The sequence below is a fragment of the Leifsonia sp. RCC_180 genome, assembly GCF_058138205.1.
In genome coordinates this window covers 3,389,734-3,444,255 of the sequence record NZ_CP200340.1, presented here as the reverse complement: position 1 = coordinate 3,444,255, position 54,522 = coordinate 3,389,734, and the positions used below count along the sequence as shown (strand labels likewise).

56 protein-coding genes, 1 tRNA gene and 1 pseudogene (1 of these 58 only partly in view) are annotated in these 54,522 nt (G+C 68.9%); 22 read left to right on the top strand and 36 right to left on the bottom strand.

Annotation, left to right across the window (positions count from 1 at the left end):
• The 5 genes from AB7E03_RS16965 to AB7E03_RS16945 form a co-directional block, all read left to right on the top strand.
• A protein-coding gene (locus tag AB7E03_RS16965) for an ABC transporter substrate-binding protein (RefSeq protein ID WP_489942498.1) crosses the window boundary here: on the top strand, nucleotides 1-1,166 show its 3' portion. 118 nt of this gene lie to the left of the window's left edge; the window shows 1,166 of its 1,284 coding nt (coding positions 119-1,284); its start codon lies off the left edge, out of view; it ends in the stop codon at nucleotides 1,164-1,166.
• 83 nt (nucleotides 1,167-1,249) lie between these two features.
• Nucleotides 1,250-2,290, top strand: a complete 1,041-nt coding sequence (locus AB7E03_RS16960) for a carbohydrate ABC transporter permease (protein ID WP_489942497.1) — start codon at nucleotides 1,250-1,252, stop codon at nucleotides 2,288-2,290.
• Nucleotides 2,290-3,204 (top strand): carbohydrate ABC transporter permease, encoded by a 915-nt coding sequence (locus tag AB7E03_RS16955; protein ID WP_489942496.1) that lies wholly within the window; start codon nucleotides 2,290-2,292, stop codon nucleotides 3,202-3,204. The genes AB7E03_RS16960 and AB7E03_RS16955 overlap by 1 nt, the downstream gene beginning before the upstream one ends.
• A 4-nt stretch (nucleotides 3,205-3,208) precedes the next feature.
• On the top strand, nucleotides 3,209-3,445 hold the full coding sequence (locus AB7E03_RS16950; protein ID WP_489942495.1) for a hypothetical protein: 237 nt from the start codon (nucleotides 3,209-3,211) through the stop codon (nucleotides 3,443-3,445).
• Nucleotides 3,446-3,459: 14 nt separating this feature from the next.
• The gene (locus AB7E03_RS16945) at nucleotides 3,460-4,470 is read left to right on the top strand and encodes a LacI family DNA-binding transcriptional regulator (protein ID WP_489942494.1); all 1,011 of its coding nucleotides are present in this window, start codon (nucleotides 3,460-3,462) and stop codon (nucleotides 4,468-4,470) included.
• A 195-nt stretch (nucleotides 4,471-4,665) separates the two neighbouring features.
• Here the strand turns inward: AB7E03_RS16945 and AB7E03_RS16940 are convergent, their stop codons facing one another.
• From AB7E03_RS16940 to AB7E03_RS16925, 4 genes are all read right to left on the bottom strand, one after another.
• A complete protein-coding gene (locus AB7E03_RS16940) occupies nucleotides 4,666-5,904 on the bottom strand; it encodes an MFS transporter (protein WP_489942493.1) in 1,239 nt (412 codons plus the stop codon).
• Between the two features lie 62 nt (nucleotides 5,905-5,966).
• On the bottom strand, nucleotides 5,967-6,431 hold the full coding sequence (locus tag AB7E03_RS16935; RefSeq protein ID WP_489942492.1) for a MarR family winged helix-turn-helix transcriptional regulator: 465 nt from the start codon (nucleotides 6,429-6,431) through the stop codon (nucleotides 5,967-5,969).
• A 31-nt stretch (nucleotides 6,432-6,462) separates the two neighbouring features.
• The gene (locus AB7E03_RS16930; RefSeq protein ID WP_489942491.1) at nucleotides 6,463-7,110 is read right to left on the bottom strand and encodes a class I SAM-dependent methyltransferase; all 648 of its coding nucleotides are present in this window, start codon (nucleotides 7,108-7,110) and stop codon (nucleotides 6,463-6,465) included.
• Nucleotides 7,111-7,119: 9 nt separating this feature from the next.
• Entirely contained in the window at nucleotides 7,120-7,875 is a 756-nt protein-coding gene (locus AB7E03_RS16925; RefSeq protein ID WP_489942490.1) for an SDR family oxidoreductase, read from the bottom strand.
• An 80-nt stretch (nucleotides 7,876-7,955) separates the two neighbouring features.
• Here AB7E03_RS16925 and AB7E03_RS16920 point away from each other — a divergent pair, with 80 nt between their 5' ends.
• A complete protein-coding gene (locus AB7E03_RS16920) occupies nucleotides 7,956-8,828 on the top strand; it encodes a sigma-70 family RNA polymerase sigma factor (protein WP_489942489.1) in 873 nt (290 codons plus the stop codon).
• Nucleotides 8,829-8,889: 61 nt separating this feature from the next.
• On the opposite strand, the gene AB7E03_RS16915 is transcribed toward AB7E03_RS16920, so the two are convergent.
• From AB7E03_RS16915 to AB7E03_RS16885, 7 genes are all read right to left on the bottom strand, one after another.
• Nucleotides 8,890-9,033: a hypothetical protein gene (locus AB7E03_RS16915; protein ID WP_441783636.1), complete on the bottom strand. Its 144-nt coding sequence runs from the start codon at nucleotides 9,031-9,033 to the stop codon at nucleotides 8,890-8,892.
• A gap of 235 nt (nucleotides 9,034-9,268) precedes the next feature.
• On the bottom strand, nucleotides 9,269-9,655 hold the full coding sequence (gene rplL / locus AB7E03_RS16910) for a 50S ribosomal protein L7/L12 (RefSeq protein WP_441783635.1): 387 nt from the start codon (nucleotides 9,653-9,655) through the stop codon (nucleotides 9,269-9,271).
• Between the two features lie 54 nt (nucleotides 9,656-9,709).
• Entirely contained in the window at nucleotides 9,710-10,225 is a 516-nt protein-coding gene (gene rplJ, locus AB7E03_RS16905) for a 50S ribosomal protein L10 (RefSeq protein ID WP_441783634.1), read from the bottom strand.
• Nucleotides 10,226-10,450: 225 nt separating this feature from the next.
• The gene (locus AB7E03_RS16900; protein WP_489942930.1) at nucleotides 10,451-11,953 is read right to left on the bottom strand and encodes a sensor histidine kinase; all 1,503 of its coding nucleotides are present in this window, start codon (nucleotides 11,951-11,953) and stop codon (nucleotides 10,451-10,453) included.
• A gap of 92 nt (nucleotides 11,954-12,045) precedes the next feature.
• Nucleotides 12,046-12,819: a response regulator transcription factor gene (locus tag AB7E03_RS16895; protein WP_489942488.1), complete on the bottom strand. Its 774-nt coding sequence runs from the start codon at nucleotides 12,817-12,819 to the stop codon at nucleotides 12,046-12,048.
• A gap of 55 nt (nucleotides 12,820-12,874) precedes the next feature.
• Entirely contained in the window at nucleotides 12,875-13,771 is an 897-nt protein-coding gene (locus AB7E03_RS16890; RefSeq protein ID WP_489942487.1) for an RNA polymerase sigma-70 factor, read from the bottom strand.
• The gene (locus tag AB7E03_RS16885) at nucleotides 13,768-14,970 is read right to left on the bottom strand and encodes an NAD(P)/FAD-dependent oxidoreductase (RefSeq protein WP_489942486.1); all 1,203 of its coding nucleotides are present in this window, start codon (nucleotides 14,968-14,970) and stop codon (nucleotides 13,768-13,770) included. The genes AB7E03_RS16890 and AB7E03_RS16885 overlap by 4 nt, the downstream gene beginning before the upstream one ends.
• A 178-nt stretch (nucleotides 14,971-15,148) precedes the next feature.
• On the opposite strand from AB7E03_RS16885, the gene AB7E03_RS16880 reads away from it, so the two are divergent.
• Both AB7E03_RS16880 and AB7E03_RS16875 read left to right on the top strand, forming a co-directional pair.
• Nucleotides 15,149-16,690 (top strand): ABC transporter permease, encoded by a 1,542-nt coding sequence (locus AB7E03_RS16880; RefSeq protein WP_489942485.1) that lies wholly within the window; start codon nucleotides 15,149-15,151, stop codon nucleotides 16,688-16,690.
• A gap of 28 nt (nucleotides 16,691-16,718) precedes the next feature.
• Nucleotides 16,719-17,390, top strand: a complete 672-nt coding sequence (locus tag AB7E03_RS16875; protein WP_489942484.1) for an ABC transporter ATP-binding protein — start codon at nucleotides 16,719-16,721, stop codon at nucleotides 17,388-17,390.
• Between the two features lie 22 nt (nucleotides 17,391-17,412).
• On the opposite strand, the gene AB7E03_RS16870 is transcribed toward AB7E03_RS16875, so the two are convergent.
• Nucleotides 17,413-18,009, bottom strand: coding sequence for a pentapeptide repeat-containing protein (locus tag AB7E03_RS16870; protein WP_489942483.1), 597 nt, complete (start codon nucleotides 18,007-18,009; stop codon nucleotides 17,413-17,415).
• A 71-nt stretch (nucleotides 18,010-18,080) separates the two neighbouring features.
• Here AB7E03_RS16870 and AB7E03_RS16865 point away from each other — a divergent pair, with 71 nt between their 5' ends.
• The 4 genes from AB7E03_RS16865 (at nucleotide 18,081) to AB7E03_RS16850 (ending at nucleotide 21,061) form a co-directional block, all read left to right on the top strand.
• A complete protein-coding gene (locus AB7E03_RS16865; RefSeq protein WP_489942482.1) occupies nucleotides 18,081-18,632 on the top strand; it encodes an isochorismatase family protein in 552 nt (183 codons plus the stop codon).
• Between the two features lie 49 nt (nucleotides 18,633-18,681).
• A complete protein-coding gene (locus AB7E03_RS16860; RefSeq protein ID WP_489942481.1) occupies nucleotides 18,682-19,656 on the top strand; it encodes an RNA polymerase subunit sigma-70 in 975 nt (324 codons plus the stop codon).
• A gap of 79 nt (nucleotides 19,657-19,735) precedes the next feature.
• Nucleotides 19,736-20,329 (top strand): dihydrofolate reductase family protein, encoded by a 594-nt coding sequence (locus tag AB7E03_RS16855; RefSeq protein WP_489942480.1) that lies wholly within the window; start codon nucleotides 19,736-19,738, stop codon nucleotides 20,327-20,329.
• Nucleotides 20,330-20,389: 60 nt separating this feature from the next.
• Entirely contained in the window at nucleotides 20,390-21,061 is a 672-nt protein-coding gene (locus AB7E03_RS16850) for a DedA family protein (RefSeq protein WP_489942479.1), read from the top strand.
• Here the strand turns inward: AB7E03_RS16850 and AB7E03_RS16845 are convergent.
• Nucleotides 21,034-21,993 carry a helix-turn-helix transcriptional regulator gene (locus AB7E03_RS16845; RefSeq protein ID WP_489942478.1) on the bottom strand — a complete coding sequence of 320 codons (960 nt, stop codon included), beginning with the start codon at nucleotides 21,991-21,993 and terminating at the stop codon, nucleotides 21,034-21,036. The two genes, AB7E03_RS16850 and AB7E03_RS16845, sit on opposite strands and share 28 nt — an antisense overlap.
• A gap of 95 nt (nucleotides 21,994-22,088) precedes the next feature.
• Here AB7E03_RS16845 and AB7E03_RS16840 point away from each other — a divergent pair, with 95 nt between their 5' ends.
• Entirely contained in the window at nucleotides 22,089-22,562 is a 474-nt protein-coding gene (locus tag AB7E03_RS16840) for a VOC family protein (protein ID WP_489942477.1), read from the top strand.
• An 18-nt stretch (nucleotides 22,563-22,580) separates the two neighbouring features.
• On the opposite strand, the gene AB7E03_RS16835 is transcribed toward AB7E03_RS16840, so the two are convergent.
• The 4 genes from AB7E03_RS16835 to AB7E03_RS16820 are packed head-to-tail and all read right to left on the bottom strand — an operon-like array spanning nucleotide 22,581 to nucleotide 26,580.
• On the bottom strand, nucleotides 22,581-23,609 hold the full coding sequence (locus AB7E03_RS16835) for a sugar phosphate isomerase/epimerase family protein (RefSeq protein WP_489942476.1): 1,029 nt from the start codon (nucleotides 23,607-23,609) through the stop codon (nucleotides 22,581-22,583).
• Nucleotides 23,606-24,751: a Gfo/Idh/MocA family protein gene (locus tag AB7E03_RS16830; RefSeq protein WP_489942475.1), complete on the bottom strand. Its 1,146-nt coding sequence runs from the start codon at nucleotides 24,749-24,751 to the stop codon at nucleotides 23,606-23,608. Before AB7E03_RS16830 ends, AB7E03_RS16835 begins: the two co-directional genes overlap by 4 nt.
• Before the next feature lie 12 nt (nucleotides 24,752-24,763).
• Nucleotides 24,764-25,861, bottom strand: coding sequence for a Gfo/Idh/MocA family protein (locus tag AB7E03_RS16825; protein WP_489942474.1), 1,098 nt, complete (start codon nucleotides 25,859-25,861; stop codon nucleotides 24,764-24,766).
• Complete coding sequence (locus AB7E03_RS16820; protein WP_489942929.1) at nucleotides 25,858-26,580, bottom strand: sugar phosphate isomerase/epimerase family protein; 723 nt, start codon at nucleotides 26,578-26,580, stop codon at nucleotides 25,858-25,860. Before AB7E03_RS16820 ends, AB7E03_RS16825 begins: the two co-directional genes overlap by 4 nt.
• Nucleotides 26,581-26,746: 166 nt before the next feature.
• Between AB7E03_RS16820 and AB7E03_RS16815 the strand changes: the two genes are divergently transcribed.
• The 5 genes from AB7E03_RS16815 to AB7E03_RS16795 all read left to right on the top strand — a co-directional run bounded on the left by AB7E03_RS16815 (nucleotide 26,747) and on the right by AB7E03_RS16795 (nucleotide 31,814).
• Complete coding sequence (locus AB7E03_RS16815) at nucleotides 26,747-27,937, top strand: ROK family protein (RefSeq protein ID WP_489942473.1); 1,191 nt, start codon at nucleotides 26,747-26,749, stop codon at nucleotides 27,935-27,937.
• Nucleotides 27,938-28,004: 67 nt separating this feature from the next.
• A complete protein-coding gene (locus AB7E03_RS16810; protein ID WP_489942472.1) occupies nucleotides 28,005-29,144 on the top strand; it encodes a Gfo/Idh/MocA family protein in 1,140 nt (379 codons plus the stop codon).
• A 3-nt stretch (nucleotides 29,145-29,147) separates the two neighbouring features.
• Nucleotides 29,148-29,876: a ThuA domain-containing protein gene (locus tag AB7E03_RS16805; RefSeq protein WP_489942471.1), complete on the top strand. Its 729-nt coding sequence runs from the start codon at nucleotides 29,148-29,150 to the stop codon at nucleotides 29,874-29,876.
• A gap of 43 nt (nucleotides 29,877-29,919) precedes the next feature.
• Nucleotides 29,920-30,963 (top strand): Gfo/Idh/MocA family protein, encoded by a 1,044-nt coding sequence (locus AB7E03_RS16800; RefSeq protein WP_489942470.1) that lies wholly within the window; start codon nucleotides 29,920-29,922, stop codon nucleotides 30,961-30,963.
• Nucleotides 30,960-31,814, top strand: coding sequence for a YqaJ viral recombinase family protein (locus AB7E03_RS16795; protein WP_489942469.1), 855 nt, complete (start codon nucleotides 30,960-30,962; stop codon nucleotides 31,812-31,814). Before AB7E03_RS16800 ends, AB7E03_RS16795 begins: the two co-directional genes overlap by 4 nt.
• Before the next feature lie 50 nt (nucleotides 31,815-31,864).
• On the opposite strand, the pseudogene AB7E03_RS16790 reads toward AB7E03_RS16795, so the two are convergent.
• Nucleotides 31,865-32,305 (bottom strand): annotated as a pseudogene (locus AB7E03_RS16790) (DUF998 domain-containing protein); the annotation flags it as partial.
• Nucleotides 32,306-32,687: 382 nt separating this feature from the next.
• On the opposite strand from AB7E03_RS16790, the gene AB7E03_RS16785 reads away from it, so the two are divergent.
• The gene (locus AB7E03_RS16785; RefSeq protein ID WP_489942468.1) at nucleotides 32,688-33,656 is read left to right on the top strand and encodes an NADP-dependent oxidoreductase; all 969 of its coding nucleotides are present in this window, start codon (nucleotides 32,688-32,690) and stop codon (nucleotides 33,654-33,656) included.
• Nucleotide 33,657: 1 nt separating this feature from the next.
• Here the strand turns inward: AB7E03_RS16785 and AB7E03_RS16780 are convergent, their stop codons facing one another.
• From AB7E03_RS16780 to AB7E03_RS16740, 9 genes are all read right to left on the bottom strand, one after another.
• On the bottom strand, nucleotides 33,658-34,203 hold the full coding sequence (locus AB7E03_RS16780; protein WP_489942467.1) for a GNAT family N-acetyltransferase: 546 nt from the start codon (nucleotides 34,201-34,203) through the stop codon (nucleotides 33,658-33,660).
• Between the two features lie 118 nt (nucleotides 34,204-34,321).
• Complete coding sequence (locus AB7E03_RS16775) at nucleotides 34,322-36,316, bottom strand: S53 family peptidase (RefSeq protein ID WP_489942466.1); 1,995 nt, start codon at nucleotides 36,314-36,316, stop codon at nucleotides 34,322-34,324.
• Nucleotides 36,317-36,555: 239 nt separating this feature from the next.
• Nucleotides 36,556-37,245: a 50S ribosomal protein L1 gene (gene rplA, locus AB7E03_RS16770; protein ID WP_441783609.1), complete on the bottom strand. Its 690-nt coding sequence runs from the start codon at nucleotides 37,243-37,245 to the stop codon at nucleotides 36,556-36,558.
• 72 nt (nucleotides 37,246-37,317) lie between these two features.
• Nucleotides 37,318-37,749 carry a 50S ribosomal protein L11 gene (gene rplK / locus AB7E03_RS16765; RefSeq protein WP_285114089.1) on the bottom strand — a complete coding sequence of 144 codons (432 nt, stop codon included), beginning with the start codon at nucleotides 37,747-37,749 and terminating at the stop codon, nucleotides 37,318-37,320.
• Nucleotides 37,750-37,870: 121 nt separating this feature from the next.
• Entirely contained in the window at nucleotides 37,871-38,791 is a 921-nt protein-coding gene (gene nusG / locus AB7E03_RS16760) for a transcription termination/antitermination protein NusG (RefSeq protein ID WP_489942465.1), read from the bottom strand.
• A gap of 53 nt (nucleotides 38,792-38,844) precedes the next feature.
• A complete protein-coding gene (gene secE / locus AB7E03_RS16755; protein WP_441783607.1) occupies nucleotides 38,845-39,117 on the bottom strand; it encodes a preprotein translocase subunit SecE in 273 nt (90 codons plus the stop codon).
• A gap of 43 nt (nucleotides 39,118-39,160) precedes the next feature.
• Nucleotides 39,161-39,233: transfer RNA gene (locus AB7E03_RS16750), tRNA-Trp, on the bottom strand.
• Between the two features lie 199 nt (nucleotides 39,234-39,432).
• Entirely contained in the window at nucleotides 39,433-40,107 is a 675-nt protein-coding gene (locus tag AB7E03_RS16745; protein WP_489942464.1) for a LuxR C-terminal-related transcriptional regulator, read from the bottom strand.
• Nucleotides 40,104-41,327 (bottom strand): ATP-binding protein, encoded by a 1,224-nt coding sequence (locus AB7E03_RS16740; RefSeq protein WP_489942463.1) that lies wholly within the window; start codon nucleotides 41,325-41,327, stop codon nucleotides 40,104-40,106. Before AB7E03_RS16740 ends, AB7E03_RS16745 begins: the two co-directional genes overlap by 4 nt.
• Nucleotides 41,328-41,442: 115 nt before the next feature.
• Here AB7E03_RS16740 and AB7E03_RS16735 point away from each other — a divergent pair, with 115 nt between their 5' ends.
• The 3 genes from AB7E03_RS16735 (at nucleotide 41,443) to AB7E03_RS16725 (ending at nucleotide 45,243) form a co-directional block, all read left to right on the top strand.
• A complete protein-coding gene (locus tag AB7E03_RS16735) occupies nucleotides 41,443-42,717 on the top strand; it encodes a PspC domain-containing protein (RefSeq protein ID WP_489942462.1) in 1,275 nt (424 codons plus the stop codon).
• A 28-nt stretch (nucleotides 42,718-42,745) separates the two neighbouring features.
• The gene (locus tag AB7E03_RS16730) at nucleotides 42,746-43,054 is read left to right on the top strand and encodes a hypothetical protein (protein WP_489942461.1); all 309 of its coding nucleotides are present in this window, start codon (nucleotides 42,746-42,748) and stop codon (nucleotides 43,052-43,054) included.
• Between the two features lie 98 nt (nucleotides 43,055-43,152).
• Nucleotides 43,153-45,243: a RecQ family ATP-dependent DNA helicase gene (locus AB7E03_RS16725; RefSeq protein ID WP_489942460.1), complete on the top strand. Its 2,091-nt coding sequence runs from the start codon at nucleotides 43,153-43,155 to the stop codon at nucleotides 45,241-45,243.
• A 75-nt stretch (nucleotides 45,244-45,318) separates the two neighbouring features.
• On the opposite strand, the gene AB7E03_RS16720 is transcribed toward AB7E03_RS16725, so the two are convergent.
• From AB7E03_RS16720 to AB7E03_RS16680, 9 genes are all read right to left on the bottom strand, one after another.
• Nucleotides 45,319-46,161, bottom strand: a complete 843-nt coding sequence (locus AB7E03_RS16720) for a hypothetical protein (protein ID WP_489942459.1) — start codon at nucleotides 46,159-46,161, stop codon at nucleotides 45,319-45,321.
• A 122-nt stretch (nucleotides 46,162-46,283) separates the two neighbouring features.
• The gene (locus AB7E03_RS16715) at nucleotides 46,284-47,423 is read right to left on the bottom strand and encodes a UDP-N-acetylmuramate dehydrogenase (RefSeq protein WP_489942458.1); all 1,140 of its coding nucleotides are present in this window, start codon (nucleotides 47,421-47,423) and stop codon (nucleotides 46,284-46,286) included.
• Entirely contained in the window at nucleotides 47,420-47,845 is a 426-nt protein-coding gene (locus tag AB7E03_RS16710; RefSeq protein WP_489942457.1) for a MaoC family dehydratase, read from the bottom strand. The genes AB7E03_RS16715 and AB7E03_RS16710 overlap by 4 nt, the downstream gene beginning before the upstream one ends.
• Nucleotides 47,845-48,291, bottom strand: a complete 447-nt coding sequence (locus AB7E03_RS16705; protein WP_489942456.1) for an FAS1-like dehydratase domain-containing protein — start codon at nucleotides 48,289-48,291, stop codon at nucleotides 47,845-47,847. Before AB7E03_RS16705 ends, AB7E03_RS16710 begins: the two co-directional genes overlap by 1 nt.
• 443 nt (nucleotides 48,292-48,734) lie before the next feature.
• Nucleotides 48,735-50,072, bottom strand: coding sequence for a NosD domain-containing protein (locus AB7E03_RS16700; protein WP_489942455.1), 1,338 nt, complete (start codon nucleotides 50,070-50,072; stop codon nucleotides 48,735-48,737).
• A 40-nt stretch (nucleotides 50,073-50,112) separates the two neighbouring features.
• Nucleotides 50,113-51,294, bottom strand: coding sequence for a NosD domain-containing protein (locus AB7E03_RS16695; protein ID WP_489942454.1), 1,182 nt, complete (start codon nucleotides 51,292-51,294; stop codon nucleotides 50,113-50,115).
• A 262-nt stretch (nucleotides 51,295-51,556) separates the two neighbouring features.
• Nucleotides 51,557-52,471 carry a carbohydrate kinase family protein gene (locus tag AB7E03_RS16690; protein ID WP_489942453.1) on the bottom strand — a complete coding sequence of 305 codons (915 nt, stop codon included), beginning with the start codon at nucleotides 52,469-52,471 and terminating at the stop codon, nucleotides 51,557-51,559.
• Complete coding sequence (locus AB7E03_RS16685; protein ID WP_489942452.1) at nucleotides 52,468-53,448, bottom strand: glycosyl hydrolase family 32; 981 nt, start codon at nucleotides 53,446-53,448, stop codon at nucleotides 52,468-52,470. Before AB7E03_RS16685 ends, AB7E03_RS16690 begins: the two co-directional genes overlap by 4 nt.
• Nucleotides 53,449-53,464: 16 nt before the next feature.
• Complete coding sequence (locus AB7E03_RS16680; RefSeq protein WP_489942451.1) at nucleotides 53,465-54,511, bottom strand: LacI family DNA-binding transcriptional regulator; 1,047 nt, start codon at nucleotides 54,509-54,511, stop codon at nucleotides 53,465-53,467.
• Between the last annotated feature and the right edge of the window lie 11 nt (nucleotides 54,512-54,522).

The window sequence follows — 54,522 nt, the reverse complement described above, 5'->3', positions numbered from 1 at the left end:
ACAGCAAGGGCCCCATCACCTACGTGCAGGGCAAGGACAACTCGAACGTGGTCCGTCCCCTGATCGAGAAGTGGAACAAGGCCCACCCGGACGAGAAGGTCACCTTCAAGGAGCAGACCGACCAGGCCGACCAGCAGCACGACGACCTCGTGCAGCACTTCCAGGCGAAGGACGCCAACTACGACGTCGTCGACGTCGATGTGGTGTGGACCGGCGAGTTCGCCGCGAAGGGCTGGCTCCAGCCGCTGACCGGCAAGTTCAAGATGGACAACTCGTCGCTTCTGGCGCCGACCGTCAAGTCGGGAACCTACAACGGCACGCAGTACGCGGCGCCGCAGACCTCCGACGGCGGCATCCTGTACTACCGCAAGGACCTGGTCCCGACGCCGCCGAAGACGTGGGATGAGATGCTCAAGGACTGCGACATCGCCAAGGCGAAGGGCATCGGCTGCTACGCCGGCCAGTTCGCGCAGTACGAGGGCCTCACGGTGAACGTCGCCGAGGCGATCAACACCAACGGCGGCACCATCGTCGGCGAGGACGGCAAGAAGGTCACCGTCGACAGCCCCGAGGCGAAGGCGGGTCTGACCCGGCTCGTGGACGGCTTCAAGAACGGGCAGATCCCGGCAGAGGCCATCACCTACCAGGAGGAGCAGGGCCGTCAGTCGTTCGAGGCCGGCAAGCTGATGTTCCTGCGCAACTGGCCCTACGTGTACAACCTGGCCAAGACGGACGGTTCCTCGACGGTGAAGGACACCTTCGGGATCGCGCCGCTTCCGGGCGTCACCGCGGACAAGCCGGGCGTCTCCAGCCTGGGCGGTCACAACGCGGCGATCAGCGTGTACTCCAAGCACAAGGCCACCGCGTTCGAGTTCCTGAAGTTCCTGCAGAGCGAAGAGACGCAGAAGTTCTTCGTGACGCAGGGTTCGCTCGCCCCGGTCGTTTCTTCCCTGTACGACGATGCGGCGCTGAACAGCCAGCTGCCGTACCTGTCGACGCTGAAGACGTCGATCGAGAACGCGGTTCCGCGTCCTGTCTCGCCGTTCTACCCGGCCATCACCAAGGCGGTTCAGGACAACTCCTACGCCGCCCTCAAGGGTGACAAGTCGGTCGACCAGGCGCTGAAGGACATGGCGTCGGCGATCAACACCGCCAGCGCCGGCTGACCCCGGCCTGAACCGGTTGCCGGGCGGCGGGAACTCTCCCGCCGCCCGGCCCCTTCCCTTCCGACAAGCATCCGGAGGCACACATGTCAACGTCGAACGTCGTCGCCCCCTCATCCACCCAGACCGGCAGTAACGGCAAGAAGCCGATCCGCGCGGGAGCCAAGCGGCAGCGCGCCCAGCAGAGTCGCTGGGCTTTCTATCTGATCATCCCCACCCTGGTCCTCCTGGCGATCGTCATCGGCTACCCCGTGGTCAGCGCCATCGTCATGTCCTTCCAGAAGGACGCCGGCCTCGACCCCGCTACCGGACTCTTCGTCCAGGGCGGCTTCGCCGGATTCCAGAACTACGCCCACTGGCTGTTCCAGCAGTGCCAGGGGCCGAACGGCACGACCATCTCGTGCCCGCCCGGCAACCTCGGCTCCACCTTCTGGAGCGCCGTCTTCGTCACGTTCTTCTTCACCGTGACGACCGTCATCCTGGAGACCGGGCTCGGCCTCTGGTTCGCGCTGATCATGAACCGCGCCTTCCGCGGCCGCGGCTTCGTCCGCGCGGCCATCCTGATCCCGTGGGCCATCCCGACCGCCGTCACCGCGAAGCTGTGGTTCTTCATCTTCTCGTTCGCCGGTGTCGCCAACGCCGTCTTGGGAGCCCACATCCTGTGGACCTCGGATGAGTGGGCATCCCGGTTCGCGGTCATCATCGCGGACACGTGGAAGACGACCCCGTTCATGGCGCTGCTGATCCTCGCGGGCCTGCAGATCATCCCGGAGGACGTGTACGAGGCCGCGAAGGTCGACGGCGCCAGCACCTGGCAGCGGTTCTGGCGGGTGACCATGCCGCTGCTGAAGCCGGCGCTGATGGTCGCCATCCTGTTCCGCGTCCTGGATGCGCTCCGCATCTACGACCTGCCGCAGATCCTCACCGGCGGCGGAGGCGGTACAGGCCATGCCACCACGACCCTGTCGATCCTGGTCGTCGATCAGATCAGGCAGGGCTTCAATAGCGCTGCCGCCCTCTCGACGATCACGTTCATCATCATCTTCCTGATCGCCTTCATCTTCGTCCGATTGCTCGGGACGAACGTCGTGCGAACACAGGAGACTCAGCAGAAGGGGACGAAGTGATGACCGCCGTCGCCGGACAGGCAGCAGCGACCGCCGAGGCGGGAGCGCTCCCCCGTACCCAGACCAAGAACCGCACGAAGCAGCGCCGCCGCAACGCCGGGCTGCGCACCGGCATCCAGGCACTCGTGATCGTGCTGTGGTGCCTGCTCCCCTTCTATTGGATGGTCGTGACCTCGTTCCGCGAGGTGGGCTTCACCAACGACAACACGCCGTGGTTCACCCACGTGACCCTCGACAACTACGCGACGGCGCTGTCGACCCAGCTGGGCAACAACCTGCCAGGAGCGCTGCTGAACTCGCTGTTCATCGGCGTCTGCGTCACCGCGATCTCCCTGGTGGTCGGCATCTTCGCGTCCTACGCCCTTGCTCGGCTCGACTTCAAGTTCAAGGGAATCGTGCTCGGCATCATCCTCGCCGCGTCGATGTTCCCGGGCGTCGCGCTGATCACGCCGCTGTTCCAGCTGTTTACGAACATCGGCTGGATGGGCACCTACCAGGCGCTGATCATCCCGGAGATCTCGTTCGCGCTTCCGCTGACGGTCTACACGCTGAACTCGTTCTTCCGGGAGATGCCGTGGGACCTCGAGGAGGCGGCTCGGATCGACGGCTGCACGCAGGCGCAGGCGTTCCGGAAGATCATCCTCCCGCTCGCGGCTCCTGCCGTGTTCACGACGGCGATCCTGGCGTTCATCTCGTCGTGGAACGAGTTCCTGATCTCCAGCCAGCTGTCGAGCGACCGGACGCAACCGGTCACCGTGGCCATCGCCTCCTTCACCGGCAGCCAGCCGCACCAGGAGCCGTACACCGCGATCATGGCCGCTGGGACGATCGTGACGGTGCCGCTGATCATCCTGGTGCTGATCTTCCAGCGCCGGATCGTCGCTGGTCTCACCGCCGGTGGCGTGAAGGGCTGATCGCATGCGCTGGAGCGACTCCCGTGAAGTGGTCGACGTGGGCCTCGGCTTCGTCGGCTTCTTCGGGCTCGCTTTCCTCGGGATCACGCTCTTCTGCGAGCTGACCGGGCAGCCCGCCCTCGGGTGGGCGCTCACCCTGCTGGTCCTCGTGCTCGCCTTCATCGGCCTCCTGCAACTGCGCCGTCGCATCATCGCGCGGCGGCAGGAGGCCGAGGAGGCGCTCGAGCACCAGGATTCGTGAACCGGGGTCCCGATATGGCGGGAATCGAGGAGGTCGCGCGCGCGACCGGGGTCTCGACGGCCACCGTCTCACGTGCGCTGCGCGGCCTCCCGAACGTCTCGGACAAGACGCGGGCCGCCGTGCGGCGGGCTGCCGACGAGCTGGGCTACGTCGCCTCGTCGAGCGCTTCGGGGCTCGCCAGTGGACGCACCCTGGCGATGGGCGTCGTGGTCCCGTCGGTGAGCCGCTGGTTCTACACCCAGGTGCTGGAGGGGGTGGATGCGGAGCTGCGCGGCGTGGGCTACGACATGATCCTGTTCAACCTGGGCGGGCACCGCGGCGACCGCGAGCGCGTCTTCCACCGCAGCATCCTGCGCAAGCGCACAGATGCCCTCCTGGCGCTCTGTCTCGACTTCACGACCGATGAGCGCGAACAGCTCGCGACCCTGGGGCATCCCACGATCGTGGTCGGCGGCCCGGTGAAGGGCCTCCGCAGCGTGGGCATCGACGAGACGTCGACCGCGTTCACGGCGACCTCGCATCTCATCTCGCTGGGGCACACCGACATCGCCCACCTCGGCGGCGAGGACGAGGAGGGCCTGAACAGTCAGGTCCCCATCGGCCGGTTGCACGGGTTCAAGGATGCGATGCGCGACGCGGGGCTGCCCGTTCGGCCCGAGTGGGTCATCCCCGGCGGGTTCTCGCTTCCCGAGAGCCGCGCCGCGATGAATCGGCTGCTCGAACGGCCCGGCCCGCTACCGACCGCTGTGTTCGCGGGTTCCGACGAGATGGCGTTCGGCGCCATCCTCGCCGCGGGCGACCACGGGCTCCGGGTTCCGGAGGACCTGTCCGTCATCGGCATCGACGATCACGACTACGCGGCCGGCTTCGGCCTCACGACGATGGCGCAGGATCCGTTCGAGCAGGGGGCGACCGCCGCGCGCATCCTGCTGGACGAACTCGGCGGTGCGGAACCCGCGACGCGTTCGGTACGCTCCCCCGTCAGCCTGGTGGTCCGATCGTCGACGGCGCCACCGCGCAGATGATGCAGAAAACGCTCTCACGTTCTGAGAGAATAGGTGTCGCGATCATCCGGTTGAGCGCGCCTTTCGGGTAGGCACGACCAGCTGATGGGGTCGTCCGTCGGGCTATCGGGGCCCACATGACGGGAGGAGCCGCCCTGGCTAGGACAGGGCGGCTCTTCGAATCCGTGGCGGTGTTTCCGCGGCAGTGTTCGCGGGTCAGTCGGCGTCGGCCAGGCTGAGCACCTCGGCCTCCTGCTGCGCCGTCTCGGTGGGCGCATCCACTCGCTTCAGGTGCTTGTGGCCGATCACGATGAGCGCCGCCGCGATCAGCACCGAGATGGCTCCGCCGTAGAACGGCATGGCCGGCCCGACGACAGCCGCGAGCACGGTCGCGGCAGGCGGGGCGACGGCGCCGCCGAGGAACCGCACGCCCGAGTACGCGCTGGATGCGACGGAACGCGGCAGGTCGGTCGCCTCCATGACGCACTCGGTGAGCACGGTGTTCAGGATGCCGAGGAGCAGTCCACCGACGATCACGCAGACGATGAGGGCGGCAAGCGACGAGACCAGGAGCCCGGCGGCCAGCAGGTCGAGGGCGAGGAGCGGCATCACCAGCCACAGCACGCGCGTGCGCGGCAGCCGGGAGGTCAGCAGCGGAGCGACCCAGACCGAGGTCAGAGCCAGCCCGACACCCCAGCCGAAGAAGATGAGGCCGAGCGTGATGGCATCCTCGACGCCCAGGTTCGCGAGCGCGAACGGGGTGTAGGCCAGCAGCACGAAGAAGCCGATGTTGTAGAACAGTGCAGCGGCGGCGAGGAAGCCCAGCGCCGGCTTGGCGAGCGCGCGGAACGGCGCGGACAGCCGCGTCGGGGTGGGCTTCTCCGGGTTCTTCCGCAGCAGCACCACGATCGCGATGAATCCGATCGCCATGAGGGTCGCGGTGCCGAAGAACGGTCCGCGCCAGCTCCAGCTGCCCAGCAGTCCGCCGAGCAGCGGACCGATCGCGATGCCGAGGCCGAGCGCCGCCTCGTACAGGATGATCGCAGCCGATGTTCCGCCGGACGCCGCACCGACGATGGTCGCCAGTGCGGTCGAGATGAACAGCGCGTTGCCGAGGCCCCAGCCGGCGCGGAAGCCGATGATCGACTCGACGTTCTGCGAGAGGCCGGCTGCCAGGGCGAAGACGACGATCAGCGCGAGGCCGATCAGCAGCGTCTTCTTGGCGCCGATGCGGCTCGAGATGTAGCTGGTGAAGAACATCGCGATGCCGGTGATCAGCAGGTAGCTCGTGAAGAGCATCTCGGTCTCGGTCGGCGTCGCCTGCAGGCTGTGCGCGATCGCCGGGAGGATGGGGTCGACCAGGCCGATGCCCATGAAGGCGATGACGGAGGCGAAGGCGACGGCCCAGACGGCGGTCGGCTGTTTGAGGATGCTGGTGGGGCGTTCGTGGGACATGGAGGGGTGACGGCTCCTTGAGCGATCGGTGTGCGGGAAGTGGATGTGGGGGGGGGCGCGGGTCAGCGGGTGCCGGCGAGCGCGGCGGAGGCCGCCGCAGAGAGGTCGACGCGCGAACCGATGATCTCGACGGTGGCGCGCATGGCGGCGAGCTCGTCGTCCGACAGGTCCGAGAACATCGGGACCAGGGCGGTGGACAGTTCGTCGCGCCAGGTCTGCAGTGCGTCGGCGCCTTTGGCGGTGATGGCGATCTGCCACGCGCGGGCGTCGTCGGTGTCGGCGATGCGCTTGACCCACTCCGCGTCGACGAGGTTGCGGACCAGCTTGGTCATCGTCGGCTGCGACACCCGGCTCTGCGCCGCGAGCTCGCCGAGGCGCATCGGCCCGACGGTCTGCAGCACGCTGAGGGTGCGCCAGGTCGCGGGCGATTCGGTGCTGCCCGTCACGCGCGCGGCGAGGCGGGTGAGGCGATGGGCGGCCACGACCAGGTCGCCCAGGATCTGACGAAGTTCGGGAGTCTCTGGCATGCTCCTATTATATATAGCTTGCCTATGTTTATCAAACGCGCTGCGCGAGCACGTACCCCTGCGGCGACTTCTCCGGACCCACAGGTTGCCTGATGAACTCAGCGCGCAGCTCGAAGCCCACCTCGCGCAACCGGTCGCGCACCCGCTCCGGCCGCTGCCGACGGGTGTGCAGATCGAGCTCGTGCCCATACGCGTGCGTCAGGTGGACGACATCCTCGCCCACCTGGAACGCCAGCAGCAGGCGTCCGCCCGGCCGGACGACCCGCGCGAACTCCGCGTACAGCTCCCCCTGCCGCTCCTCCGGCGTGTGGATGACGGAGTACCAGGCGAGCGCACCGCCAAGTTCCGCATCCCGGAAGGGCAGGTCGGCCATCGACCCGACCTCGAAACGCACCCCGGGATGATCCCGGCGGGCGACGTCCACCATCCGCGGCGACAGGTCGACACCGACCACGTCCATCCCGAGCCCCGCCAGGTGGCCGGCGATCCGTCCCGGCCCGCAGCCCAGGTCGCCGACGAGGCCGCCGCCGTCCCGCCGCACCTGCTCGGAGAACACACCCAGCATCGCGCGGTCGTACTCGCTGCCGGCGAGGTCGTCGCGCAGCAGCTCCGCGTAGTCCTCGGCGACGGTGTCGTAGGCGAGGCGGGTGGCGGTCACGTCGTCCGGTTCTGTGGTCACGGTCGGATTCTAGGGTCGGCCCACGAACTCCGCCCACGTGCGTTCGCCGCGAACCGCCGACGCATCAGCGAGGTTGTCCCCGTCCCGGTACGCTCGGCCGACCGCGCCGGCCAGCGGGATCCGAGCCGTCGGGCGGCGACGCCCGGCGAAGCCTGCGACCAGGTCGGCGACGTCGAGCACCTCCGGCCCAGCGAGGTCGGGCACGCGCCCCGCGGGTCCCGACAGCGCGAGTTCCGCGAGCCGGGCGGCCACCTCCGCCCGGTGCACCGGCTCGAACCGCAGCCCCCGCGGCACCGGCGTGATCGGCAGACGAGAGAGCCCACGGACCAGCGGGAGCACGAACTCGTGCAGCTGGGAGACCGCGAGGATGCTCCACGGCACACCCGACTCCTCGATGATGCGCTCGGCCTCGGCCTTGGCGCGGAAGTAGCCGATCGGCATGCGCGCGGCCCCGACGACCGAGATCAGGATGAGATGGCCGGTTCCCGCGCGTCGTGCCGCCTCGGCGACGTTCCGGGCTGACCGGTCGTCGCCTCGCGCGCCGCCCGCCAGGTGCAGCACCGTCCCTGCGCCGGCGAAGGCGGCATCCAACCCGTGGCCCTCGACGGTGTCGCCCTCGAGCTGCTGCACGCGCGGGTCGCGCGCCTCCGCTGCCTGCGGGTGACGGGAGAGCACCCGCACGTCGCGCCCCGCCGCCCGAAGCAGCGGGACAACCTCGCGCCCGATCCGTCCCGTTCCCCCAGTCACCACGATGGTGTCGTTCATGGTCCATCTCCTTTCGACGTGTCACACGAACCGGGTCTGGCTCGTCGATAGGGTGACGACCGGAAGGGACGGGATGTGACATGACCGACACGGCAGCACTCGCGGAGCGCTTCGAGGATGCGCGGCCACGCCTCATCGCGATCGCCACGCGCCTGCTCTCCTCGCGAGCGGACGCGGAAGACGCGGTGCAGGAGACGTGGCTGCGCCTCAGCCGGGCCGACACCGGCGCGATCGAGAACGTCGACGCGTGGCTCACCACCGTCGTCTCCCGGGTGTGCCTCGACCAGCTGAAATCGCCCCGGCGTACGCGGGAACGGTCGTGGGAGGTGACGCCCTGGGACGAGCCGGCGTCGACACTCGGCGACCCCGCCGCGGAGGCGGAGCGCGGTGACACCATCGCGGCCGCCCTGCTGCTCGTGCTGGACTCGCTCAGCCCGGCCGAAAGGATCGCTTTCGTGCTCCACGATGTCTTCGGACGGCCCTTCGAGGAGGTGGCGGATGCGCTGGGTCGCTCGCCCCAGGCGGCCCGCCAGCTCGCCTCGCGGGCGCGCCGCCGCCTGCACGGCTCACCGGAGCCTGCGCGACCGGACCCCCATCGCGCCCGACCTCTGGTCGACGCGTGGCTGGCCGCCGCTCAGCACGGCGACATCGACCGGCTCCTCACGCTCCTGGATGAGAATGCCGTCCTTCACGCCGACTACGGCACTTCGCGTCAGGATGTGCTCGGCGCCGCGCAGATCGCCGCCCAGGCCGTGCTGTCCGCGCGGCTGGCTGCACACTCCACGCCGGTCCTGATCGGAGGGCGCCCGGGTGTTGCCGCCGTGCTGTCCGGCCGAGTCGTGTCGGTCATGGCGTTCGACATCGCCGACGACCGGATCATCGGGCTCGACGTGCTCGCCGATCCCGACCGCCTCCGCGAACTGGGCGTCGCCCGGGTGCTCGGTCTCGGCTGAGCGCGAAACGAGGACGACGAAACGCCCCCGGCCGGGTCGGCCGAGGGCGTTTCGGGGAGTGTTACCGCAGGTACCTGTCGTAGAGCAGGGTCCTGCGGCACAGATCCGGCGGGTGGCAGCCGCTGTCGCGGTCCTCCCCGTGGAGCATCGCGTGGCCGAAGCCGCGCAGTGCGGAGGCGTAGGCACGCCATTTGCTGGTACTCATCGTGGATTCTTCTTCCGGTTGTGCGTCCTTGCACACCGATGCACGCTTTCGGGCGCGATCGGACGCGTGGATGGGTGAGCATCCGCGTCCGTGCGCCGTTAAACGCACGGAGGGCGTCGCCCCGTTACGGGGGCGACGCCCTCCGCAACGCGGACACTCTCAATAAGGGAGGAGTCCGCGTCGCGATCAGACGGCTGTCAGCCTGTCAGTAAGAAGAGCCCCGATGGGGCGCTGATTACTTGAGGGTGACGGTGGCGCCAGCCTCTTCGAGCTGAGCCTTCGCCTTCTCTGCGGTCTCCTTGTTGGCGCCCTCGAGCACGTTGCTCGGTGCACCGTCAACGAGGGCCTTCGCCTCACCGAGGCCGAGGCTGGTGAGGGCGCGCACCTCCTTGATGACCTGGATCTTCTTGTCACCAGCAGCCTCGAGGACGACGTCGAAGGAGTCCTTCTCCTCGACCTCTTCCGCGGGGGCGGCAGCGCCGGCACCGGCCGCAGCAACGGCGACGGGGGCGGCGGCGGTGACCTCGAAGGTCTCCTCGAACTTCTTCACGAACTCGCTGAGCTCAATGAGCGTGAGCTCCTTGAACGCGTCGAGCAGCTCCTCAGTCGTAAGCTTCGCCATTTTTCTCTCCTTAGTGTGTGTGGTTACTCACCGCTGATCTGGGTCCGTAAGGACTCAGGCAGCGGACTCCTGCTTCTCACGCAGCGCGTCGACCGTGCGAACGGCCTTCGAGAGCGGTGCGTTGAACAGATATGCGGCTCCGAACAGCGAGGCCTTGAAGGCGCCGGCCAGCTTGGCCAGCAGAACCTCACGGGACTCGAGGTCGGCGAGCTTGCCTACCTCTTCTGCGGTCAGCGGGTTACCGTCGAAGTAACCGCCCTTGACCACAAGCAGAGGGTTTGCCTTGGCGAAGTCACGCAGCGACTTCGCGACGGCGACAGGGTCACCGTGCACGAAGGCGATCGCGGACGGCCCTGCGAGCTCCTCGTCAAAGGACGAGATTCCCGCATTGTTGGCCGCGATCTTGGTCAGCGTGTTCTTCACCACGGCGTAGGTCGCGTGCTCACTGATCGACGTGCGCAGCTGCTTGAGCTGAGCGACAGTGAGACCGCGGTACTCGGTCAGCAGAACGGCGGCAGAGTTCTCGAACAGGTTCTCGAGCTCGGCAACCGTGGCTTCCTTGTTCGCCATGGCCTACTCCTCAATCTTCTTCGTCGCACACCGCGGGAGCGGTGTGCCGCTTTCAGGCCGCTTGGGCAAAGAAAAAAGCTCCGGCGCAGAGGCACGGAGCTGGAGGCCGAGAAACTGTGAGTCACAGTGACTGCGGAACTTGCTTCATACACCTGCGCGGGCCCCACCTGAGTGGATCTTCGGTCATGCACGCATGACAACCAGCGGTCTTTGGCTCCGTACAGGTTACGGGATGCGCGGCGCCTCGCGCAAATCGGGCTCGGAACCGGCCGCAGATGCCGGCTCTGCTTCGGTGTCTGCCGCGGCCGGCAGCAGCGGAAGCGACACCGTGAACACCGTACTGCCCGGCTCGCTGCTGACCGCAACGTCTCCGCCGTGCGCCTGCACCACCGCATCCACGATCGCGAGGCCGAGGCCCGTGGATCCGGTGGCCCGGTTGCGTGAGCCGTCGCCGCGGGCGAACCGCTCGAACAGCGTGCTCTGCAGGTGCTCCGGGATGCCCGGGCCGTCGTCGGCGACGGTGATCACCGCGCGCTGCGCCTCCGCATCCACTCGGAGCCCGGCCGTGACGCGAGTCCCCTCGGGGGTGTGGACACGCGCGTTCGCAAGCAGGTTCATGAGCACCTGGTGCAGGCGCGGGGCGTCGCCGACCACCTCGACGGGCTCGTCCGCCAGCTCCAGGGTCCAGTCGTGATCGGGGCCGGCGGCATGGGCATCGCTGAGCGCATCCACGAGGAGGAGCGAGAGGTCGACCGGATCACGGTCGAGCTCTCGGCCCTCGTCGAGGCGGGCGAGCAGCAGGAGGTCCTCCACCAGGGAGGTCATCCGGGTCGCCTCGGACTCGATCCGGCCGAGCGAATGCGTCACGTCAGGCGGCAGCTCGTGCGGTGCGCGGCGGGTCAGCTCCGCATACCCGCGGATCGACGCGAGCGGTGTGCGCAGCTCGTGGCTCGCGTCGGCGACGAACTGGCGTACCTTCTGCTCGCTGGCCTGTCGGGCGGTCAGCGCCGAGGCGACGTGGCCGAGCATCCGGTTGAGCGCCGACCCCACCTTGCCGACCTCGGTGTGCGGGTCGGTGTCCTCCTCGGGCACGCGAACGCTGAGCGCGACGTCGCCGCGGTCGAGCGGAAGCAACGACACCTGCTCCGCCGTGCTCGCCACCCGCTCCAGCGGGCGCATGGCGAGACGCACCACGACGCTTGCCAGGAGAAAGGCGAAGACCAGTCCGGCGAGCGTGACCAGGCCGATCACGAGCGTGAGCCGCCCGACCGTGGCGTTCACGTCGCTCAGCGGCAGGCCGATGATGACGCTGTCACCGTTGGAGAGTTGGGCTGCGGCGATCCGGTACGAGCCGAGGGAAGGACCCAGATCGATCGTGCGAGGATGTCCGTCGGACGGAAGACTGAGTAGTGCATTGGTCGCGATGGGCACCCGCTGCGGTGCGACAGGTTGGTCGGGCGAAGTGCTCTGAGGGCGCTCCGAGAGGATCACCGGGTAGAGCAGCATGTCCCCGCTGCGGATGACACCGAACGTCCCGGTCTGCTGACCGGGGGTCTGCACGATACCGATGACGTCCGGCCCGGTGGGCTGGTCTCCGTAGATCCGGTCGGCCGCGTGCTGACCGCGCTCCAGCGCGGACGTGAGCTGCCCATCCAATCGCTGCATCAGGTAGTTCTGCAGTGCGAAGACGCTGACGGTGCCGATCACGGCTCCGAGGACGGCGAGCATCGCCACCACAACGAGCACCACGCGGCTGCGCAGCGTCCAGGAACGGAACGGGCGGATGCGAGGGAACCGGCTGCCCGCTGAGCGGGCGGTGGTCACTGCGCGGCCTTCACCATGTAGCCCGCGCCGCGGACCGTGTGGATCATCGGGGTGCGGCCGGCGTCGATCTTCTTGCGCAGATAAGAGATGTACAGCTCGACGACGCTCGACGAACCGCCGAAGTCGTAGCTCCACACCCGGTCGAGGATCTGCGCCTTGCTCAGCACGCGCCGCGGGTTGCGCATGAGGAAGCGCAGCAGCTCGAACTCGGTGGCGGTGAGCTGGATGAGGTCGCCGTCGCGGTGCACCTCGTAGCTGTCCTCGTCGAGCACGAGGTCGCCCACGATGAGCACCGGATCGTCGTGGTCGGCGACGGCGGCGCGGGAGCGGCGCAGCAGCCCGCGAAGGCGGGCGACGAGCTCCTCGAGGCTGAACGGCTTCGTGACGTAGTCGTCGCCGCCGGCGGTGAGGCCGGCGATCCGGTCGTCCAGCGAGTCCTTCGCGGTGAGGAAGAGGACGGGCGCCTCGTTGCCGTCGGCGCGCATCCTGTTGAGCACCTGCAGCCCGTCGATGTCGGGCAGCATGATGTCGAGCACCACAACATCGGGCTTGAACTCACGGGAGAGCTGAAGCGCCTGCTGCCCGTTGGAGGCGGTCTTGACGTCCCAGTCCTCGTAGTGGAGCGCCATCGCGAGCAGGTCCGTCAGCGTGGCTTCGTCATCCACGACGAGGACACGGATGGAGCTGCCGTCCGCCCGGCGCAGAAGCGTGCGGGGCTGGCTGCTGGACGTGGGGCTGGCGGCACGGGCGTTGATGGTCACCTTTCTCATTATGAGGTGCGGGATGGATGCTGTCTTTGCGCAACCTATGAACTGTCTGAGCGCCTCAGCGCCGTGCCAGCGTGACCTCTTCGGTGAGGCGGGTGAGCTTCTCCGGGTTGCGGACGAAGTAGAGGCCGGTGATGCGACCGTCCTGAACGCGCGCGGTGAGGACGCCGTCGAGCTCGCCTCCGACGCTGAGCGCGAGTGCCGGGTTTCCGTTGACCATGGTGGCCGCGGCGGTCACCATGGCTCCGGCCTTGCGCATGCCTCCGACGATGAACCGCGCCACCTTGTCGGCGCCCACGATCGGGCGCAGTGCCGCCTGCTTGACGCCTCCGCCGTCGCTCATCAGCACGACGTCCGGTGCCAGCACGTCGAGGATCGCCTGGGGGTCACCGGTCTCCACCGCCACGCGGAAGCCGTCGAGGGCGGCACGCGCCTCGGCGGCGGTCACGGCCACGCGCGGACGCCGGGCCTCGACGTGCGCGCGGGCCCGGTGTGCGATCTGGCGCACGGCCGCCGGCGTCTTGTCCAGCGTGGCCGCGATCTCGTCGAACTCGAACTTGAAGATGTCACGCAGCACGAACACGGCGCGCTCTGTCGGACCGAGCGTCTCCAACACGACCATCAGCGCCAGGGATACGCTCTCGGCGAGCTCCACATCGTCCGCCACGTCGGGCGTCGTGAGCAGAGGCTCCGGAAGCCACGGGCCGACGTACGACTCCCGCCGCCGCTGTGCGCTGCGCAGCCGGTTGAGCGCGAGGCGCGTGGCGATCCGGACGAGGTACGCCCTCGGTTCCCGCACCTCTGCCTGGTCGACCTTCACCCAGCGCAGCCACGTCTCTTGGAGCACGTCCTCCGCATCCGCGGCCGAGCCCAAGATTTCGTAGGCGACCGTGAAGAGGAGGTTTCGGTGGGCGACGAAGGCCGCGGTCGCCGCATCCGGCTTCTTCGCGCTCATGACCGCCCCGCTCCCCCGCTCGACACTGCGCTGCTGGTAGCGAGCATATGGCGTCGCTGCGGATCGCCGAAGGCCGCGGGAAGCCGCGTCGCCCCGGGATGCCGTGCCTCCAGGGAGAGCTGCTCGATCGTTCCCCAGCACACCAACTCCTTCACCGCCGCACCGGCTCTGCCGCCGATGTGCATCCGCGTGGCGGAGTCGTCCCGGTGCTCGAACTGGAAGACACCGTGCCTCCGGCCGAGGCTGAGGCAGAGCCCGACGAAGCCCATCACGAACGGCGTCGGCTGTCCGCCGGCGATCCGCCGGAGCACCGTGTCGGCGGCGTGGCCCCCGAGCGGCCCGGCCGCCTGGCAGCTCATCCGCAGCGCACGGCCGGAGGGCGCTGCCGAGTCGCCGGCGGCGACGATGCGGTCGTCGTCCACGCTGGTGAGCGTCTCGTCGGTCAGCAGGCGGCCCAGGGCGTCCGTGCTCAGCCCGCTGCGGCGCGCGAGCGCGGGGACGCCGAAGCCGGCGGCCCAGATCGTGACGGCGCTGGGGCGCGTGCTGCCATCGGCGAGTTCGACTGCATCCCGCCGCACCGACACCACGCGCGATCCCGGACCGTCGAGCACCGTCGCGCCCAGGGATGCCAGCGAGCGGGCGACGGAACGGCGCGCGCGCGAATGCAGCGAAGGCCCGAGCGGTCCGCCGCACAGGAGGGTCACATCCCGCCCCTGCTCGGCGAGTTCGGCGGCCACTTCGATGCCCAGCGGACCACCGCCGACGACCGTGACGGGCGCTGCGGGCCCGGCCGCGGCGAGCGCATCCCGCAGCCGCTCGGCCTCACCGAACTCCGCGACGGGTAGCGCGTTCTCGGCGGCGCCCGGCACGTCGGCAGCTGTGCGGCGGCTACCGGCGGCGTAGACCAGGTAGTCGTAGCCGAGCGTCCCGCCCGACGACAGGGTCACCCGCCGCTCCGGTGCGTCGATGCGCTCGGCGGTGTCGACGACGAGGCGGACCTCCGGGGCCAGCACCTTCTCGAACGCGACGGTCGCGTCATCCGAGCCCGCGACCAGCTGATGAAGCCGGATGCGCTCCACGAAGACCGGCCGCGGGTTCACCAGGGTGACGCTCATGCCGTCCTGACCCGTGAGCCGGTTGGCCGCGGCCACGCCCGCGTAGCCTCCGCCGATGACGACGACGTGCGCCGTGTGCTCCATAAGACCGTCCTTTCGCTCGATGTCCTCGACCTTCAGACACCGGCGGGCCGGATCCTGTGACATCCCGAGCCATGCGGGATCGGTACACGGCGCATGCATAGGTTCGCCACAGCGCCCCGAAAACGGCGGTCCTTAACCTCCTGCAAGAACTTCAACCGACAGCACAGTTTGGAAGCCAATGTTCGGGACCTACCTGCGGCGCGAGCTGCTCAACCGCCGCAAGCAGACGATCATCATCGCGATCGGCATGGCGCTCGCGATCGCCCTCGTCATCATCGTGAACGCCGTCTCCGCGGGCGTGCGCCAAGCCCAGGAGAGCGTCCTGCAATCCGTCTACGGCGTCGGCACCGACATCACGGTCAGCCAGCCGGCCACCACCCAGAACGCCACGACGCAGCAGGGGGCCGGCGGCGGTCCGCGCTTCGACTTCGGCGCCCAGGCCGGCACCGACACGGGCACCGCCCGGCAGGTGAACACGTCGCGCCTGGAGCCGACCCGCGGCGCGACCGTGATGGACGCCTCCACTCTTGCAACCGTGCAGAAGGTCGACAACGTGGCCGCGGCCGCCTCGGTGCTCTCACTCACCAACACCAGCTTCAGCGGGACGCTGCCGAACTTCCAGCAGCTGCGACAGGAGCGGGAGAGCGGTCAGGCGGCACAGCCGACCGCACCGCCGACCGGCGGGTCCGACGGGGCGGGCGGCAGCTCGTTCACCGTCGACTCGTTCTCGGTGCTCGGACTGCAGCCGGGCGGAAAGTCGGTCGGCCCGCTCGCCTCGGTGACTCTGACCGGCGGACGGAGCTTCACCGCCGCTGACGCGGGCAAGGATGTGGTGGTGCTGGACGCCAGCTACGCCAAGACTGCGAGCAAGGCGGTCGGCGACACGGTCACGATCGGCGGCACAGATTTCTCCGTGATCGGCATCGTCACAGCGACCGGCTCGGACGCCACCACGGCGGCCAACGCGTACATCCCGCTAGATGTGGCACAGAAGCTGTCCGGGCAGACCGGCAAGATCTCGTCGGTCTACGTGAAGGCCGCGTCCTCCGGCGACATCGCTCAGCTCAAGACCGACCTCACGAAGACGGTCTCCGGCGCCACGGTGAGCACGCAGGCCGACCTCGCCTCCACCGTGTCCGGCTCGCTCGGCAGCGCAGGTGAGCTCATCGCGAACCTGGGGACCTGGCTCTCGGTGATCGTGCTCGCCGCCGCGTTCCTCATCGCCATCCTCTTCACCATCTCCGGCGTCACCCGCCGCACCCGTGAGTTCGGCACCCTGAAGGCGATCGGCTGGTCGAACCGCCGCATCGTGGGGCAGGTCGCCGGCGAGTCGGTCGTGCAGGGTGTCATCGGCGGCGTGATCGGCGTCGCGATCGGACTCCTCGGGGTGTTCGTCGTGAACCTGATCTCGCCCACCCTGACCGGCAGCATCGGACGTGGCTTCGCCGATGCTGCCGGTCGGGCAGGCACCGGTGCGACCGGCGAGACCGGCGGCGCGACCGGAGCGGGGACCGGCGGCGGTTTCGGCGGCGGGGCCTTCGGAGCGGCCCGGGAGGCCGCCACCACCTCGGCGAACATCGCGCTGCACGCGCCGGTGACCCTGTGGATCATCGTCGGCGCGGTCGCCCTCGCCGTGCTCGGCGGACTCCTCGCCGGCGCCATCGGCGGGTGGCGCGCCGCCCGCCTCCGCCCCGCGGCAGCCCTGCGCTCCGTCGCCTGAACCGCTTCACGAACTCTAAGGAATCACCGTGTACACACTCGCCGATGTCACCAAGAAGTACACCCAGTCCAAGCGCCAGGTGGTCGCCCTCGACGATGTCAGCCTGGAGATCCCGGACGGCCAGCTGGTCGCCATCCAGGGCCCCACCGGGGGCGGCAAGTCGACCCTGCTCCAGATGCTCGGGGCGCTCGACCGGCCGACCTCCGGGTCCGTCCAGCTCGGGTCCGACAGTCTCTCCACACAGCGGGACGCGAAGCTGGCGAAGATCCGCGCCAAGGAGATCGGCTTCGTCTTCCAGGGCTTCAACCTCATCCCGACGCTGACGGCTCAGGAGAACGTCGAGACGGCGCTCGCCCCGCTCGGCGTGAGCGCCGCCGATCGCAAGCGGCGTGCAGCCGAAGCCCTCGCCTCGGTCGGGCTCGCCGACCGCGGCAGCCACCTCCCGTCGGAGCTGTCCGGCGGCCAGCAGCAGCGCGTCGCGATCGCCCGGGCGCTGGTGAAGGATCCGGAGGTGCTGCTCGCCGACGAGCCCACCGGGAACCTGGACGAGGAGACCCGCGACGAGATCATGGACCTGCTGGAGGGGCTGTGGCGCGACCGCGGCCTCACCGTGATCATCGTCACGCACGACACGGCGGTCGCGAAGCGCGCCCAGCGCCGGCTGCACATCAAGCACGGCCGGGTGCAGGACGTGGCGTAGGCGTCAGGCTGGCCGGCGGCGGTCAGGGCATGGGCACGACGACCATCCCGAGCGCCTCGGCCAGCACGACGGCCTGACGTTCGTCGATAACGGTTCCGCGCAGGACCACCTCGGCCGGGTCGACGCCCGTCAGATCGCTCCCGGCGAGGCTCGCTGCACTGAAATCGGCGCCCGTCAGCATGGCGGCGCTCAGGTCGCATCGCTCGAACCGCGCCTCCTGACACCGGGCGCCCGACAGGTCGGCTTCGCGCAGGCGCACACCCTCGAACGTCACCCCGCGGAGTTCGGCGCGGCCGAACCCGGTGAACGACCAGTTGCCGCCTTCCACCTGCAGCAGCGCGAACTCGCACCCGTGGAAGGTGCTGCCGGTCAGCTTGCAGCGCCGGAAAGTCGCGTCGAAGAAGTTGCACGTCTCGAACCGGCAGTTCACGAACGCCGACTCCGTGTGCTCGCTCACGTTAAACCGCACGCGGCGGAAGACGCACTCGGTGAAGGTCGCGCCGGAACTCTGCAGCTCGGTCATGTCCACGTCGTCGAACACGACCCCGGTGTATTCGACGCGGTCGAGCTCGCGTCCGTACCAGTCCTCGCCCTTGATGGCGTCGTCTGCGCTCGTCACCCGCCGAGCCTAGCCCGGCCCTGTCCCTGGCGCAGCCGGCGCGGGTAGCATCGCACGCGGGGAGGATGGCGATGACGACACTGGATGGACGGACGGAGACCGCGCTGCTCGTGATCGACGTGCAGAACGGCGTGATCGGCGGCGCACACCGACGGGATGAGGTGGTCTCGACCATCGGCTCGCTCGTCGATCGAGCTCGAGCGGACGGCGTGCCCGTGGTGTGGATCCAGCACTCCGACGAGAACATCGTCGAGGGCAGCGCCGACTGGGAGTACGTCGACGAGCTGCAGCGCGCCGATACCGAGGCGCTTGTCCCCAAGCGCTACGCCGACGCCTTCGAAGACACGTCACTGGAGGCGGTGCTCGCAGACGCTGGCGTCGGCCGGATCGTCGTGACAGGCTCCCAGACCGATGAATGCATCCGCTCGACCATCCACGGCGGGCTGGTCCGCGGCTACGACGTCAGCCTCGTCGGCGACGCGCATACCACCGAGGACCTCAGCGAGTGGGGTGCGCCGACGCCCGACCTCGTCATCGCCCACACCAACCTGTACTGGTCGAACCAGCGCGCACCCGGCCGTATCGCGGAGGTCGTCGACGCCGCCGACGTCGCCTTCCGCTGAGGAAAGACTCTCTTGCGCGGCGGCGCACCGGCCGGGAGGATGCGTCCCGATGTCCACTGCTGACGCCACCACTCTTCTGGACCGGGCTCGGTCGGGCGACGATCGCGCCTTCGCCCAGCTGGTGACCCCTCATCGCCGGGAGCTCGAGCTGCACTGCTACCGCATCCTCGGGTCCCGGAGTGAGGCGGAGGACGCGGTTCAGGATGCCCTCCTCGCCGCCTGGCGAGGGCTGGCCGGCTTCGAGGGCCGTAGCTCCCTGCGCGCCTGGCTGTACAGCATCGCCACGCGCGCCAGTCTTCGGATGGCCGAACGCCGACCGCCCCGGATGCTCTCGTGGGATGTCTCCCCAGCGCGCGACCCGCTCGGCGACCTCGGCGAGCCTGACTCGTCGACGTCCTGGCTGGAGCCGTGGATCGGCCGATCGGACGACCCGGCCGAGCTCGCCGCCCGGCGGGAGACCGTGTCGCTCGCGTTCCTCGCCGCCCTCCAGCGCCTGCCGCCCAACCAGCGGGCCGTGCTGATCCTCCGAGATGTGCTCGACTTCTCGGCGGCCGACACCGCCGCTGCGTTGGAGACCAGCGTCGGGTCGGTGACCAGTGCCCTGCAGAGGGCCAGGCAGACTCTGGCCGCCCGGGCCGAGGTCGAGTCGGATGCTTCTGCCGGGCCGGACGAGGACCGCATCGTGGAGCAGTTCGTCGCCGCCTTCGAGGCGGCCGACGTCGAGAGGATCGTCTCGTTGCTCGCCAAGGACGTGCGATTCACGATGCCGCCGCTCCGTGCGTGGTTCGACGGGGTTCGGGATGTCAGTGCCTTCTTCGCACATCGCTCCCTGGTGACACCGTGGAGGGTGCGCCAGCGCGTGACGGTGAACGGCAGCCCTGCTCTCCTGGCCGATCAATGGATGGCGGACGGCTGGCGACCGGGAGCGCTCATGGTGCTCACCGTGCACGAGGGCCGGATCGTGTGGATCGCCTCGTTCCTCGATCCGGCGATCGTTTCTGAGGATGTGTCCGCGGACCGATGAGTTTCTGCCGCCGGGCGTCTCTCATCAGGTGAAGGCAGCTCGCCGACACCGGAAAGAGCCCCCAACGAAAGGACAACTCATGCGCTCACTCATCGTCTCCACCGCCGTCACCCTCGACGGATACGCCGCCGGCCCCGGCGGCAACCCGCTCGTGCTGAATCTCGATGCGGCGTTCGACGCGCACAACCTCGAGCTGATGCGCGGCGCGGGCACCATCCTGCTCGGCCGGGCCTCGTTCGAACTGTTCAGCTCGTTCTGGCCGCTCGTCGCCGATGCGCCCACGGACCCGGCCAACCCCGCCCTCAGTGAGGTCAATCGGGAGTTCAGCCGCCGCTACCGCGAGGTGCCGAAGCTCGTCGTGAGTGACGACTACGAGGTTCCGGCCGAAAACCCCTGGTACAGCACGACGCGGGTCGTGTGCGGCGGCGACCTTCGTCGCACGCTGGAGGCGGAGAAAGCCGCCGACGGCGGAGACATCGTCGTGTTCGCCAGTCATGTGCTCTGGAACGGGCTCCTCGCCGACAGCCTCGTCGACCGCCTGGACCTGGTGGTGGGACCGGACGCCATCGGTGAGGGCGAGCCGGCGTTCACTCGTCCCGTCCGGCTCTCGCCTCTCGACAGCCGGATGCTTCCGGGCTCCCGCAACCTCCTCACCCGTTACGTCCCCGCGTGAGGCGGCCCTCTTGAGGTCAGCGACCGGCTCGCTCACGGGGTCGCCCGATACGCTCGGAGCATGGCCCACGACCTCGCGAACTTCCTCGGCGATGTCGGTCCCTTGTTCTTCTACCTGGCGGTCTGGGGCCTGGTGTTCGCCGGGACCGGGCTCTTCGTCGGCGTCTTCATCCCGTTCATCACCGGTGATTCGCTGCTGTTCGGGGCGGGCATCCTGACCGGGACCAATCCGGAGCTCTCCATCTGGGTGCTCGCCATCGGGGTCGGCGTGGCAGCGGTGCTCGGCGACCAGGTCGGCTTCTGGCTTGGGCGACGGCTCGGGCGCCCGTACCTGACGAGGCGCGGCGGCCGGTGGGTGCAGGCGGGCGTGCGGCGAGCCGAGCGGTTCTACGAGCTGTTCGGTTGGTGGTCCGTGGTGATCAGCCGGTACATCCCCTGGGGTCGGGTATTCATCCCGCCGATCGCCGGGATCAGCGCCATGCGGTACTGGAGGTTCCTCACCGCGAACATCGTGGGCGCGCTCAGCTGGGGCGTACTCATCACAGTGATCGGCTACTTCGCGGCGGTGAACCCGAGCGTGCGACCGCTGGCCTACATCGTCGCGGGCGTCGTCATCGTCGCGTCGATCGTCGCCGGGGTCCGCGCCTGGGTGCTCGACCGCCGCTCACGGGCGGGCGTCGTCGATGCCGGCGATGGCGCTGGTCGTCACGACGGCGCCGGCGACGCCGATTGAGCCGACCGCAGTCGTTCCGCGAGCACGGCCGCCGCCTCGGCAAGCGGCTGCGGACCGACGACCTGGAATGGCGCGTCGAAGCGGGTGAGCGACGCGAGCAGGCCCATCCATGACCAGGAGCCGACGACGAGGCGGCTGGCGCCATCCCCGAGGTCGGTGACGTCGCCGTCGTCGATCCAGGGCCGCACCTGTCGGGCGGAGAGCTGGATGACGACCTCGCCGACGCACGGCCAGCGGTCCTCCTCGGCCGACCCTTTGAAGCGGGCCGCGACGAAGCCGATGGCATCTCCAGTAGGGACGGCGCGGGGCGCGAACCTCGGTCCGGCCGGAGTGCGCGGAACGAGCCGATCGAGGCGGAACACCCGCCAGTCGGCGCGGTCGAGGTCCCAGGCGACGAGGTACCAGCGGGCATTCCGCGCGACCAGACCGTGAGGTTCGGCGCGACGTGGCGGACCGTCGACGTCTCCGTAAGCGAAGCGCAGCACCAGGCGCCTGGTGACCGCGTCGCTGACCGCTTCGAGCACCGCCGCATCCACTCGTGCGCCCGCATCCGCTCGCTCGAACCGGATGCCGTCCACACGGTGACGCAGGCGTGACGGCATCACCTGGCGCACCGTGGCCAGCGCCCGAGCGGCGGCCTCGTCGATCCCGGCCCCGGAGGCGCCGGCATTCTGAAGCGCTATCGACACGGCGACCGCTTGCTCCTCGTCGAAGAGCAGCGGCGGGAGTTCGGACCCGGCGGCGAGCCGATAGCCTCCCGCGGGACCCTTGATCGCGTCGATCCGGTAGCCCAGCTCCCGCAGCCGGTCGACGTCGCGCCGCACCGTTCGGGTACTGATCCCGAGCCGGTCGGCGAGCGCCGAGCCCGCCCACTCCCGGCGCCCCTGCAGCAGCGACAGCATCGAGAGCATGCGCGACGAGGTTCCGGACATGGAAGCAGTCTGCCGTAGGTAGAGGACCGAACTCGTCCTCTTCTCCTGTGAGCCTGGCTGTGCCGGGACGGACCCGGCGACGAGAAAGGACCACCATGACCATCACCACCACGACCCACCTGAACTTCCGAGGCGGGGAGGCGCGCGAGGCGCTCGACTTCTACGCGTCGGTGTTCGACGGGGAGGCGACTGCGGCCACCTATGGGGACTTCGGGATGCCCCCTGAACTGCCTGATGCACGGAAGGTCGTCTTCGGGCAGGTCACGTCAGCGGACGGATTCCGGCTGATGGCGTACGACGTGCCCGGGGCCCAGGCGGACGGCCGGACCGCCGCTGACGCGCAGGCGCCGAAGAGCGCGCCGACGCGACGGGAGAACGGCGTCACGATCACCGAGGAGCCGTTCTCCGTCAGCGTGCGCGGCACGTCGCTCGATGAGGTCTCCCGCTACTGGGAGCGCCTCACCGTCGGCGCTAGCATCGTCGAGCCGCTGGCGGCATCCCCCTGGTCGGCGGGGTTCGGGATGTTGACGGACCGCTTCGGCGTCACCTGGATTCTCGACGTGGCGTGATCGTCGGAATCCCGGCCGTCAGTCCTGGTTGCTGAAGGCGGCGTCGAAGGATGCGGTGGGCTGCTTCCAGAGCAGCGAACGGATGTAGCCGACCGCCTCCTTGGCGCCATGCAAGCGGTCCATGCCCGCGTCTTCCCACTCGATCGAAATCGGGCCGGTGTAGCCGATGGACTCGAGCGCGCGGAATGCGTCTTCCCAGGGCACGTCCCCGTGTCCGGTGGAGACAAAGTCCCAGCCGCGGCGCGGGTCGCCCCAAGGGAGGTGCGACCCGAGCACGCCGGCACGCCCGTTCTTGGGGCGCAGGCGCGTGTCCTTGCAGTCGACGTGGTAGATGCGGTCCTGGAAGTCGACGATGAACCCGACCGGGTCGATGTCCTGCCACATCATGTGCGACGGGTCCCAGTTGAAGCCGAAGGCCTCCCGGTGGTCGATCGCCTCGAGGGTGCGCACGCTCGTCCAGTAGTCGTACGCGATCTCGGACGGGTGCACCTCGTGCGCGAAGCGGACGCCCTCGCCGTCGAACACGTCGAGGATGGGGTTCCAGCGGTCGGCGAAATCCTGGTAGCCACGGTCGAACACCTCGGCGGGGACGGGCGGGAACTGGGCGACGTACGGCCAGATGCTGGAGCCGGTGAAGCCCACCACGGTGTCGACACCGAGCTTCCTGGCGACCTTCGCGGTCAGCTTGAGCTCTTCTGCGGCACGCTGACGGACGCCCTCGGGATCGCCGTCGCCCCACACCTTGGAGCCGACGATCGCCTGATGACGGAAATCGATCGGGTCATCGCAGACGGCCTGCCCCTTGAGGTGGTTGGAGATCGCCCAGACCTTCAGCCCGTACTTGTCGAGGATGTCGAGGCGACCCTGCAGGTACGCGTCGTCCTCGGCTGCACGCCAGACGTCGAGGTGCTCGCCGGAGCACGCGATCTCGAGACCGTCGTAGCCCCAGTCGCTCGCGTACTTCGCCACCTCCTCCAGCGTGAGGTCGGCCCACTGGCCGGTGAACAGGGTGACCGGGTGCGTGCGACCCGACTCGGTGTCCGTCATTCGTTCGTTCCCATCTCGATCCAGGTTCCCGACTCGGCCGAGTCGATCACGGCTTCGGTGATCCGTACCGCACGCAGGCCGTCCTCGAAGCGCGGCAGCCCCTCGGGGCTCTCGCCCGCGACCGCCCCATAGCTGTCCGCGACGAAGGCGTTGAACGCGTCCTGGTAGCCCTGCGCGTGGCCCGAGGGGACGACGCAGAGGCGCGCGGCATCGTCGCTCAGCTGGTCGGCATCCCGAGGGATCAGGAGGCTGCCCTTGCGGCGGCCCACCCAGAGCGTCTCGGGCTGCTCCTGATCGAAGGCCACGCTTTCGGAGCTGCCCGCGATCTCCAGCCAGAGCCGGTTCTTGCGACCTGGCGCCACCTGCGAGACCAGCAGCGTGCCGAGGGCGCCGGAGCGCGTCTCGATGACCACCGCGGCCGTGTCTTCCGTGGTGATGCCGGCGTGCGCCGCCCGCTCGGCGAAGACCGTGCGCTTCGTAGCGGACACCCGGCTTACACGGTCACCACTGACGAACTCGACGAGATCGACCAGGTGCGAGCCGATGTCGGCGAACGCGCGCGACCGGCCGCCCTGCGCCGAGTCGACCCGCCAGTTGTCGTCGTCCGAGCCGAGCAGCCAATCCTGCAGGTACGACGCATTGACGCTGAGCACCCGCCCGGCCTGACCCGAGGCGAACCGCGCCCGCGCCTCACGCGCCATCGGATGGAACCGGTACACGAACGGGACCGTCGCCGTGCGGCCTTCCGCGTCGGCGACGAGCCGCTCGGCGTCGGCCACGGTGGTCGCGAGCGGCTTCTCACAGATGACGTCTTTGCCTGCGGCGAGGACGGCTGCCGCCTGGTCGGCGTGGAGGGCGTTGGGCGTCGTGACGTGCACCACATCGACCGTGTCGTCGGCGAGGAGGTCGTCGAGCGAGCCGTAGGCGCGCCCGATGCCCAGCCGTTCGGCGGCGGCCTGCGAGCGCTCAGGACTCGACGAGACGATCCCCGCCAGTTCCGCGCGGGCCGCGCGAGCCGCACGCGAGTGCACCTCCGCCATGAATCCCCCGCCGACGATGGCGACCCGGAGGCGTGCCCCCGCGGAGCTTCCTTCGCGGCGCGTGAGTCCGCCGCTGGTGGCAGCCACGTTTCCGTCTGTCATGTCGCCCGCCCGTTACGCGAGCGTCGCCGCGCGCGGGTTCCAGTCTTCGGGAAGCGCTGGGGCGACCTCCACGGTGCTCTCCACCTCGACCGGAGTGCGCGACTCCCCCGCCTCGATCGTCGACACCATGATGTCGAGCACGTGGTACGCCTGCTCCCCGGAGGCGCGCTCCGGCACACCGGCACGGATCGCGCGCGCCAGCTCCACCACGCCGATGCCGCGCGTGTCAGTGGTGCCGGTCGCGGGCACCGTCTCGATGCCGTCGGCGCCGTGCACGAGTAGCTCACCCTCGAACGTGTTCGGGTCGGGCACCACCAGGGTTCCGTCAAGGCCCGCGACCTCGAATTGCGTGCGGCCGAGCTTCGAGTCGAAGCTGAACACCGACTGCGCCGTCTGACCGCTCTCGAACTCGAAGAGCGCGCTCACGTGCGTCGGAACCGTCACGGCAAACTCCTCGCCCGCACGCGGACCGGAACCGATCACGCGCGTCTCGCGGGCACGGGAGGCGGTTGCGCTGACCCGGGCGACCGGCCCGAAGATCTGCACGAGCGCCGTCAGGTAGTACGGTCCGATGTCGAACAGCGGGCCGGCTCCCTCCTGGAAGAGGAAGTCGGGGTTGGGATGCCACGACTCGGGGCCGGGGCTCTGTAGCAGCGTCAGCGCGGTCAGCGGCGCTCCGATGTCACCATTCTCGATCAGGCGCCGGGCCGACTGGATGCCCGAGCCGAGGAACGTGTCGGGCGCCGTGGCCACCCGCAGGCCCTTGGCGTGTGCGGCATCGAGCAGCGCACGGCCGCTGGCGCGGTCGAGCGAGAACGGCTTCTCGCTCCAGACGTTCTTGCCCGCCTCGAGCGCCCGCAGCGCCACCTCGACGTGCACCTTCGGGAGGGTCAGATTGACGACGATCTCGATACCGTCGTCTGCCAGGAGCTCCTCGACGGTGCCGGACTCGGCCACGCCGTACTTCTCGGCCTGCGCCTTTGCGCGCTCCAGGTCGATGTCGGCGACGAAGCGGACGTCGAGATCGGGGAAGGCGGTGAGGTTCTTGAGATACTCGTTGCTGATGACACCGGCGCCGATGACGCCGACTCCGACCGGGCCGCCGCTCATGCGAGGCCCTTGGAGGTGAGGAAGGCGAAGCTGTCGGCGACGGCCTCGAAGCGGTCGCCGCGCGAGTCGTCGAGCTCGATGACGCGCAGCGCGTCGGGCGCCGCGGCGATGATCTGCTCGATCGGGAGGGAGCCCTGCCCGACCGCCACCTGATCCTTGGTCTCAGTGGTACCGGGCCCGTCCTTGATGTGGAGGGCCACCACACGGTCGCCGAGCTTCGGAAGGAACTGGACCGGGTCGACACCGCCGACCGCCACCCAGTAGGTGTCCACCTCGAGCACGACCTCCGGGGCCAGCTTGCCGGCGAAGAACTCGAGCGCGGTCGCACCCTCGATGGTGCTCTCGATCTCGTGCGCGTGGTTGTGGTACCCGACACGCACGCCGTGACGGGCGGCGACCTCGGCGGCCGCGTTGAGCTGCTCGGCGATCTGCGCCACGTCATCCGCCGTCTGCCAGCGGTCGGGCGCCACGAACGGGTCGATCACGGTCTGGATGCCCAGCTCTTTCGCGGCGCCGAAGACCTCGTCGAGGTCGCCGCCGATGAAGCCCTGGTGGGTCGTGGGGGCCGAGAGGCCTGCCTCGGCGAGGCCCTGACGGAGGGCGTCACCGAAGGAAAGGAACGCGAAGGGCTCGACCTGGGTGAACCCGATGTCTGCGATGCGCTTGAGCGTGCCGACCGTGTCTTCGGTCAGGAGTTCGCGGACCGTGTACAGCTGCACGGAGACTTTTGACGTCGACACTGTTCTCCTCGTCGAGTTCTGGGAATGGGAGGCGCCGAAAGGCGCGTCTCCATTCAAACGGCACTTCTGCCGGAAGTCAATCAAAAGTCGCACGTTCGGAAAAGAACTTTGAGCGTCTCGACGGCACTGTGGTTCAATACCCTCTATGACCGACAGCGCGCGAGACTCGGTGCTCGTCGCCGCAGACGCCGCGGAGCTGCTGGCGATCCTGCGCGACGGCATCCCGCGAACGCGCGCGCAGCTGGCCGAGTTGACCGGGATGGCGCGCTCGACGATCGCCTCCCGGATCGACACGCTGACCGCAGCCGGGCTCGTCGCCCCCGCAGGCGACGACGTCTCCTCCGGCGGCCGGCCGCCCTCGCGCATCCGCTTCAAACCGGAGTCGCGCGTGATCGTCGCGATCGACCTGGGCGCCACCCACGGCGTCGTGGCCCTTGCCGATCTGGCGGGTAACATCACCGCGAGCGCCACTCGCCGCCTGCGCATCGCCGACGGACCTCAGCCCGTGCTCGATTGGGCGATCGAGACCGCGTCGGAGCTCTACATCGCCAGCGGCAGGCAGCCGGAGGAGCTCATCGGTGTCGGCGTCGGCGTGCCAGGACCGGTGGAGCACTCCACCGGCCTACCCGTGAATCCGCCGATCATGCCCGGCTGGGACCGTTTCGACATTCCCGCGTACATCCGCCGGGTGTTCGATGTCCCCGTGCTCGTCGACAACGATGTGAACCTGCTGGCCCTCGGCGAGCAGGCTTTGATGTGGCCGGATGAGACGGACCTGTTGTTCGTCAAGGTCGCCACGGGAGTCGGCGCCGGCATCATCAGCGGCGGCCGGCTGCAGCGCGGCGCCCTGGGTTCGGCCGGAGACCTCGGCCATGTGCGGGTACCGTTCGGCAGCGACACCCCGAGCCATGGCGAGCAGGATGCGGATCTCGAGTCGCTGGTGAGCGGACCGGCCATCGCCCGCGCCCTGTCGCAGGCGGGCCTTCCGGCGGAGACGAGCGATGACGTGGTGGCCCTTGCACTGACCGGCAATCCGGCCGTCCAGAACGCGATTCGGCAGGCCGGCCGCGACCTCGGAGCGGTGGTCGCCACCTGCGTCAATCTCCTGAATCCGTCGATGATCGTCGTCGGCGGCAGCCTCTCCCGCGTCGGCGAACAACTCCTCGCCGGGATGCGCGAGGTCGTCTACCAGCGGTCCACGCCCCTGGCGACGCAGCATCTCACCATCACCCAGTCGCGCTCCGGCGAGACCGGCGGCGTGATCGGTGCGGCCATCATGGTCGTGCAGCGCGCCCTCGATCCGGAGGCGGGCACCCCGCGGTCGCTGTTCCGCTGACCGTCGGCGGTGGCCCATCCCCCACATCCACCATCGAATCGATTCGAATCCATCTGAAAGGAATGCCGTGAGCACGACCAGCGAATCCCCCGCCCGTCCCCTCCGGGCCGGAGTGATCGGCCTCGGCTGGGCCGGCCAGCAGCACATGGCGGCGTACGACGCCCTCCCCGGCGTCGAGCTCGTCGCCATCGCCGGGATGGAGGACGGCCCGCGCGCCGCACTCGGTAAGACGTACGGACTCACCCGTCTGCACCGCGACTGGAAGGACCTCGTCGCCGAGGGCGACCTCGATGTCGTCAGCGTCGCCGTCCCCACCTTCCTGCACGCCCCCATCGCCGTCGGAGCGCTCGACGCCGGCATCCACGTGCTCAGCGAGAAGCCGATCGCGCGTACGGCGGCGGAGGCGCAGACGATGGTGGATGCGGCTCACCGCGCCGGCCGCGTCCTCGAAGTCGCCTTCAACCACCGCCGCCGCGGAGACATCGAGGCCCTGAAGGCGGCGATCGACGACGGCCAGATCGGCCGGCCGTACCACGCCCGCGCCATCTGGCTGCGCCGCGCCGGCATCCCCGCGCTCGGAAGCTGGTTCACCAACCGCGAGATGGCCGGGGGCGGGCCGCTGATCGACATCGGCGTCCACGTGCTCGACTACGCCCTTCACCTGTTCGGCGAGCCCCGTGTCGAAGCCGTCTCGGCGGTCACCCACTCGGAGCTCGGGGTGCGCGGGCGCGGTGGAGCCGTCTCCGACAAGCAGCACGTCGGATCCGAGTACGAGGTCGAAGACCTGGCGAGCCTCCTCCTGCGCTTGGAAGGCGGCGGCTCGATCGTCATCGAGACCAGCTGGGCGGCATACCGGCCGGCGGGCGACGAGTTCGGGATCACGCTCTACGGCACCGAGGGCGGCGCCGACCTCCGCGTCGTCGACTACGCACCCTCGGGCGAACTGACCATCTTCACCGGCGACGGGGAGCAGAGCGAGGACATCACGGTCACGGCCGACCCCGGACGCGGCCACCTCGCCGTGGTCGAGACGTTCCTCGAGCATGTCGCCGACCCGGCGGCCTGGTCGAACTGGGACGGATCGCTCGCCCTCGATCGGGCGCGTGTCATCGACGCCGCCTACGAATCGGCCCGGCTCGGCGCGGAGGTCCGGCTGTCCGCCACGACCGACGTCACCGAGCCGGCCACCGTCACGAAAGGAGCATGACCCATGGCACTGAACGTCACCGTCTGGAACGAGGGCGTCCACGAGGCGACCCAGCCCGAGATCGCCGCGATCTACCCGCACGGCATCCACGGCGCCATCGCCGAGGGGCTGAGCGAGCTGCTCGGCGACGAGGTCGCCGTCCGCACCGCCACCCTCGACGACCCGGAGCATGGACTCAGCGAGCAGGTGCTGGAGCAGACCGATGTGCTGCTGTGGTGGGGCCACATCGCCCACGACCGGGTGTCGGACGACGTGGTCGAGCGCGTCCGCCGACACGTCCTCAGCGGGATGGGACTGATCGTCCTCCACTCCGGGCACTTCTCGAAGATCTTCATCCGGATGCTCGGCACGACGTGCTCGCTGCGCTGGCGGAACCCCGAGGGCGGCGAACGGGAGCTGGTCTGGAACGTGAACCCGACGCATCCCATCGCGGAGGGCGTCGAGCAGCCCATTGTGATCGACGCGCAGGAGATGTACGGGGAGTTCTTCGACATCCCCACCCCGGACGACCTGGTCTTCATCAGCTCGTTCACCGGCGGGGAGGTCTTCCGGTCGGGCGTGACCTTCACACGCGGCCGCGGGAAGATCTTCTACTTCAGCCCGGGCGACCAGGAGTACCCGGTCTACTTCCACCCGCAGGTGCGGCGCGTGCTGGCCAACGGCGTGAAGTGGACCGCTCCCGTAGCGGGCGCGCGGCAGGCACCCGAAGTCTCCAACCCGCAGCCCGTCTGAACCCGAAACACCCGAGCACCGAACACCCGAGGAGACCGACCGCATGACCGACGCACTGAGCACGCTTCCCGAGCCGCGGCATCCCGACCCGGCCGATGCCCCGCCTCTTCGCTGGGGCGTGCTCGGGCCCGGCGGGATCGCCGCCGACTTCACCGATGCGCTGCACCGGCACTCGCGCCAGCGGGTCGTCGCCGCCGGCTCGCGGTCCGCCGAGCGCGCCGCCGCCTTCGCCGCCGCGCACGGGGTGGAGCGGTCGCACGGTTCGTACGAGGCCCTGGTCGCCGATCCCGAGGTCGACGTCGTCTACGTCGCGACGCCGCACAGCGAGCACCTCGAGCACGCACTGCTCGCGATCGCCGCAGGCAAGAATGTCCTCATCGAGAAGCCGATGGCCGTCACCGCCGACCAGGCGCGACAGATCGTCGCAGCGGCCCGAGCGGCCGGGGTCTTCGCGATGGAGGCCATGTGGACGCGCTACCTGCCGCAGACCGACATCGCCCGGCAACTGCTCGAACGGGATGCGCTGGGCGAGGTCCGGGTGGTCACGGCCGACTTCGGCGGCCGCGCCGCCTACGACCCGTCGAGCCGCCTGTGGAACCCGGAACTCGCCGGCGGGGCCCTCCTCGACCTCGGTGTGTACACCGTGTCATGGGCGTCGTTCGCGATCGGCGCCCCGGCGGGCATCATCGCCAGCGGCACGCTCGCGCCGACCGGCGTCGACGACCAGGCGGCGCTCGTACTCTCGTCGGCGAGTGGCGCGCAAGCGCTCCTCAGCACCACCCTGCGCGCGGGTACACCCTCCCTCGCGACGATCTGCGGCAGCGAGGGCCGCATCGAGACCGACAGCCCGTTCTGGGGACCGAGCGGCCTGCGGGTGTTCCGCGCCGACGGCACACTCGCCGCGCACTGGCGCGACCCCTACGGCCGCCCGCACCGCGACGGGATGGCGTACGAGGCGGCCGCCCTCGCCCGCTATGTCGCCGAGGGCCGGACCGAGTCGCCGGTGCATCCGCTGGCCGAGGCGGTCGACACGCTCGCGACGATCGACGAGGCGCGCAGGCAACTCGGGGCGACGCGCGTGGAGTGACGGCGATGGTCGGCGGGAGGCGGCACAATGGAGAGGTGCTCGACTCCGCTCCGTACCGCAACGCCGACCTGTACCGGCCGGGCGTGCTCGCGGATCTGAGTCCCGCTCGACCCGCGCCGGTGCCCGTGATTCCGGCGGTCCCTGGCCAAACCGGGCATCTCGCCCGCGTCGTCGCGCGGTCCAGTGACCGGGTCGGCTGGTTGCGGGCACGCAGCCGGGGCATCACGGCGACCGACGTCGCGAAGCTCACCAGCCCGCGCTCGCTTCGTGCGGCCGTCTACGACAAGCTCCACGGCACCGGTTTCAGCGGCAACAGCTACACCCAGCACGGGCGCTCCCGCGAGCCGGAGATCGCCGCCTGGGTCGCGGCGACGCACGGCATTGAGCCGTCCGACTACCTGTTCCACGCCGAGCGCGACCGCCGCCACCTCGCGACACCGGATGGTCTGATCGCCCGCACCGGCGGCCGGATCGAGCTGTGCGAAATCAAGACCACCAACAAGCCGTTCCGCAGCATCCCCCGCCCGTACCTCCGCCAGATCTGGTGGCAGCAGTACGTGCTGGGCGCCGAGCGCACCCTGTTCGTCTGGGAGCAGCACGACGGCTTCGTCCCGCTCCGCGACGAGCCGGAGTGCCGCTGGGTGGACCGCGACGAGGCCGAGATCGCCAAGCTGGTCGCGCTGGCGGCTGACCTGATCGAGCTGTTGCGTCAGGCCACTTCGGCGGGAGCACCTGCCGGGGCTGCTCCCGTGGCCCCAACCCCTGCGGCCGCCTCGGCCGCAGCGACGCCCGTGTCCGCTCCGGCCGCATCCACCATCCCCACCGGGATGCGCGTCAGCGCCACGGCGTAGACCGCGATCCAGGCGACGGCCACGGTCGTCCCGACCAGCTCGAGCCATGCTCCGACGTCGGCCCCCACACGGACGATCGCGAGCAGTCCGCCGACGATGGTGATGACGGCGACAGCGGCGCAGCTCACCCGGGAGAGCCGTGACAGGCGCGGGAGCCCGCGGCTGAAACCGACCTGCAGCATGGCGAGGCACGCGGCGGCGAACCCGACGACCGCCGCGACGGTGTGGACGAGATCCTGGATGGTCGACTTGGGGTCGATGATCGGGACCGGGCAGTACGCGGTGCAGGTGACCTGCGACGCCAGTACGAAACACAGTGCTGCGAAGCCGAGCGTGATCGCCGGCGCCCAGCGGCGGAGGACCGGCGCCGACGAGCGCACATGCCCGCTCGCGAGCGCGATCGAGAACCCGCCCGCTGCGATCAGCAGCAGAGCGAGCGCGAAGGGACCGGCCGTCGCGGCGCCCTTGGCCCCGAGTTCACTGACATACACCGGGTACGGGACGGTCAGCCGCGCAGCCCAGATGAGGGTGAGCCCGCCGAGCACGCACGCGGTGCCCAGGGCCAGGAGGACCGGCACCGCACGCTGCCAGCCGCGCGCCGGCAGCGGGACGCCGAAGGGCTCGCGGGCGATCCGCAGCAGTCGTCGCACCTGTGGCTCCCTCGGGTCCGCCCGTCGTCGTGTTCGTACCCTCGGCTCGGGCAGGCCCGGGTCGAAGCAGCTTACCCAACGCAACCCTGGGAAACGTCCTGGGGGTATCCGAAACAGACTGTTCACATGCAGTGACCCGGCCGTAACACCGGTGAATCATCGGCAGGCTTGACTGAAGATCGGCCGCGCCGCCGCAGGCAGGCCACCGACGAGGGGACGACGAATGCCGAAGACCATGCGGGCCGCGCTGCTGGACTCCCCCGGAGAGCCCGAGGTGCTGCGCATCGGCGAGACCGCGTACCCCGACCGCGTCAACGCGGAGTTCCTCGTCAAGGTGGTCGCCTCCAGTGTCAATCCGATCGACGCGAAAACGCGGGCCGGTCGCGGGGTGTTCGGCGCCATCCACACCCTGCCGGCAGTGCTCGGCCACGACTTCAGCGGGGTCGTGGTGGAGTCGCCGTTCAGCGCGCATCCCATCCGCCCGGGCGACGAGGTGTTCGGGATGGTGATGGTCCCCCGCCTCGGCGGCAGCTACGCCGAATACGTCTCGGTGCCCTCGCTCAGCGTCGTGCGGAAGCCCGCGACGCTCAGCCACATCGAGGCCGCCGCCGTACCGCTCGCCGCCCTGACCGCGTGGGGCATGGTCGTCGAAGTGGCGAAGGCGCACGAAGGCCAGCGGATGCTCATCCACGCGGGCAGCGGAGGCGTCGGTCACTTCGCCGTGCAGTTCGCGTCGTACTTCGGCGCCCACGTCATCGCGACGGCGTCCGGCTCGAAGGCGTCGTGGCTCCGGTCCCTGGGGGCCTCGGAAGTGATCGATCACACGACGACGCGGTTCGAGGAGGTCGTGCACGACGCCGACGTGGTCATCGACCTGGTGGGCAACGTTCACGACGAGACGGGGACCCGGTCACTGTCGGTGCTCCGCCACGGCGGCCTCATCGTGAACGTCCCGACCGGTAGCTGGCCGGGCTTCGCGGAGGACGCAGCAGCCGCGGGGGTTCGAGGCACCGACTACAAGGTCGCACCCGACGGGAGCACCCTCGCGGTCATCGCCCGGCTGCTGGAGGCGGGGAACGTGCGCGTGCACGTCGACCAGATCTTCGCTCTGGAGCAGATCGCCGAGGCCCACCGTGCCATCGAGGACGGCCACACCCGCGGTAAGATCGCGCTCAAGGTCGCCGAGGGCTGAGTCAGACCCCGGGGTTCAGCGCACGCTCCATCACCCAGTCGTCCTCGTACCGGTCGCCGACGAGGAACCGCTTGCTGCCTACCCGCTCGAACCCATGCTTGCCGTAGAAGCGCTGGGCCCGCCCGTTCTCCTCATTGACCCCCAGCCACATCCCCTGGGCGCCGGCCTCCGAGCCGACCCGCAGGCTCTCCGCCATGAGCCGTCCCGCCACGCCCTCGCCGTGGTGGCCGGGCAGCACGTAGCACTTGCTCAGCTCGGCCGTCGGCCGGGCGCGCACGCAGGCGCGCACATCGTCGTCGGCCGGCTCGCCCAGGTTGACCATGGTGTAGCCGATGGCGAACCCGTCGACATCCTCCGCCACCAGTAGCCGACGGGATGCGTCGGCCAGGTACTCGACGAAGCGCTCCTCGGAGAGCACGGAGGCGATGAACGCAGCCTTCGCCTCCTCCGTGGTGTGCGGCGGGCAGGCGAGCGGGAAGGTCGCGGCGGCGACCACCGCGAGGGCTGCGGCGTCGCCGGCGGCGGCCGGGCGGATGGTGACGGTCACCCGCCCAGCCTAGCCAGCGCATCCACCCGACGCCGACGAGTCCGCGCCGCCGCACGCAGCGGACCGGCCGCCCCCGATCAGGAGACGGCCGGTCCGTGCTGCGGAGAGCGGGAGTCGGCTAGTGCCGGCCCTGCGCCACCCAGCTGAGCAGGTCGAACGAGACACCGCCGAGGCCGGTGACGTCGTCGTATCCCTTCGCCGTCTTCAGCGAGGTGTCCTGATCCATCGAGACCAGGTAGGTGTTGCCGCTGATCTTGCTGGTGTAGACCAGCGCCTGCGTCGGGTTCTGCGGCAGCACGTCGCGGAACGCGTTCGGCAGGATGCGCTTCACGCCGTACAGCGTCGGGTTCGCGAAGCCGATGGTGGCGTGGGTCGCCTGCTGCACGATCGCGATCTGAGCGGCGACGATCGGCGAGGCCAGCGACGTGCCGCCGTAGGTCTCGTTGATGTAGTCGCCGGTCTCCAGCGTCGTGTCGTCGATGATCGGGCGGATGCCGATCAGGAACCCGGTGTACGGGTCGGCCAGGGCCGCCACGTCCGGCGAGACGCGCTTGCCGTTCGCCAGGGCCGCGGGGACGATCCCGCGCTGGTAGTCCGGCTGTGCGAACACGGCACTCACCCCACCGCCGGCTCCGCCGACGAATCGGGTGCCCGGCAGCGGCTGGGCGTAGCTCAACGTGCCGTCCGCGTTCTTGACGATCTGGTCGAACTGGTCGCCCCAGCCTGTCTCCCACGCGATCTTGCCGTTCTTGTCGATGCCGGTGCTCGTGCCGCCGACCGAGGTCACCCACGGCGAGGAGGCCGGGAAGTCCGGGGACGGGTAGCCGAGGTTCGCGACCTCGTCACCGTTGTCACCGCTCGAGAAGTACAGACCGATGCCCTCGCCCGCCGCCTGGAGCTGCAGGTTCACCTCTCCCTGGATCACGTCGGCCGGAACCGCTTCACCCACGTTGCCGTAGCTGTTGCTGACGATGTTGGCGAGCTTGTTGTCGAGGATCTTCGACATCGCGACGTCGAGGCCGCCACCGCAGTTGAAGCCTCCCACGTACAGGATGCGCGCCCCGGGAGCGATGCCGTGCACCGACTCCACGTCGAGCGTCTGCTCGCCCTGCCATCCGCTGGGGTACTGGCACAGCGCCTGGTCGACGAACTCGCTCGGGCTCGGAACGAGCTGCTGGTAGCTGGAGTTGGTCAGGCCGGGCTCGCCGTTCTGCTGCGAGTAGCTGTTGACATCCTTGACGATGGTCGGGCTGGCGTACGCGTCGATGATCGCGACCGTCTGTCCGGAGCCGTTGATGCCGCGCTTGCCGAGGTCGGTCAGACCGTAGGCGCTGCGCAGCTGCTGGGGTGTGTAACCGCAGTTGTAGGTGCTGTACTGAGTGTTGCCGTTGTACGCGGGCGGGACCGTGACCGTGTGCTCGCCGACATAGTGCGAGCAGGGCGTGTCGATCACCGGCGCGGCGGCCGCCTTGCGCGAGAGCTGCGGCGTGCCCGAGGGACCGAGGTCGCCCTGCTTGATCGAGTCAGGACGGGTCAGGGTGCGCGACTGCTCGATGCTCACACCGGACACCTTGGCGCCGATCGACGTCGGCAGCGACGGCGCCGAGGCCGGCGCGACGAGCTGGCGGCCCGCGTAGCTGAACGAGTGCAGCGACGTGCCGAAGATGGATCCGAGCTGATCCGGGGTACCTCGGAACACCACGTACTGGCGACTGTCCGGAACGGCGGAGATGGTCAGCCCGGCCGCCTTCAGGAAGCTGACGACGGCATCCGAGTCGGCCTGCGACGGCGAGAACCGGTTGATCCACTGCTTCGGGGTGAGGGCCTTGCGGTACCCGCGATCTAGCGGGTTCGAGACGGCCTTCGCGAGAGCCTCCGCGCCGCGCTGATCGCGCAGCGGCAGGTAGATCTCGCCCTCGACCGTCTCGTCGGCCGGGGCGGCGCCTGCGTCGTTCGCCGCGGTCGCCCAGGAGGGGACGGAGCCGGCGTAGGTCACGCGGTCGGCAGCGTTGGCCGCCGACGCACCCGCCAATGACAAAGCCACCACGGCAGACGTGGTGGCGATGATTCCGAGGGCCCTCTTGTGAAGGGATCCCGTGGTGCGATGTGCCATGAATGTCATCCTTAGCTCGGACGGACTCTACTGTGAGCCATCGCGCTCGGAGCGCGACAAGAGCGACCCTAGACCGCGCTGTTCTACCACCACAAGAGGGGGTAGAACCTTCTGTTGCGATACTTTCCAGAGGTGAACGATCCTCATCGATCGCAGGGGCCCGACTACCCGGGAAAACGCCGATGGGGCCGGGACCGGCAAGCGGTCCCGACCCCGTCGGGAGTGTTCGTGAAACGAACTCAGATGGCGTTGACGTCCAGCGGGATGCCCGGGCCGAACGTAGTCGACACGGCGCCCTTCTGGATGTAACGGCCCTTCGAGGCGGACGGCTTCAGACGCACGACCTCTTCGAGAGCGGTCGTGATGTTGTCGTTCAGCTGCTCGGCGGTGAAGCCCGCCTTGCCCACGACGAAGTGCACGTTGGAGTGCTTGTCGACGCGGAACTCGATCTTTCCGCCCTTGATGTCGGAGACGGCCTTGGCCACATCCGGGGTGACCGTTCCGGTCTTCGGGTTCGGCATCAGACCACGCGGGCCGAGCACCTTGCCGAGACGACCGACCTGGCCCATGAGCTCCGGGGTGGAGACGGCCGAGTCGAAGTCGGTGTACCCGCCGGCGACCTTCTCGATCAGCTCGGCGCCGCCGACCTCGTCCGCACCGGCGGCGATGGCCGCCTCAGCGGCCGGGCCGGTCGCGAACACGATGACGCGGGCGGTCTTGCCCGTACCGTGAGGAAGAATGACGGTACCGCGGACCATCTGGTCCGCCTTGCGCGGGTCCACGCCCAGCTTCAGCGCGACCTCGACGGTCGAGTTGAACTTGGCGGAACCGGTCTCCTTCGCCAGAGCGACGGCTTCTTCGGGCGTGTAGAACTTTCCGGCCTCGATCTTCTCGGCCGCGGCCCGGTAGGCCTTTGACTTCTGTGCCATGTGATTTCTCCTAACGAGAATGTGGTGCGAGCCTGGCCGGCTCTTCCACGAGATGTCCTGAGGGGGTCGGGCTTACGCCTCGACCGTGATGCCCATCGAGCGGGCGGTGCCTGCGATGATCTTCGACGCCGCGTCGATGTCGTTGGCGTTGAGGTCGACCATCTTCTGCTCGGCGATCTGGCGCACCTGCTCCTGGGTCAGCTTGCCGACCTTGTTGGTGTGCGGGACGCCGGAGCCCTTGGGGACTCCTGCAGCCTTCTTGATCAGTTCCGCCGCCGGCGGGGTCTTCAGGACGAACGTGAACGAACGGTCCTCATAGACGGTGATCTCGACGGGGATGACGTTGCCGCGCTGCGACTCGGTCGCCGCGTTGTACGCCTTGCAGAACTCCATGATGTTCACGCCGTGCTGACCCAGGGCCGGGCCGATGGGCGGGGCCGGGTTGGCGGCGCCGGCGTTGATCTGAAGTTTGATCAGACCGGTGACCTTCTTCTTCGGTGCCATGTCTCTTCCTTCTTTGTGTGTTCGAGCGGCTCAGGCGGCAGCCCTCGTCGCTCTCCCGGTTTCTCGGCCCTTCCGAGACCCGGTGTTCTTTGGAAAACAGTGGGGAGGCTCTGGATGTTCCCTAGAGCTTCGTGACCTGGTCGAAGCTGAGCTCGACCGGCGTCTCGCGCTCGAACAGGGAGACGAGCACGGTGAGCTTGCCGCTCTCCGGCTTGATCTCGCTGATGGAGCCGGGAAGGCCCGCGAACGAGCCCTCCTTGATGGTGATGGTCTCGCCGATCTCGAAGTCGACCTCGGCGGGGATGACGCGCGCGGTGGTCTTCTGACCCTTCGCGGCACCCTTGGCGGGGGCTGCCTCGACCTGCACGAGGCTCTTCAGCATCGAGAAGGCCTCTTCGAAACGCAGCGGGGTCGGGTTGTGGGCGTTGCCGACGAACCCGGTGACACCCGGGGTGTGGCGGACGACCGACCAGCTGTCCTCGTTGAGGTCCATGCGAACCAGGACGTAGCCCGGGATGCGCACGCGGTTGACCATCTTGCGCTGGCCGTTCTTGATCTCGACCACATCCTCCATGGGGACCTGCACCTCGTAGATGTAGTCCTCCATGTTCATCGAGACCATGCGGTTCTCGATGTTGGACTTCACGCGGCGCTCGAAGCCCGCGTACGAGTGGATGACGTACCACTTGCCGAGCTTGGCGCGCAGTTCTGTGCGGAACTCCTCGTACGGGTCGGTGGAGACCTCTTCTTCGTCCTCGACGGCTTCGAGCGCGGCCACGGCCTCGTCTTCGCTGTCGACCTCGAGGGCCTCGTCGACCGCACGGTCGGCTTCCGGGTCCACGGCCTCCGCCATGGCGTCGAGGACCGCGTCGAGATCGATCTCGGTGCCGTCGTCGGCGACGACGTGCAGAGCCTCGTGCTCGGCGGAGTCGGACGCCTCGTCCTCGCTGGCGAGGACGTTGCCGGTCTGCGCCTCGTCGTCCTCGGAGGACTGCTCAGCAGCGGGCGCCCAGTCCACGTCGTCGCGATTCGTCTCAGACACTGAATTCATTCCATTTCTTGTCGGGAAGGCCGGTGCGGCCTGATCGACGTCGTCTACTTCGGGTTTCCGAACACCCAGACGACACCCATGCCGAACACCCAGTCAAGGAGTGACACGAGAGCCATCATGATCACCACGAAGACGAGTACGACGCCGGTGTAGCTGAACAGCTCTTTGCGGGTCGGGGTGACGACCTTCTTGAGTTCGCCGATGACCTGCCGGATGAACAGGGCGATCCGCGCGAAGGGGTTGCGCCGTTCAGCGCGGTCCTTCTTCGCGTTGGCGACGATCTCCTCGCTCGGCTCGTCGATTACCTTTCGGGCCACCTCGTTACACCTTTCGTGGATCGGCACCAGTGGTGCCGACTTGCAGGGCGGACAGGAATCGAACCTGCAACCTGCGGTTTTGGAGACCGCTGCTCTGCCAATTGAGCTACCGCCCTAAGGAAGCGAACCACCGGCTTCCTGCGCTGGCTTCTCCAGGCTAACCGATCGCGCATCCGAACGTGCTGCGGATGCCCGGCCGGAGCGAGGCAGTGCTGCCATCGCCTCACCGAAAAAGGGCGCAAAAAAGCTTGGCAGATTCAACCACCGCGTCAAGTGTACGGGACGCAGCAGCCCGGCCGCAAAGCGGTCACCTCGCTACAGGAGTTTGCGCTCCAGCGCCCACGCCGTGAGTTCATGCCGGGACGACAGCTGCAGCTTGCGGAGCACCGCGGAGACGTGCGTCTCGACCGTCTTGATCGAGATGAACAGCTCGGCGGCCACCTCCTTGTAGGCATACCCCCGGGCTATCAGACGCATCACTTCACGCTCACGGGCCGAGAGGCGGTCGAGCTCGTCGGTGGATTCGGCCTGCTCGCCCGAGGGGGCGCCGAAGGCGTCGAGGACGAAGCCGGCGAGGCGCGGCGAGAACACAGCATCTCCGCCCGCGACGGCGACGACGGCGTCGCTCACCTGCCCACCGGAGCTGCCCTTGGTGAGGTAACCGCGGGCGCCGGCGCGGATCACGCCCACCACATCCTCGGCGGCGTCGGACACGCTGAGCGCAAGGAACCGGGTCGACGGGGTCTCCGCGGCCGTACGGCGGACGACCTCGGCTCCTCCGCCTCCCGAGCCTCCGGGGAGGTGCACGTCGAGCAGCACCACGTCGGGGCGCGTCGCCAGCACGGTCGCGACCGCGGCATCCACATCGGCGGCCTCGCCCACCACCTTGAGCCGCCCGTCGAGGTCTGCGCGCAGCCCGGAGCGGAAGATGGAGTGGTCGTCCACGATCACGACCGTGACGGGCCGGTCGCTGCCGGAAGGTTCGCTCATGTGGTCTCGCTCGCGATGTCGATGCTCAACTGGATCTCGGTGCCGCTCTCGCGCGCCGATACGGTGGCCTGACCGCCGGCGCGGCGCATGCGGCCGATGATCGATTCTCTGACACCGAGCCGCCCTTCGGGAAGGGATCCGAGGTCGAAGCCCGGTCCGCGGTCGCGCACGAACACATCCACCCGGTCGCCGGCATGCTCGACGTAGACGGACACGTCTCCGCCGGCATGGCGGGCCGCATTCAACATGGCTTCGCGGGCGGCCGCTCCCAACTCCGAGGGCGCGCGGCGCACGGGCTCCCCCACCGAGACGATGTCGAAGTGGACGGCATGCTCGACCTCGAGCGCCGCAGCGACTTCGCGCAGCTCGGCGGCGAGGTCGCGCTCCTGGGCGTCGGTGGCCGCACGGCCGTCCGTGAACAGCCACTCCCGAAGCTCGCGCTCCTGTGCCCGGGCGATGCGGCCGACCTCGCTCGAGGCGCCCGCGCGGTTCTGGATGAGCGCGAGCGTCTGCAGCACCGAGTCGTGGAGGTGCGCCGCCATCTCGGCGCGCTGCTCCTCCTTGATGCGCGCGGTGCGCTCGGAGATGAGCTCCCGCCACAGCCGGAAACCCCACGGGGCCACCAGCACGGCCGCACCGGCGAACGTGGTGATCAGGATGCCGACCCACAGCATCCCGGACCCGCCGACGTTCTGCGTGAGGCCGATGGCCAGCGCGACCGCGACGAGGAAGGCGCCGCACGAGATCCGGAAAGCGGTCGGTGAGAGGGGTGCGAACGCGGCGGGCTCCTCGTCCGCCAGCTGCTCCCAGGCGACGGCGACGACGAGCAGTGCCGCGGATGCCGCGAGTGCGCCGAAGGCCGGCCCGAGCGCTCCGCCCGCGGCGAGCACCACCGCGGCGATGCCCGCCGCGGCACCCGCGCCCGCGAGCACCCAGGGGACGTTCACACGGCGACGCACCCCGTCGGCCGGGTCGTCGGCCGACGGCGCGCGCAGCGGCGTCAGAGCCCAGAGCCAGAGGTAGAGCAGGATGCCGGCCCCTCCGAGGAAGGCCGAACCGACGAAGATCCAACGGACGGCGGCGACCGGCCAGCCCAGGTGGTCGGCGAGCGCGACGCTCACTCCGCCGACCGCGCACGACCGGGGGCGCGCCAGCGGCGGACGCTGGGCTCCCGGCCGCTGGGCGCCGGTCCGGGAACCGGCGGGTGCTGTCGACGACATAGCCACGATCCAAGCAGACCCCGACCCGACCCGCACGAGAAGAGCGGCACAATCAGGGTCCGCTCAGGGGTTCACCGGATACCCGGGCCGCCCGTGCGCCGCCAGGATGAGGAACATGTCACAGAACGATTCGACTCCCCCGCTGGGTACGCCGGCGAACCCGTACGGCGGTCCGCAGACCGGATTCTCCGGCCGCGGAACGCGATTCTTCGACTGGATGCGCAGCCTCGGCGTCGTTCGCGCCGACGGCTGGCTCGGCGGCGTCTCCGCAGGTGTGGCGTACCGGCTCGGCATCGACCCCCTGATCGTGCGCGGCATCATCGTGGTGGCCGGCATCCTGGGCGCCCCGGTGCTGCTGCTGTACGCGGCGGCGTGGGCGCTGCTCCCGGATCGCGAGGGGCGCATCCACCTGCAGCAGCTGTTCGACGGCGACTTCCAGCCGCCGATCGTGGCCATCGGCGTGATGGTGCTGCTGTCGCTGCTGCCGTGGACGAGCGGCGGCTGGTGGGCGGTCGGTCCGTTCTGGGATCTGCCGGCGTGGGGCGACGTGATCGGCCGGGTGGTGTGGACGCTGGTCGTGATCGGGGCGGTTGTCGCGTTGATCGTGGTCGCGGTGCGGAACTCGGACGCACGTGCCGCGAGGAGCGGGATGCCGATGGGGGGTGCCACGGCGGGGAGCGGTGGAATGGCTGCGAGCGCTGCGACGGCGGATGCTGCTTCGACGGCGGATGCTGCTTCGACAGCGGACGCCGCTTCGACAGCGGATGCCGCTTCGACAGCGCCGACGACGGCTGACGCGCAGACGGCATCGGCTCCCACGGTCCCCCCGGAGCCGGTGCTCGACATCGCCGCGGAACCCGCGGCGCCCCCGGCTCCGAAGCTCGGCGCCTCCCCCGACGAAGTCGCGGACTGGCAGCAGCGCCAGGCGCAGTGGCGTGCCGAGCACGCGGCGTGGAAGCAGCGGCTCGCGGCCGACATGCGCGCGGTGAAGGCTCAGCGGTCGGCCGAACTCCGCACCCAGGTCAGCGTGGCGACGGCCGAAGCGGCCGCACGGCGTGAGGCCTACCGGGCGGCCAACCCCCGCGTCGGCGCTGCCATCGGCTGGCTGACCGTTGGACTTGCCCTCGTGGCCGGTTCCCTGGCCGCGATCGTGTGGCCGCAGCTGGCCGACGTCGGTCGATACACCACCGCAGCGGGGCTCGCGGCGGCGACCCTCGTCGTCGGAGTCGTCGTCCTCATCGCCGGGATCGCACGCCGCCGCAGCGGCTTCCTCATCTTCCTCGGGATCCTGCTCGCCGTACTGACCGGAGCCGCTCTGTTCCTCGCGGGGGACGGCGTCGCCGGCATCCACATCACCACCGAGGGCCTGCCGGTCCTATTCCAGCGCTGACACCCGAGAACGAGCAGGAGACCTCACCATGACCGAGCCGCAGCTCCCGTCGAACACCGCCCATCTCTCCCCCGCAACCTCCTCCAACGGCTCCTCCGTCCCTGCGCCCGTGCGCTGGGGCGGGGTGGTCTGGGGCATCCTGCTGACGCTCTTCGCCGCCTGTACCCTCTTCGTGCTCTCGTCGTCCGAGCGGACCGCGGACGTCGCGTCCTGGCTCGGATCGCTGACGGCTCCATCGGCCTGGGCGCTCGGGGCTGCGCTGCTCGGCCTCGTCATCGTCGTCTCGGCGCTGCTCGGCGGGATCCGCTCCGCTCAGCGTCGCCGCGTGCGCCTCTGAGCCGGAGCCGATCCGCTCACAGCTGCCGTGGGTGCGGGTTCCTCCACAGTTGCCACCGATGCGGCACGGGCGTCAGGCGTCCCTGAGACGATGGCTCCATGACCACAGCAACCGATGCCCTCAGCAGTCTCCGCGCCCTCGTCGGGCGACCGGAGGCCGAATTCCACGACGGGCAGTTCGAGGCGATCAGCGCTCTGGTCGACGACCATCGGCGAGCGCTGGTGGTGCAACGGACGGGCTGGGGCAAGTCGGCCGTCTACTTCGTGGCCACGATGCTCCTCCGGGCGCGTGGAGCCGGGCCGACCATCCTCGTCTCTCCCCTTCTCGCCCTCATGCGCGACCAGGTGTCCGCTGCCGAGCGGGCCGGTGTGCGGGCGGTGACCATCAACTCGGCCAACCGGCACGAATGGGAAGAGGTGGCGGCGAAGCTCCGCGACGACGCGGTGGATGTCCTCCTCGTTTCGCCAGAGCGGCTGAACAACCCGGAGTTCCGCGACACCCAGCTTCCGGCGCTCGTCGACCGCAGCGGCCTCCTCGTGGTCGATGAGGCGCACTGCATCTCCGACTGGGGCCACGATTTCCGGCCCGACTATCGACGGCTGCGCGACCTCATCACTCTCCTGCCGGAGGGAGTGCCCGTGCTGGCGACCACCGCCACGGCGAACGAGCGCGTCGTCGCCGATGTGGTGGAGCAGCTCGGCACCGGTCGCGAAGCCGACGTGCTGACGATCCGCGGTCCGCTCGCGCGCCGGTCTCTGCGCCTCGGGGTGCTGCCCCTTCCGGATGCCACGAGTCGGCTGGCCTGGCTCGCCGGCCACCTGGGCGACCTCCCGGGCAGCGGGATCGTCTACACGCTGACGGTTTCGGCGGCGGAGGACACCGCCCGGGTGCTCCGGAGAGCAGGCCATGAAGCGCATGCGTACACGGGGCAGACGGACACCGCCGAACGCGAAGACCTCGAAGGGCGACTCAAGCGCAACGAAGTGAAGGTGCTCGTCGCGACAAGCGCCCTCGGCATGGGCTTCGACAAGCCCGACCTCGGGTTCGTGGTCCATCTCGGGGCGCCGTCGTCTCCGGTCGCGTATTACCAGCAGGTGGGTCGCGCGGGCCGGGCCACGGACAACGCAGACGTGCTGCTGCTTCCCGGTCCGGAAGACCAGGCGATCTGGCGATACTTCGCCACCGCATCGATGCCCTCCCGCGAGAAGGCGGCCGCCGTGCTGGAGGCACTCGGTTCCGCGCCCGTGTCGACGCGCGTCCTCGAGAGCCGCGTCGACCTGCGTGCGTCGACGCTCGAGCTGCTGCTGAAGGTGCTGGACGTCGACGGAGCGGTCCGTCGCGTGAGCGGCGGTTGGGTGGCGACCGGCTCGCCGTGGGAGTACGACGAGGAACGCTACCGGCGCATCGCCGCCGCCCGTGAAGCCGAGCAGCAGTCGATGCTCCAGTACGAGTCGACCGACGGTTGCCGGATGGAGTTCCTGCAGCGCGCCCTCGACGATCCGGACGCCGGTCCCTGCGGGCGGTGCGACAACTGTGCGGGTGTCTGGTACCCGTCGGAGATCGACGGCGGCACCGCGAGCGAGGTCGGATCGCTGCTCGACCGCGTCGGGGTCGAGATCGAGCCGCGCAAGCTCTGGCCGACCGGGGCCGACTCGCTCGGCGTGCCTGTCCGGGGCAAGCTCCGGCCTGAGCAACAGCTGCGGTCGGGGCGCGCGCTGGCCCGGCTCACCGATCTCGGCTGGGGTGGTCGCCTTCGCGAACTGTTCGCCGACGACGCACCCGACCAGGCCGTGCCACCCGCGATCCTCGACGCCTGTGTGCGGGTCCTCGCCGACTGGGACTGGGATGCGCGGCCCGGCGCTGTCGCGGCGATGCCGTCGCGTCGCCGCCCGCTGTTCGTGGAGTCGCTCGCCCGCGGCCTCGCGGGGGTGGGGCGGCTACCGTTCGCCGGCACGCTCGGCTGGCGCAGCGGGCCGCCGAGCGGGGCTCCCGGTGGCAACAGCGCCTTCCGACTGGCGTCGGTGTGGGATCACTTCTCCGCCGACGGCCTGGAACTCCCGGTCGGCGTCCCTGTGCTGCTCGTGGATGACCTCGTCGACAGTCGGTGGACGGTCACGGTCGCGGGGCAGGAACTCGTGCGAGCGGGGGCGAGCGCCGTGCTGCCGTTCGCCGCCGCGCTCCGCAGCTGAGGGGCCGTCCACATGCCGCGCCCTGTGCGGTGCGGATGCGGGTGCGCGCACGCTCTGCGCGCGCACCCGCGCGACTCAGATGAAGTCGCCGCCTCCGCCGAAGTCGCCTCCACCGAAGTCACCGCCGCCACCGAAACCGCCCCAGTCGCCACCACCGCCACCGCCACCGAAGTCGTTGCCGCCCCAGGCGTCGCCGCCGGACCCGGCTCCGCCGCCGTCCCAGCCGCCCGCGTCGACGGAGCCGTCTCCACCGGATGCGTTCTCGACACCCGAGCTCCCGTCGCCGCCCTGATCGCCGCCGGAGCCGCTGTCGCCGCCCTGGTCGCCGTTCTGGTCGTTCGTGTTCTGGTTGTCGCCGTTCTGGTCGCCCGAACCGTCCGCTTGGTTGTCGCCGGGGCCAGGCAGGAAGGTGCTTACGAGCGCGGACCCGATGACGTACCCGGCCACGCTCCCGAGAAGGGAACTCGCGAACATCCCGCCGAGGCCAGGGCCGCCGTACCCGCCGCGGCCTGCGCCGCCGCCGAGTGCGCGCTCGAGGGTCCCGGGCTGACGGAGCTCCGAGCGGGTGGCCGCCTGCGCGAGCGAGCGCGGGTCGTCGCCGCGCGGCTGCTCGCCTGCGGGTGCGCTCTCGCTCAGCTGCTGGAACAGCAGGCGCCGCTGATCCGGCGACAACCGGGCGAAAGCCTCCTCGTGCACCTGCTCGATCGTCTCCGGGGGCGCCGTACGAAGCAGGTAGCGATACCGCTCGACCGCGATCTCATCCTCGCTGCGGGCCTGGCCGCCGGCGGGTGCTTGACCGGCGGCAGGCGCTCCGCCCGCGGGCCGCTGGCCGCCGTACGGCTGGTAGGCGGCGTTCTGCGTCTGAGAGCCGTTCGGCCGCGGTTCCTCGCGTCCGAAAAGGCGGTCCAGGAATCCCATGTCGTTTCCTCCGGTCCGGCATGGCGCGAGCGCGCCGTGATGCGTTCAGCTTATGGAGCGCGACGTGAGAATACTCTCAGAGTTCGTCGAACGTCAGCCCTGCGTCTGGGGGGAGTCCGCCGTCAGAGTTCCAGTCCGACCAGCATGGGCTCGGGCTGCAGAACGACACCGAACTCGGCCTGGACGCGCGACTGGATGAATGTGGCCAGTTGCACGACATCCGCTGCACTGGCGCCGCCTCGGTTCACGATGGCAAGCGTGTGCTTCGACGAGATGGCCGCGCCTGAGCCAGGCAGCGAGAACCCGCGACGGATCCCGGCGTTCTCGATGAGCCAGGCCGCGCTGAGCTTGACCGTGTACTCCGCTGCCGCGAGCGGCGGCACGTCGAGCGGATACACACCGCCGGCCGGGATGCTGAAGACAGTGTCGGGCTCCAGCGGATCCTGCGGCCAGCGCGGAGCATTGGCCGGCAGCGACCGCGCGAACTCCTCCGAGACGATCGGGTTGGTGAAGAAGGAGCCGGAGGAGACGGAGTCGGGGTCCGCCGGGTCCAGCACCATGCCCTTCGACGAACGCAGCGCGAGCACCGCACGCCGCAACTCGGCGACGGGAACGCGCGAGCCGAGGGGAACGCCGAGGGCGTCGGCGAGCTGGGCATACGCGACCGGCGCGCTCAGCGGCGCGCCGATGTCACCGAGCACCGTGTTGTCCGTGAGTTCCAGATCCACCGACAGCACCACTCCGCGCCGACCGCGCTTCAGCGTCGATGTCCGATATCCCAGACCCAGGTCGCGCCGAGCGAGGTACACGACTTCACCGCTCTGGTCGTCCAAGAACTCGAGGCTGACGAGCGCTGACTCGAGCTCCTGGCCGTACGCACCGATGTTCTGCACCGGCGCGGCGCCCGTCGAACCGGGGATGCCGGAGAGGGCTTCGATCCCCGACCAGCCGTTCCTCACGGTGAACGCGACCAGGTCATCCCAGGGCTCGCCCGCTTCCACCCGCAGACGCACCCGCCCCTCGGGAGCGTCGAGCCGCTCGACCCCACGGGTGCGGATGTGGATGACGGTCCCGTCGAACCCCTCGTCGCTCGCGACCGTGTTGGACCCGCCGCCGAGCAGCAGCCAGTCCTCGCCCATATGGCGCGCCTCGAGCACGGCATCCACCAGCGCGTCGCGGCTGTCGGCGGGTACCAGTCGTTCGGGCACCCCGCCGACGCGGATGGTGGTCAGGTCGGCGAGCGCCGGAGACGTGTCGGTCATGCCAGCCGTACGCGGACCTGCGCCTTGCCGAGCACCGTCGAGCCGTCGAACGTGGTGGTCAGGTCGATCCGGGCGACGCGGGCCTCCGCATCCAGCTGCCCGACCTTCGCGGAGACGGTGACCGTCGCTCCGGTCGCCGGGTCGACGACGACGGGGCGGGTGAAGCGCACCTGGTAGTCCTCGACGAGGGCAGCGTCGCCCGCCCAGTCGACGACCGGCTGCACCGAGAGACCCATGGTCAGCATCCCGTGCGCGATGACTCCGGGCAGCCCGACCGAGGTGGCGACGTCGTCGCGGTAGTGGATGGGGTTGAAGTCGCCGGAGGCTCCCGCGTAGCGGACCAGCGCGTCGCGGCTGAGCTCGACCGTGCGCTCGGCGACCACGTCGCCGACGGACAGGCTGTCGAAGTCGGGGGCGGCCATCATTCGTCTCCTCGCACGACCAGGGTGGAGGTGGCGGTCACGACGTGCTGCCCGTCCGCGCCGACGATGGTCGACTCGGCGGTCACCATCGAGTGGGCGCCGAGCGACTTGACCGAGGTGACCCGCAGGGTCGCGGTGAGCTCGTCGCCGGCCACCACCGGACGGGTGAAGGTGAAGCGCTGGTCGCCGTGAACCACACGGGTGAAGTCGATGCCCGCATCCGGCTCCGCGAGCAGCTGGGCGAGCGTCGCCTCCTGCACGACCACCGGGAACGTGGGCGGCGCGACGAGGTCGGGGTGACCCGCGGCGCGCGCCGCATCCACATCGAAGGAGATCGGTGACGTCGCGAAAACGGCCCGCGCGAACTCGCGGACCTTCTCGCGCCCGACGAGGTATGGCGGGGTCGGCGGGAACTCCCGCCCCTGCAGCTCTGGGTTCACTGGCACCCGACGATTCTACTGACCCCCGACTGGGCGCCCCCGGGCCGGCAGAAGACCCCGGACGGCAGAAGACCCCGGACGGCAGAAGACCCCGGACGGCAGAAGACCCCGGAAGCCTTACGGCCTCCGGGGTCTTCACGCTCGGTGCTAGCGCCTTACTGGCAGCTGTCGCACTGCAGCAGGTCCATCGGGTCGACGGGAACCGAGTAGCCGCCAACGCTGTCGTTTTCGTAGTCCATGATGGCCTCCCCTAGAAGTCTTGGTGAGCCGCGTTCCCGCGGTGTTCACCCACTATATAACCCGAATGACACGATTGTCATTCCACTACATGTTGTGTTTTGGGGTTTTTTTCTTCTTCCCCCAAAACTAGGGGGAACCACCGACATTCGTGGCTCAAACTTCGCGCCGAAGAGGCACCGCTCGGCGTGTCGCCAAGCGAGCCGGATGCATCAAACGACAGTCGGCGTCGGTCGAAATGCGTTCGCGGCCTTGTCGGCGATCACCTGGGTGTCTGTCCCCGAATCGAGGATCGTGTTCCCTGACGATGTCGGCTCCACCAGAACGGTGACGATGTCGAGGCTTCGGGCTGCGGCTGTTGTGAGCAGCGCATCCACCTGGGCATCGAATGCCGAGTCTCCCGAGGTGGCGCGGACATCGAGGGCGACCATGTGGTTGCTTGCGAGGTAGTTGTGGCCTCCCTCCGCGAGCCGAACGATCACAGGGGTGGCCTCGCTGGGGTGCAGCTTCTCGGAGTCGACGATCTCAGAGAAGTGGTTTCCGATCACCGAGTTGTTGGTGCCTTCGATCACCAGGAGCCCGAAGAGGTCGTCGCGCCCGTTGTCCACCTCCAGGAAGGGCGCCCAGGGTTCGCGGTCACGCAGCAGGTGGTTGGAGCCGATGAGATTTTCGGAGGCGTTGCCCTCAAGGATCAGCATGCCTGGGTAAAACGAGTGCAGGCGGTTGTTCGTCACACTCGACCGAGTGACGTTCCTCAGATGGACGCTGCTGGCGCCGCGAGGAAAGACATTGTTCGCCGTGATGAGCAGCCCGCCGTGGTTTTCGGCGTAGATGGAATGTCCTCTGAACCCCGCTCCGATGAGGTTGTCGGTCACCTTCGATGCCTGGCCCCAGCCCCGCAGTTCGATGCAGCTGCCGCTTTCGGCGATGAAGTTGTCGTGGATCGAGAGCGCGTCGGCGTTGTAGATGGTGAGGGCGTGTTCGAGGTACACGAATCCCATGCCGTTCACACGGAAGGAATCGTTCGCGCTTGCGACATAGATGCCCGTCTTGCCGTTGACGTAGGTGTTCTCGGGGTCAAGACCCGATCCGTCCGCGACGAAATGCAGGCCGTCGATGCAGAAGTTCGAGAACTCGACGGAGCTGATTCGCGGGCTCCCCGTCCTGTTCACCAGGAACGCCGCCCCGGCTGACTGGTCTTCCCCGCCATCCGCAGCAATGTCGACCAGGATGCGGCTTCCGCCGGGCCAGAGCTCGTGCAGATCCGGCCACTCCTCTTCGGGGACGTTGAATCGGATGCTCGAGGAGGTGAAACCGTGTCCCGACCCTTCGATTCGAAGGAAGCTGATGTCGATCACCACCTGGGTACGAAGGCGGTAGTCGCCCGGCGGGATGTAGATCACGGCTCCGGGCTTGCCGCCGTCTCGCTGAGATGACGCGCCCTGACGGTTCTTGACGTCCGCGATGATGCTGTTGATCACCTCACCGATGTCCTCAGCTGCGTCGCCGACAGGCCAGTGGGTCACGTCGTAACGGTTGGTGCTCGACATGTGTCCGTCCAATTCTGTGTAGCTGGTCCAGAGCTGGGGCTCACGGGGTGGGACGGAATCCGTAGCTCGTGGAGTTCGCGAGCAGCTGTGCCTCGGTTCCGCTGTCGAAGACATGGGAGTTGGTCGTTCCCGCGTCAAGGACGACCGTGTGGACGCTGAGGTTGGAGATGACGTGATTCGCGCCGATGTAATTCTGATCGCCGTTCTTGATGCGGAAGATCGCGGCTGTGCCACCGGCAGGCTTCACCTGCTCGGGCGGGATGATCAAGGTGACGTGATTGGAGGTGACGGTGTTCCCGTCGCCGTTCACCTGGACGACCCCGAAATCGTCGTCGAGACCGTTCCCTACGCCGATGAACGGCCCATAGGTCTCCACCTGTCGCTCGAACATGTTGGAACTGATCAGGTTCTCCTTGCAGTTGCCCTCAAGCGTGATGCCGCCCGGGTAGAAGGACTGCAGCCGGTTCGCCGAGACGTTCGAGCGGAACGAGTCCTTGAGATGAATGGAGTCGATACCTCGCGGGAAGATGTTGTTCCCGGTGATGAGAAGGCCGTTGCTGTTCTCGGCGAAGATCGAGAAGCCGACAGGGCCGGCGCCGAGATGATTGTCCTCGATCTTGCTGGCCTGGCTGCCGCCCATGATGAAGACGCACGTGCCGCATTCTGCGATGAAGTTGCCGGAGACATCGAGGGCATCCGGACCTTGAATCAGCAGCGCCTGCTCCAGGTAGACCATGCCCATACCCCGCACACGGACCGAGTCGTTGTCGGTTGCGAAACGGATCCCGATCTTCCCGTTGCGGTACGAGTTCTGGCTGCCTCCGAAGGAGACGCCATCCAGGCAGAAGTTCTCGAACGCGATCCCGCTCAGTCGCGGGTTCCCGTTGCGGGCCACCAGAAACGCTTCAGCGTTACCGTCCGTGTTCTCCACCCTGATGTGGCTGCCGCCGGGGTTGAGTTCTTTCCAGCCCGTGGTGTCGGAGTTGTACCGGATGGAAAGGGAGGTGAAGCCGTGCCCTGATCCGCGGATGGTGAGGAAGCTGACATCGACGACGACTCGAGTCTTCAACGAGTAGGTGCCCGGCGGGACGTAGATAACCGCCCCGGGCTTGTCCGCCGGGTTGGTCTGGCGTCGCTTGACGTCAGCGATGATGCTGTTGATGACAGCGCCGATGTCGTAGTGGGGGTCGACCGGCTTGCCAGGAGTCTTCCAATCGGTCACGTCGTACACGTTAGATTCCATCAGAGTTCCTTTCGTTGCTCGTGCAACTTCGCTGTTACAGAAGGCCGACAGGGACTCGGCGAATGGGGGGTGGCTGCTTGCCCTGCTCGGGCTGCGGGGTGTCGGCTACTGCGGGTTTCGCGCTGGCGAGGTTCAGCGCTGCGATTGCCGCGGCGGTCGCGGCGGTCTGGACGACCGCGCGCCGAGTGGGCCGCATCTTCTCGGTCATGAAGGCCCTTTCGTGTGTGAGAGATCGTGGAGGTCAGGCGGAAGGCGAATACGACAGGAGTTCACTGAATGCCGGCAGGTCTGCGCCTGTTCGCGACACGGTGATGGCCGCTGCGCGAGCGGCACGTGAGCCCACGGCAGCCATCCGGCTCTCACTGATCGGCTTGCCGTCCCAGCCACCGTCTTCGACGATGAGAGACCAGATGAGGGCGGCCATGAAGGAGTCTCCCGCACCGACTGTGTCGGCCACCCCGACCGCGACCGGCGGGATGTGTGTGCGATGCGGACCGCTGGCCAGCAGGGCTCCCCCGCTCCCGCGTGTGACACCGACGACTGCTACTCCGCTGTCGATCAGCAGCTCGGCGACGTACTCGATGGACTTTCCCGGGAACAGGAAGTCCGCGTCCTCGTCGCTGAGTTTCGTCAGATGGCTCGTGAGTGCCAGAGCCATGAATCGGGTGCGGGCTCGATCCGGGTCAGTAAGCAGGGTCGGCCGGATGTTCGGATCGAAGCTGATGAGAGCGCCCGATGCGCGGCCACGCCGGATGATGTCCTGAGTGACCTCCGACCCCGGCTCGAGGAATGCGGCGAGGGACCCGGTGTGGATGATCGCCGGGCTTCGCAGATCCTCCAGATTTCGAGGGTTCCACCCGAGAGCGAAATCGTAGGCCGCTGAGCCGTCGGCTTCGAGAATCGCCACGGCTCGTGACGTCGGGTCACCCGTGACGGACTCGTGCGTCAGTGTCACACCCGACGCGGCCACGTGCCGCCTGATGATCTCCCCGTCCTCATCGTCTCCGATCGCCGTGTGCAGGCGCGTGACCACGTTCAGCCTGGCCAGCCCGAGGGCGACGTTCGCCGGCGACCCGCCGGGGTGCCGGCTTACGGAGGAGCCATCCACGACTTCGTCGATGAGGGCTTCCCCGACGACGAGAGCGCCGGTGTTCACGAGCCCACTCGCAGGTGCTCAGCCGATACTTCACTGCTCCCCTCGACCGTCAGCCGCCCATTCACCCAGCGGATCGGGCGCGGATCAGAGATCTCGCCGATCCAGCTCCCGTTCTCGTCATCGTTGTGGAACGCGAGAAGTTGCCAGCGCCCGGTGCGGTCTTGAATCAGACGCCCGACGTAGAGTTGCTCGTCGGTTACGCGATACGCCTGCGTGATGTCGAAACTGCCGTTGAGCGAATCCGTCGGGAAGGCCCACACTCCCCCGGCCGGATCCTGCGTTCGACGTCTCTGGGACAGCTCGGAGCCAAGACACGAGAAGAGCCCGACCGGGCGCCCTTCAACGTTGATGGTCTGCACGACCTCAAGGTGGCCGAACCCGGCACCAGGCTGGGAAAGGGGAGGCTGCACCGTCCAGGTCGTCAGATCGGGTGAGGTGGCGTAGCCGATGACGCCCCGGTCGTCGGGGTCCCCGTGGTTGGCGCGTGCGGTGATGAGCATGTGCCAGGTCCCGTCGTGCTGGAACACCCACGGGTCTCGCCAGGCCTGATCCGGCCACTGGCGTGTCTCCGCGGTTTCGTACCAGCGCGGGTCAGGCTCGAGAATCTGCCGCTCAGCCTCCCGGTGCCAGGTGAAAAGGTCATCGGACACGACGGAACTGATTCGCTGGTTGAGCCCCCCTTCGCCCCGGCTGACTGCGGTGTAGAACATCCGCCAGGTCCCGTCATCCTGGCGCACGACCGAACCAGTCCAGGTGGCGAGGTCGTCGAACGCGGGCGAGTCGTCAGGGATGACGGCGTCGGCGTGTTCGGTCCACGACGTGAGGTCTTTCGATGTGGCGTGCCCGATGGTGGCGCGCCAGTGCCGGCGATTGGGGTCGACGAGCGCACGGGACGCCTTGAGGAAGAACAGGTGGAAGAGGTCGCCGTCATCGGCGATCCAGAAATCCCACACCCAGGAGGCGGCGAGGCGAAGCATGTGTAGGGCGTACCTTTCAGTCGGCGCGTGGCGGGCTTACCGACCCGCGGATGACCAGCGGGCAGTCGAGCAGTGTCGGCTTGTCGGCGAGGAGGCGGTGTTCGCCCTCGCCGTGCAGGAGATGCACGAGCGTCTCCACCGCCCAGGCACCCATCTCGTAGTGCGGGAGGGCGACGGTGGTGAGACCGGGGAAGAGGTTCGCGGCGATGAGCTCCTGGTTGTCGAATCCCACGATCGAGAGGTCACGCGGAATGTCGAGGCCCAGTTCGGTGGCGGCACGATAGGCACCCATCGCCATCCGGTCGTTGTAGCAGAACAGGGCTGTGGGCCGGTCGGCTCGGCTCAGCATCTCCCGCGCGAGCTCGTATCCGGGAAGGGTCTCGGACGGCGCTGTAGCGGTCAGCGTTGCGTCGAACGGAATGCCATGCCTGTCCAGCACTTCTCGATACCCGGCGAATCGAAGATGGGTCGCGGGGACGTCGTCATCGTTGTTGAGGAAGCCGATGCGGGTGTGTCCTGCGTCGACGAGGTGGCTGACGGCGGCGATTGCGCCGCCCACCTCGTCCGGCACCACGGCGGGGACGATGCCGGCTCGATCTGTCGAGTCGATGAGGACTGCGGGAAGCGCTCGGAGATTCGGCGGAAGTGACACCTGACGGTGGTACATCGTCGCGTAGAGGACGGCATCCACCTGCCGGTCGAGCAGAGCCTGTACGTCGTCTCTATGAGAGTTCCCGGTCGACTCTCGTTCCGTGTTGATGATGACCAGGGTGAGATCGTGCTCCCGGGCCGCATCCTGCGCACCGAGGATGATCCGTCCCGCGTGCGGGGTGGTTGCGATTTCTTCGCTCAGGAGCCCGATCAGCCCGGACCGGTTGGTTCGCAGAGCTTGCGCCGCGCGATTGGGTCCATAGCCGAGGGTCTTGGCGGCATGACGGACTCGCGCTCGCGTCTCCTCGGCCACTCGGGTATGGGGCGTGTCGTTGAGTACGTGCGAAACCGTGGTGACGGACACACCCGCCAACTCGGCAACGTCTCGAATGCTCGAGCTTTTTACTGCCATTGCGCTTCCTT

What these genes read in the sequence shown, in the direction of transcription:
- AB7E03_RS16960 (WP_489942497.1), top strand. Translation starts at nt 1,250, where the DNA reads ATGTCAACGTCGAACGTCGTCGCCCCCTCATCCACCCAGACCGGCAGT.
- AB7E03_RS16955 (WP_489942496.1), top strand. Translation starts at nt 2,290, where the DNA reads ATGACCGCCGTCGCCGGACAGGCAGCAGCGACCGCCGAGGCGGGAGCG.
- AB7E03_RS16950 (WP_489942495.1), top strand. Translation starts at nt 3,209, where the DNA reads ATGCGCTGGAGCGACTCCCGTGAAGTGGTCGACGTGGGCCTCGGCTTC.
- AB7E03_RS16945 (WP_489942494.1), top strand. Translation starts at nt 3,460, where the DNA reads ATGGCGGGAATCGAGGAGGTCGCGCGCGCGACCGGGGTCTCGACGGCC.
- AB7E03_RS16940 (WP_489942493.1), bottom strand. Translation starts at nt 5,904, where the DNA reads ATGTCCCACGAACGCCCCACCAGCATCCTCAAACAGCCGACCGCCGTC.
- AB7E03_RS16935 (WP_489942492.1), bottom strand. Translation starts at nt 6,431, where the DNA reads ATGCCAGAGACTCCCGAACTTCGTCAGATCCTGGGCGACCTGGTCGTG.
- AB7E03_RS16925 (WP_489942490.1), bottom strand. Translation starts at nt 7,875, where the DNA reads ATGAACGACACCATCGTGGTGACTGGGGGAACGGGACGGATCGGGCGC.
- AB7E03_RS16920 (WP_489942489.1), top strand. Translation starts at nt 7,956, where the DNA reads ATGACCGACACGGCAGCACTCGCGGAGCGCTTCGAGGATGCGCGGCCA.
- AB7E03_RS16915 (WP_441783636.1), bottom strand. Translation starts at nt 9,033, where the DNA reads ATGAGTACCAGCAAATGGCGTGCCTACGCCTCCGCACTGCGCGGCTTC.
- rplL (WP_441783635.1), bottom strand. Translation starts at nt 9,655, where the DNA reads ATGGCGAAGCTTACGACTGAGGAGCTGCTCGACGCGTTCAAGGAGCTC.
- rplJ (WP_441783634.1), bottom strand. Translation starts at nt 10,225, where the DNA reads ATGGCGAACAAGGAAGCCACGGTTGCCGAGCTCGAGAACCTGTTCGAG.
- AB7E03_RS16900 (WP_489942930.1), bottom strand. Translation starts at nt 11,953, where the DNA reads ATGCTCGCCGTCCTCGGAGCCGTGATCGGCACCGTCAGCGTCTTCGCA.
- AB7E03_RS16895 (WP_489942488.1), bottom strand. Translation starts at nt 12,819, where the DNA reads ATGAGAAAGGTGACCATCAACGCCCGTGCCGCCAGCCCCACGTCCAGC.
- AB7E03_RS16890 (WP_489942487.1), bottom strand. Translation starts at nt 13,771, where the DNA reads ATGAGCGCGAAGAAGCCGGATGCGGCGACCGCGGCCTTCGTCGCCCAC.
- AB7E03_RS16885 (WP_489942486.1), bottom strand. Translation starts at nt 14,970, where the DNA reads ATGGAGCACACGGCGCACGTCGTCGTCATCGGCGGAGGCTACGCGGGC.
- AB7E03_RS16880 (WP_489942485.1), top strand. Translation starts at nt 15,149, where the DNA reads ATGTTCGGGACCTACCTGCGGCGCGAGCTGCTCAACCGCCGCAAGCAG.
- AB7E03_RS16865 (WP_489942482.1), top strand. Translation starts at nt 18,081, where the DNA reads ATGACGACACTGGATGGACGGACGGAGACCGCGCTGCTCGTGATCGAC.
- AB7E03_RS16860 (WP_489942481.1), top strand. Translation starts at nt 18,682, where the DNA reads ATGTCCACTGCTGACGCCACCACTCTTCTGGACCGGGCTCGGTCGGGC.
- AB7E03_RS16855 (WP_489942480.1), top strand. Translation starts at nt 19,736, where the DNA reads ATGCGCTCACTCATCGTCTCCACCGCCGTCACCCTCGACGGATACGCC.
- AB7E03_RS16850 (WP_489942479.1), top strand. Translation starts at nt 20,390, where the DNA reads ATGGCCCACGACCTCGCGAACTTCCTCGGCGATGTCGGTCCCTTGTTC.
- AB7E03_RS16845 (WP_489942478.1), bottom strand. Translation starts at nt 21,993, where the DNA reads ATGTCCGGAACCTCGTCGCGCATGCTCTCGATGCTGTCGCTGCTGCAG.
- AB7E03_RS16840 (WP_489942477.1), top strand. Translation starts at nt 22,089, where the DNA reads ATGACCATCACCACCACGACCCACCTGAACTTCCGAGGCGGGGAGGCG.
- AB7E03_RS16835 (WP_489942476.1), bottom strand. Translation starts at nt 23,609, where the DNA reads ATGACGGACACCGAGTCGGGTCGCACGCACCCGGTCACCCTGTTCACC.
- AB7E03_RS16830 (WP_489942475.1), bottom strand. Translation starts at nt 24,751, where the DNA reads ATGACAGACGGAAACGTGGCTGCCACCAGCGGCGGACTCACGCGCCGC.
- AB7E03_RS16825 (WP_489942474.1), bottom strand. Translation starts at nt 25,861, where the DNA reads ATGAGCGGCGGCCCGGTCGGAGTCGGCGTCATCGGCGCCGGTGTCATC.
- AB7E03_RS16815 (WP_489942473.1), top strand. Translation starts at nt 26,747, where the DNA reads ATGACCGACAGCGCGCGAGACTCGGTGCTCGTCGCCGCAGACGCCGCG.
- AB7E03_RS16805 (WP_489942471.1), top strand. Translation starts at nt 29,148, where the DNA reads ATGGCACTGAACGTCACCGTCTGGAACGAGGGCGTCCACGAGGCGACC.
- AB7E03_RS16800 (WP_489942470.1), top strand. Translation starts at nt 29,920, where the DNA reads ATGACCGACGCACTGAGCACGCTTCCCGAGCCGCGGCATCCCGACCCG.
- AB7E03_RS16785 (WP_489942468.1), top strand. Translation starts at nt 32,688, where the DNA reads ATGCCGAAGACCATGCGGGCCGCGCTGCTGGACTCCCCCGGAGAGCCC.
- AB7E03_RS16775 (WP_489942466.1), bottom strand. Translation starts at nt 36,316, where the DNA reads ATGGCACATCGCACCACGGGATCCCTTCACAAGAGGGCCCTCGGAATC.
- rplA (WP_441783609.1), bottom strand. Translation starts at nt 37,245, where the DNA reads ATGGCACAGAAGTCAAAGGCCTACCGGGCCGCGGCCGAGAAGATCGAG.
- rplK (WP_285114089.1), bottom strand. Translation starts at nt 37,749, where the DNA reads ATGGCACCGAAGAAGAAGGTCACCGGTCTGATCAAACTTCAGATCAAC.
- AB7E03_RS16745 (WP_489942464.1), bottom strand. Translation starts at nt 40,107, where the DNA reads ATGAGCGAACCTTCCGGCAGCGACCGGCCCGTCACGGTCGTGATCGTG.
- AB7E03_RS16740 (WP_489942463.1), bottom strand. Translation starts at nt 41,327, where the DNA reads ATGTCGTCGACAGCACCCGCCGGTTCCCGGACCGGCGCCCAGCGGCCG.
- AB7E03_RS16735 (WP_489942462.1), top strand. Translation starts at nt 41,443, where the DNA reads ATGTCACAGAACGATTCGACTCCCCCGCTGGGTACGCCGGCGAACCCG.
- AB7E03_RS16730 (WP_489942461.1), top strand. Translation starts at nt 42,746, where the DNA reads ATGACCGAGCCGCAGCTCCCGTCGAACACCGCCCATCTCTCCCCCGCA.
- AB7E03_RS16725 (WP_489942460.1), top strand. Translation starts at nt 43,153, where the DNA reads ATGACCACAGCAACCGATGCCCTCAGCAGTCTCCGCGCCCTCGTCGGG.
- AB7E03_RS16720 (WP_489942459.1), bottom strand. Translation starts at nt 46,161, where the DNA reads ATGGGATTCCTGGACCGCCTTTTCGGACGCGAGGAACCGCGGCCGAAC.
- AB7E03_RS16715 (WP_489942458.1), bottom strand. Translation starts at nt 47,423, where the DNA reads ATGACCGACACGTCTCCGGCGCTCGCCGACCTGACCACCATCCGCGTC.
- AB7E03_RS16710 (WP_489942457.1), bottom strand. Translation starts at nt 47,845, where the DNA reads ATGGCCGCCCCCGACTTCGACAGCCTGTCCGTCGGCGACGTGGTCGCC.
- AB7E03_RS16700 (WP_489942455.1), bottom strand. Translation starts at nt 50,072, where the DNA reads ATGTCGAGCACCAACCGTTACGACGTGACCCACTGGCCTGTCGGCGAC.
- AB7E03_RS16685 (WP_489942452.1), bottom strand. Translation starts at nt 53,448, where the DNA reads ATGCTTCGCCTCGCCGCCTCCTGGGTGTGGGATTTCTGGATCGCCGAT.
- AB7E03_RS16680 (WP_489942451.1), bottom strand. Translation starts at nt 54,511, where the DNA reads ATGGCAGTAAAAAGCTCGAGCATTCGAGACGTTGCCGAGTTGGCGGGT.